This is a genomic window from Micromonospora radicis, from assembly GCF_003583405.1.
GTDB classification, from domain to species: Bacteria; Actinomycetota; Actinomycetes; order Mycobacteriales; family Micromonosporaceae; genus Micromonospora; species Micromonospora radicis.
The window spans coordinates 1-57,671 of sequence record NZ_QXEC01000003.1; the positions used below are offsets into that span (position 1 = coordinate 1).

Annotated in this window: 38 protein-coding genes (1 of these 38 running past the window's edge); 12 read left to right on the top strand and 26 right to left on the bottom strand. The window is 72.8% G+C overall.

Translation table 11 applies throughout. The features are described from left to right. Positions 1-5: 5 nt before the first annotated feature. The 4 genes from D2L64_RS04835 to D2L64_RS04850 form a co-directional block, all read right to left on the bottom strand. Positions 6-1,382 carry a transaminase gene (locus tag D2L64_RS04835; protein WP_119573487.1) on the bottom strand — a complete coding sequence of 459 codons (1,377 nt, stop codon included), beginning with the start codon at positions 1,380-1,382 and terminating at the stop codon, positions 6-8. 112 nt (positions 1,383-1,494) lie between these two features. Further along, positions 1,495-2,052 (bottom strand): dihydrofolate reductase family protein, encoded by a 558-nt coding sequence (locus tag D2L64_RS04840; protein WP_119573488.1) that lies wholly within the window; start codon positions 2,050-2,052, stop codon positions 1,495-1,497. A 427-nt stretch (positions 2,053-2,479) separates the two neighbouring features. Further along, complete coding sequence (locus D2L64_RS04845; protein WP_119573489.1) at positions 2,480-4,957, bottom strand: M14 family zinc carboxypeptidase; 2,478 nt, start codon at positions 4,955-4,957, stop codon at positions 2,480-2,482. A gap of 164 nt (positions 4,958-5,121) precedes the next feature. Then, the gene (locus D2L64_RS04850; RefSeq protein ID WP_119573490.1) at positions 5,122-6,723 is read right to left on the bottom strand and encodes a DHA2 family efflux MFS transporter permease subunit; all 1,602 of its coding nucleotides are present in this window, start codon (positions 6,721-6,723) and stop codon (positions 5,122-5,124) included. Positions 6,724-7,279: 556 nt separating this feature from the next. Here D2L64_RS04850 and D2L64_RS04855 point away from each other — a divergent pair. The 4 genes from D2L64_RS04855 to D2L64_RS04870 all read left to right on the top strand — a co-directional run bounded on the left by D2L64_RS04855 (position 7,280) and on the right by D2L64_RS04870 (position 10,562). Then, positions 7,280-8,068 (top strand): carbohydrate-binding protein, encoded by a 789-nt coding sequence (locus D2L64_RS04855; RefSeq protein ID WP_119573491.1) that lies wholly within the window; start codon positions 7,280-7,282, stop codon positions 8,066-8,068. A gap of 10 nt (positions 8,069-8,078) precedes the next feature. Beyond that, entirely contained in the window at positions 8,079-9,266 is a 1,188-nt protein-coding gene (locus tag D2L64_RS04860; RefSeq protein WP_119573492.1) for a sensor histidine kinase, read from the top strand. 4 nt (positions 9,267-9,270) lie between these two features. After that, the gene (locus D2L64_RS04865) at positions 9,271-9,939 is read left to right on the top strand and encodes a response regulator (RefSeq protein WP_199714411.1); all 669 of its coding nucleotides are present in this window, start codon (positions 9,271-9,273) and stop codon (positions 9,937-9,939) included. A 92-nt stretch (positions 9,940-10,031) separates the two neighbouring features. Continuing rightward, a complete protein-coding gene (locus D2L64_RS04870; protein WP_119573493.1) occupies positions 10,032-10,562 on the top strand; it encodes a response regulator in 531 nt (176 codons plus the stop codon). On the opposite strand, the gene D2L64_RS04875 is transcribed toward D2L64_RS04870, so the two are convergent. The 12 genes from D2L64_RS04875 to D2L64_RS04930 form a co-directional block, all read right to left on the bottom strand. Continuing rightward, entirely contained in the window at positions 10,495-11,151 is a 657-nt protein-coding gene (locus tag D2L64_RS04875) for a sigma-70 family RNA polymerase sigma factor (RefSeq protein ID WP_119573494.1), read from the bottom strand. The genes D2L64_RS04870 and D2L64_RS04875 overlap by 68 nt on opposite strands. A gap of 121 nt (positions 11,152-11,272) precedes the next feature. Next, on the bottom strand, positions 11,273-14,203 hold the full coding sequence (locus tag D2L64_RS04880) for a galactose-binding domain-containing protein (RefSeq protein ID WP_147376179.1): 2,931 nt from the start codon (positions 14,201-14,203) through the stop codon (positions 11,273-11,275). 68 nt (positions 14,204-14,271) lie between these two features. After that, on the bottom strand, positions 14,272-14,721 hold the full coding sequence (locus D2L64_RS04885; protein WP_233558769.1) for a DUF4913 domain-containing protein: 450 nt from the start codon (positions 14,719-14,721) through the stop codon (positions 14,272-14,274). 19 nt (positions 14,722-14,740) lie between these two features. After that, a complete protein-coding gene (locus D2L64_RS27495; protein WP_199714412.1) occupies positions 14,741-16,219 on the bottom strand; it encodes a glycoside hydrolase family 19 protein in 1,479 nt (492 codons plus the stop codon). 5 nt (positions 16,220-16,224) lie between these two features. Then, complete coding sequence (locus D2L64_RS04895; protein WP_119573496.1) at positions 16,225-17,988, bottom strand: type IV secretory system conjugative DNA transfer family protein; 1,764 nt, start codon at positions 17,986-17,988, stop codon at positions 16,225-16,227. Next, complete coding sequence (locus D2L64_RS04900) at positions 17,985-19,790, bottom strand: ATP/GTP-binding protein (RefSeq protein WP_233558770.1); 1,806 nt, start codon at positions 19,788-19,790, stop codon at positions 17,985-17,987. The genes D2L64_RS04895 and D2L64_RS04900 overlap by 4 nt, the downstream gene beginning before the upstream one ends. After that, the gene (locus tag D2L64_RS04905) at positions 19,787-21,286 is read right to left on the bottom strand and encodes an SCO6880 family protein (protein ID WP_119573497.1); all 1,500 of its coding nucleotides are present in this window, start codon (positions 21,284-21,286) and stop codon (positions 19,787-19,789) included. The genes D2L64_RS04900 and D2L64_RS04905 overlap by 4 nt, the downstream gene beginning before the upstream one ends. Positions 21,287-21,315: 29 nt before the next feature. Then, positions 21,316-22,545: a hypothetical protein gene (locus D2L64_RS04910; protein ID WP_119573498.1), complete on the bottom strand. Its 1,230-nt coding sequence runs from the start codon at positions 22,543-22,545 to the stop codon at positions 21,316-21,318. A 1-nt stretch (position 22,546) separates the two neighbouring features. Further along, on the bottom strand, positions 22,547-23,281 hold the full coding sequence (locus D2L64_RS04915; protein ID WP_233558771.1) for a hypothetical protein: 735 nt from the start codon (positions 23,279-23,281) through the stop codon (positions 22,547-22,549). A gap of 58 nt (positions 23,282-23,339) precedes the next feature. Next, complete coding sequence (locus D2L64_RS04920) at positions 23,340-23,702, bottom strand: hypothetical protein (RefSeq protein WP_119573500.1); 363 nt, start codon at positions 23,700-23,702, stop codon at positions 23,340-23,342. A 59-nt stretch (positions 23,703-23,761) separates the two neighbouring features. Continuing rightward, complete coding sequence (locus D2L64_RS04925) at positions 23,762-24,472, bottom strand: hypothetical protein (RefSeq protein ID WP_119573501.1); 711 nt, start codon at positions 24,470-24,472, stop codon at positions 23,762-23,764. After that, positions 24,469-24,978, bottom strand: coding sequence for a protein kinase family protein (locus tag D2L64_RS04930; RefSeq protein ID WP_233558772.1), 510 nt, complete (start codon positions 24,976-24,978; stop codon positions 24,469-24,471). Before D2L64_RS04930 ends, D2L64_RS04925 begins: the two co-directional genes overlap by 4 nt. 420 nt (positions 24,979-25,398) lie before the next feature. Between D2L64_RS04930 and D2L64_RS04935 the strand changes: the two genes are divergently transcribed. Further along, the gene (locus D2L64_RS04935; RefSeq protein ID WP_147376180.1) at positions 25,399-25,740 is read left to right on the top strand and encodes a hypothetical protein; all 342 of its coding nucleotides are present in this window, start codon (positions 25,399-25,401) and stop codon (positions 25,738-25,740) included. Positions 25,741-25,817: 77 nt separating this feature from the next. On the opposite strand, the gene D2L64_RS04940 is transcribed toward D2L64_RS04935, so the two are convergent. The 3 genes from D2L64_RS04940 to D2L64_RS04950 form a co-directional block, all read right to left on the bottom strand. Then, on the bottom strand, positions 25,818-26,813 hold the full coding sequence (locus tag D2L64_RS04940; protein WP_147376181.1) for a hypothetical protein: 996 nt from the start codon (positions 26,811-26,813) through the stop codon (positions 25,818-25,820). A gap of 265 nt (positions 26,814-27,078) precedes the next feature. Beyond that, on the bottom strand, positions 27,079-28,086 hold the full coding sequence (locus D2L64_RS04945; protein WP_119573505.1) for a zf-HC2 domain-containing protein: 1,008 nt from the start codon (positions 28,084-28,086) through the stop codon (positions 27,079-27,081). A gap of 66 nt (positions 28,087-28,152) precedes the next feature. Continuing rightward, a complete protein-coding gene (locus D2L64_RS04950) occupies positions 28,153-28,722 on the bottom strand; it encodes a sigma-70 family RNA polymerase sigma factor (protein WP_119573506.1) in 570 nt (189 codons plus the stop codon). 376 nt (positions 28,723-29,098) lie between these two features. Here D2L64_RS04950 and D2L64_RS04955 point away from each other — a divergent pair, with 376 nt between their 5' ends. Next, positions 29,099-30,739, top strand: a complete 1,641-nt coding sequence (locus D2L64_RS04955; RefSeq protein WP_119573507.1) for a ricin-type beta-trefoil lectin domain protein — start codon at positions 29,099-29,101, stop codon at positions 30,737-30,739. Positions 30,740-30,820: 81 nt separating this feature from the next. Here D2L64_RS04955 and D2L64_RS04960 read toward each other — a convergent pair whose 3' ends face one another. Beyond that, positions 30,821-32,326 (bottom strand): S8 family serine peptidase, encoded by a 1,506-nt coding sequence (locus D2L64_RS04960; protein ID WP_119573508.1) that lies wholly within the window; start codon positions 32,324-32,326, stop codon positions 30,821-30,823. A 235-nt stretch (positions 32,327-32,561) separates the two neighbouring features. On the opposite strand from D2L64_RS04960, the gene D2L64_RS04965 reads away from it, so the two are divergent. Next, the gene (locus D2L64_RS04965) at positions 32,562-34,997 is read left to right on the top strand and encodes a hypothetical protein (protein WP_119573509.1); all 2,436 of its coding nucleotides are present in this window, start codon (positions 32,562-32,564) and stop codon (positions 34,995-34,997) included. On the opposite strand, the gene D2L64_RS04970 is transcribed toward D2L64_RS04965, so the two are convergent. Both D2L64_RS04970 and D2L64_RS04975 read right to left on the bottom strand, forming a co-directional pair. Continuing rightward, a complete protein-coding gene (locus D2L64_RS04970) occupies positions 34,976-36,883 on the bottom strand; it encodes a hypothetical protein (RefSeq protein WP_147376182.1) in 1,908 nt (635 codons plus the stop codon). The two genes, D2L64_RS04965 and D2L64_RS04970, sit on opposite strands and share 22 nt — an antisense overlap. 121 nt (positions 36,884-37,004) lie before the next feature. Then, a complete protein-coding gene (locus tag D2L64_RS04975; protein ID WP_119573511.1) occupies positions 37,005-38,264 on the bottom strand; it encodes a ricin-type beta-trefoil lectin domain protein in 1,260 nt (419 codons plus the stop codon). A 332-nt stretch (positions 38,265-38,596) separates the two neighbouring features. Between D2L64_RS04975 and D2L64_RS04980 the strand changes: the two genes are divergently transcribed. Continuing rightward, positions 38,597-39,745 (top strand): CPBP family intramembrane glutamic endopeptidase, encoded by a 1,149-nt coding sequence (locus tag D2L64_RS04980; RefSeq protein ID WP_199714413.1) that lies wholly within the window; start codon positions 38,597-38,599, stop codon positions 39,743-39,745. A 93-nt stretch (positions 39,746-39,838) separates the two neighbouring features. Here the strand turns inward: D2L64_RS04980 and D2L64_RS04985 are convergent, their stop codons facing one another. From D2L64_RS04985 to D2L64_RS04995, 3 genes are all read right to left on the bottom strand, one after another. Then, positions 39,839-40,801 carry an ATP-binding protein gene (locus tag D2L64_RS04985; protein ID WP_119573677.1) on the bottom strand — a complete coding sequence of 321 codons (963 nt, stop codon included), beginning with the start codon at positions 40,799-40,801 and terminating at the stop codon, positions 39,839-39,841. 105 nt (positions 40,802-40,906) lie between these two features. Beyond that, positions 40,907-41,086: a hypothetical protein gene (locus D2L64_RS04990; RefSeq protein WP_119573512.1), complete on the bottom strand. Its 180-nt coding sequence runs from the start codon at positions 41,084-41,086 to the stop codon at positions 40,907-40,909. Positions 41,087-41,287: 201 nt separating this feature from the next. Continuing rightward, entirely contained in the window at positions 41,288-41,680 is a 393-nt protein-coding gene (locus D2L64_RS04995; protein ID WP_119573513.1) for an SCO5389 family protein, read from the bottom strand. A gap of 189 nt (positions 41,681-41,869) precedes the next feature. On the opposite strand from D2L64_RS04995, the gene D2L64_RS05000 reads away from it, so the two are divergent. Then, a complete protein-coding gene (locus D2L64_RS05000) occupies positions 41,870-53,725 on the top strand; it encodes a non-ribosomal peptide synthetase (RefSeq protein WP_199714414.1) in 11,856 nt (3,951 codons plus the stop codon). Between the two features lie 28 nt (positions 53,726-53,753). Here D2L64_RS05000 and D2L64_RS05005 read toward each other — a convergent pair whose 3' ends face one another. Then, positions 53,754-54,479 carry a tetratricopeptide repeat protein gene (locus tag D2L64_RS05005; protein WP_119573514.1) on the bottom strand — a complete coding sequence of 242 codons (726 nt, stop codon included), beginning with the start codon at positions 54,477-54,479 and terminating at the stop codon, positions 53,754-53,756. Between the two features lie 358 nt (positions 54,480-54,837). On the opposite strand from D2L64_RS05005, the gene D2L64_RS05010 reads away from it, so the two are divergent. The 3 genes in view from D2L64_RS05010 to D2L64_RS05020 are tightly spaced (at most 27 nt apart) and all read left to right on the top strand, a layout consistent with a single transcriptional unit that may run on beyond the window. Continuing rightward, positions 54,838-55,884, top strand: coding sequence for a LacI family DNA-binding transcriptional regulator (locus D2L64_RS05010; protein WP_119573515.1), 1,047 nt, complete (start codon positions 54,838-54,840; stop codon positions 55,882-55,884). 27 nt (positions 55,885-55,911) lie between these two features. Continuing rightward, complete coding sequence (locus D2L64_RS05015) at positions 55,912-57,516, top strand: FAD-dependent oxidoreductase (protein ID WP_199714415.1); 1,605 nt, start codon at positions 55,912-55,914, stop codon at positions 57,514-57,516. A gap of 21 nt (positions 57,517-57,537) precedes the next feature. Continuing rightward, positions 57,538-57,671: the 5' portion of an ABC transporter substrate-binding protein gene (locus D2L64_RS05020; protein WP_119573516.1), read on the top strand. The gene runs 1,147 nt beyond the window's last position; only the first 134 of its 1,281 coding nucleotides appear in the window; it begins with the start codon at positions 57,538-57,540; its stop codon lies beyond the right edge, outside the window.

The following is a 57,671-nucleotide window of genomic DNA, read 5'->3' on the forward strand; positions in this document are numbered from 1 at the left end:
TTAGGTCAGTCCACCAGTTCACCCAGCGCGTCGGCGAAGACCTCATGGTGCCGGGCGACGTCCTCGCCGGTGGTCTGCGGGCACATCAACGCCATGTTGTGGAACGGAGTCATCAGGATGCCCCGGTTGGCGAGGTAGACGTGCAGGTAGTCCTCCAGCACGGCGTCGGCGCGGGCGGCCGACTCGGTGCCGGTACGGGGAGCCGGGGCGGCGAACCGGTACTCCACCCGCGCGCCCAACTGGCTCACCGACCAGGGCAGCCCGTACCGATCGATGATCGCGCCGATGCCGTCGGCGAACCCGGTCGCCACGTCGATCATGCCGGCGAACGCGTCGTCGGTCAGCACCTCCTGCAGGGTGGCCCGGGTCGCCGCGATCGACACCGGGTTGCCGGCCAACGTGCCGCCCACCCCACCCATGTCGACCAGGTCGAGGTCGGCACGGCCGTTCAGCGCGGCGGCGAGTTCGGCGCAGAGGCCGTACGCGCCGACCGGGATGCCACCCCCGATGGCCTTGCCGATGGTGACCACGTCCGGCGTCAGGCCCCACGCGGCGGTGGCACCGCCCGGCCCCGCGGAGAAGGTGTGCGTCTCGTCGTTGATCAGGTACGTGCCGTGCTGTCGGGTGAGGGCGCGGACCCCGTCGAGGTAGCCCGGTTCGGGTAGCACGATGCCGATGTTGGTCAGCGCCGGCTCCATCAGCACCGCGGCCACATCGCCGTGGGCCAGTTCACGGGCCAGGCCGTCGAGATCGTTGAACTCGGCGACCCGGCTGGTGGTGGTCACGTCGCAGGGCGCGCCGACGTTGCCCGGACGGCTGCGCGGGCGTCCGTCCGGGCCGACCACGATCAGCGACTCGTCCACCGAGCCGTGGTAGCAGTAGCTGTTGACCAGGATGCGGGGCCGGCCCGTGACCGCCCGCAGCAGCCGGATCGCCCACCGGTTGGCGTCGGTCGCGGTGAGCGTGAAACTCCAGGCCGGCAGGCCGAAACGGCGGGCCAGTTCAGCGCCGACCGGCGCCGCCTCCTCGGTGGGCAGCATCGTGGTCGCGCCGCCGAGGTCGGCCAGCCGCCGGGTGACCGCGGCGGTCACCGGCGCCGGAGAGTGCCCCGCCATCGCCCCGGTGTCGCCGAGACAGAAGTCCACATACTCGTTGCCGTCGATGTCGGTGAGCCGGGCGCCGCGGGCCCGGTCCACGTACACCGGGAAGCCCGCGGCGTTCTTGTTCATCCAGGTCATCGGCACCCTGCCGAACAGGTGGGCGGCGCCGGCGTACGCGGCGGCCGAGCGCGGGTTGCGGTCGACGAAAGCGGCCCGCTCCCGCGCCAACAGCCGGCGCAGACGTGAGCGATCAATCCCGTCAGCTTCGAAATCCGTGGACATCGCGCGACAGTACCAACGATATGAGTGCTCGGACAGAGGCTGCGCGACTGATTCCCGCCGTTGAGATGGGCGCGGGTGGACCGTCCGCCAGGACGACCCACCCGGCCCGAACTCAGTGCGCGACGTCGTAGACCGCGAGCTGGACCCCGTTGCCGTAGGTGGCGTGCTCGACCAGCACCAGCTTCTGCTTGTCGGCGCCGTCGGCGGCGAACAGCCGCCGACCACCGCCCAACACGAGCGGGAAGATCAACAGGTGGTACCGGTCGACCAGACCGGCGGCGGCGAGCCGCTGCGCGAGGGTGGCGCTGCCGTGCACCAGGATCGGGCCACCCTCGCCGCGCTTGAGTTCGGCGACCTCGTCGAGCGAACGCAGCACGGTGGTGTTGTGCCACTGCGGGTCGGTCAGCGTGGTGGATACCACGTACTTCGGCATCGCGTTGTACTCGGCGAACTCCGCCATCGTCGGCCAGACCGGCGCGAACTCGTCGTAACTGACCCGGCCGATCAGCAGCGCCCCGGCTTCCTGCTGCTCCCGCCCCTTGATCTCGTACGCGGCCTCGTCCATCTCCACGTCCTTGAACGTCCAGCCGGCGTGCGGGTGGCTGCCGCCCCCCGGGGAGTCGACGACGCCGTCGAGGGACATGAACTCGGTGACGATCAGCGAACGCATCGGTGGATCTCCTTCATCAACATCGGGTGCTTCCACCACCACGTCGAACGGGGCCGGCCCGATTCGACAACTCGGCCACGAGAAGTTTCGACCATCCGACGGACGGCGCGCCGCCGGTACGCAGAACCGCACCGACGGCGCGCCGCCGGTATGCAGAACCGCACCGACGGCGCACCGCACCCCGCAGACCCGATGCGACCAACGCCTGCCCGCGGCGGCCTGGTCGACGATGCAGTTCGGCTGGCCGGAGGCAGACCCGCGGGTAGGCGTGATTTCACCCTGAAATTTTTATTTCACCATGAAATCAGCGCTCTGGAGGTAACCCACTCCCGGACTGCCAGCCACAGCGCCAACGCCAGCGCCAGCGCCGATCATCCAACGCTGTCTATCGATCACCGACCCGCCGCACCCGACTTCGAGACACGACCTAGTTGCTGATCGTGATTGTCGCCTTACGGAAGTTGTTGCGCGCCTCGCTCTTCGACGGGTCGTAGTTCTGCTCGATGTTGCCCGCGGTGTCGACCGAGAACCAGTGGAACGTCGTCGTCTCGGTCACGTGGAAGACCTCGCCCGGCTCACGGAACTCGGTGGCCTTGTAACGCGGCGAGTCCAGCGTCGGCCGGCTGCCGTCGGTGGTGTAGTAGATGCTCACCGGCTCGTCGGCCTCGAACCGTACGTCGACCGGACCGGAGTAGGTTCCACCGCCCGGCACCAGCTTGGAGGTGGGCTTCTTGTGGTCCTTGCCCCACTCCGCGGCGATCCGGAACATCTCCATGATCCCGTTGGCGTACTCCATGGTCTCGGCGTGCCCGCTCACCAGCTCCGGGTTGCCGACCCACGGCGGCTGGAACGAGCCGCCCTGCCAGTTGCCGGTGGCCGGGTTGTAGACCGATCCGCCGACCTCCCAGCCGAACGCGTAGATCCCGTACGTGTGGTACAGGTCTTCCCGGACGTTGCCGGCCGACGAGTAGAGCACGTCGGACGAGCCACCGACGTTCTCCGGCGTCACGACGGTCTCCCGGTGCGCCTTCACCTGGGACAGGATCCGGGAGGCCGACTGCCAGTAGAACAGCTCGTCGCGCAACGGCGGGCGGGGCGTGGTGACCCGGCCGTTGGCGATGTAGGCACCCGGCTGCCAGAACAGCTGACCGCCGTTCGAGTGCACCGACATGAAGAACTTGATGTTCGAGTAGGTCTCGGCGAGCCAGACGATGTTCTTCGCCTCCGGCTCCGACAGCTTCTCCGGGCCCTGATAGGTGTCGCTGACGCAGCTGAACGAGCCGCCCGCGTAGCCGTCCTGGGCCGAGCCCACCCGGTAGTTGCGGTTCAGGTCGACGCCCCAGGAGTTGCGTCGGGCCGGGTCGGCGTTGTCGTCCGGGCAGTGGTTGGTCAGGTTGCGCCGCTGCGAGGCGTTGTTGTAGAAGCTGTAGTTCGCCCCGTCCGGGTTGTTGGTCGGGATGAGGAAGATGTCGGTGTTGTCGACGATCTTCTTGGTCTCCCGGTCGGTCTGGTAGTTGTGCACCAGACGTTCGGCGGTCTCCAGCGTGGTCGTCGCCGGCACCCACTCGCGGGCGTGGTCCTGGGCCTGGATCAGCACGCCCGGGTTGCGGCCGTCGCGGTGCTTGCCGATCCGCAGGGCGCGAATGGTGTTCGGGCCACGCGGCACCTCACCGTCGGGGGCACCGGCGCGCTTCTGGTCCAGGAAGTCGGTCAGCGCCACCGGCGCGGAGGGCTGCACGATGCCGGTACCGGCGTTGGTGCGGTACGGGTGCGCCCGGTCGATCAGCCCGCCGGACTGCGTCTTGAGCGTCTGGGCGACCTGCGCCGCGGTGCTCGCCAGCCCCCCGGCGGCGTTCTTGGCGAGCAGGACCCGCACCGCCTTGCCGTCGACCTCGACCGCCAGCGGCAGGTCGGCGCCGGGCCGGTCGACGAACTCGACGGTGATCTCGTTGCCGCCCTCGTGGCCCCAGGCCGCGGAGCTGACCACCACGGCGGCCTGACCGGTACCGCCGATCGTCGCCTGCGCCTTCCGCTGGTACCCGTTGGTCTGGTACGGCAGGTAGACGATCTCGGCGATCTTCGGGTACTCGCGGGCGATCTCCTCGATCCGGTCGTGGAGCTGCTGCGGGTGCTGGTAGCCGTCGACGAAGTCCGACTTGTAGCCCGGGTTCGCGGTCAGCGGCGGGACACCGTCCTCCAGCCAGTTGGAGACGTGGCCGGTGGCCACGCCGCCGGTGGAACTGGTGACCCGGATCTGGCTCGGACGGGTGTCGAGCTTGAACAGGTTCCGGTGGAACATGTACTGGCCGGAGTCGACGAACCGGCTCATCGTCCGGGCGAAGGCGAAGTCGCTGCCCGGTCCAGAGTCGTTCTCCAACTGCATGGTGACCACCGGGCTGGTCTGCTGGCCCTGGGTGGTGCGCGCCTCGACGTAGAGGAAGCCCTGGCCCTTGGTGGTGAACCAGTCGGCCCGGGCGACCCGTACCGTCGCCTCGTGGCTGAACGTCTGGGCGGCCCGGGCGGCCGCGGCGCCGACCGACTGCAGGCCGCCGTCGGCCTCGTCGCTCCAGGTGAAGCTCTCGTGGTCGGCGAGGATCTCCACACCCATCGCCGCTAGTTCCGCGCGCTGCTCGGCGGTGACCACGGCCTCGCCCTCGATGCCGGTCGGCACCCGCTTGAGGCCGTGTTCGAGGTCGAATCCGGCGGCCACGACCCGGTCCAGCAGGTCGGCGCCGCTCAGGTGGATCCGGACCAGACTCACCTGGTCCGGGTTCTCCAGGTGTGACCGGACGGCTTCGGCGCTCGACCCGGCGGGCTCCGCCCCGGCGGGCGCGGTCGCCAGCAGGACGCTTCCCACCAGGACGGGCAGTACGAGAAGAGCGATGCGTTGTCGGGTGCGCCGCATTCTTCCCTCCTTCTGCTTGTGGCATGTATGGGGAGAAGCTATCGGCACCGGTCGAAGTCGATCGGTCCCGACCGGACCGTTGAGCGAATCTTGAGCTTCGGCCCGGACCGCGGATACGGCGACGGGGCCACCGGAGTGCTCCGGTGGCCCCGTCGGACGCGATCTCAGTGGATGACGACCGGCGCCTTCGGTTGTTCGCCCGGCTGGTCGTCCAGCAGGTGCGAGCGTTCCCGGCGGCGGGGCAGGAACGCGGCCGGGATGAGCGTCAGCAGCACCAGCCCGAACGCCACCCAGAAGGTCTGGGCGAACGCGTTGGCGGCGAAGTCGAGCCCACGCTCGATGAGCGACGGCTCGACCGGGAACTGCTGGGCCAGCTCCGGCCGCTGCTGCACCGCGATGGCCAGCCCCGCCTCGCTGATCGGATTGCCGTTCGGATCGGTCACGCCGGGGATCGGCGACGAGGAGTTCAACTCGCTGGTGAGCATCACCGACATCACCGCGGCGCCGACCGAGCCGCCGATCTGCTGGAGGATGTTCACCAGGGTGGAGCCACGCGCCACCTCGTGGCCGGTCAGCGTACGCAGCGCCGAAGTCATGATCGGCATCATGGTGCCGCCCATCCCCAGACCCATCACGAACAGCGCGCCGCACAACACAAGGTACGGGGTGTTCGCGTCGACCTGGGTGAAGGTGGCGAACCCGGCGATGATCAACAGCAGCGCGAACGGCACGGTCCGGCCGACCGGCACCTTGTCGGCCAGCATGCCGGCGATCGGCATGGTCAGCATCGCGCCGATGCCCTGCGGCGCGATCAGCAGGCCGGCGGCCAGCGTCGACTCGCCCCGCACCTGCAGGAAGTAGCTGGGGAACAGCAGGCCGGCGCCCATGAAGGCGATGATGAAGACGAACATCGTCACCGCCGCGACGGTCAGCCGGCGGTTCCGGAACAGCCGCAGGTCCAGCAGCGGGTGCCGGGGCTTGAAGGAGTAGACGACGAACGCCACCACCAGCGCCGCGCCGACCAGCATCGGTGCCCACACCCCGGCGTCGGCGAAGGTGCCGACCTCGGGCAGCGACGAGACGCCGTAGAGGAACAGCGCCAGACCCGGCGAGAGCATCAGCATGCCGAGGAAGTCGAACGACTCCGACGGCTCCGGGTTGTCCTTCGGCAGCGCCAACTGCGCGTAGGCGAGGGCGACCAGGCCGATCGGCAGGTTGATCAGGAAGATCCAGTGCCAGCTGGCGACGTCGATCAGCCAGCCGCCGAGGATCGGGCCACCGATCGGCCCGAGCAGCATCGGGATGCCGAGCACGGCCATCAGCCGGCCGATCCGGTGCGGCCCGGCGGCCCGGGTCATGATCGTCATGCCGAGCGGCATGAGCATGCCGCCGCCGAGTCCCTGCAGCACCCGGTAGGTGATCAACTGGCCGATGGTGTCGGCGGTCGCACAGAGCCCGGAGCCGATCGTGAACAGGGCCAGCGCGACCATGTAGAGCCGTTTGGTGCCGAACCGGTCGGCCGCCCAGCCGGCCAGCGGGATGACCGTCGCCAGGGCGAGGGTGTAGCCGGTCATCGTCCACGCGACGCGCGCGTACGAGGCGTCGAACTCGTTCTGGAACGTCGGCAGCGCCACGCTGACGACCGTGACGTCGAGGATCGACATGATCGCGCCGAGCACGACGACGCCGGCCACCTTGAGAACCGCGGCGTCGAGCTTGTCCGAGGTCGGAACAGGCTGTGGCGCCGCGACAGATTGCTGTGTCACGAGGTCTCCTGAATGACTGTGCCCAGTTGGGCGGTGATCGCGGCACCGGCCTGCGAAGGCGGGCGTGACCTGCGGGGACGAACCCGAAGCGCAGACTAGCCTGCGGCACTGACGCAATGCCGCCCGATTAACGCTCAGCAGACGAACTTGGTCGCGTGTCCCTGATCACTGGGCGTCGGAACCGGTCCAGACCGGCGGATCACCCCGCGACGCGGCACCGACGCGGAAGGTGACCGAGCTCATTCCTGCCCCCGGCACCGCCGACGCCGGATGCGGTGCCCGCTTCGCACCGCACGGTGCCCGCACCCGGGCACGGCAACCGGCCACCACGACGCCCCGTACCTGGGCCGCATCCAGGTCCTTTCTCCGCCGAGGCCGGCAGCGACGCGTCAACCCCCCGGGCGACGACGACGGGTTCACCGACAATCGGGCGGGTGTACGCCCGCCGGATCCGTCCCGGATCAGATCGGCCAGCGTTGTCTGTACGGATACGCGTGTGTACGGTGGGCCCGTCACGCTCAGGGTTCATGGCTCAATTCCGTGGGGGAATCGAACGGTGCCCAACGAAACAGGGTCCGCGGACGCCGATCCGATTCCACGCATCCTCGGCAGCACCCCGCCGAAGCCGGACCGCTCGACCCGCACCCGGCAATGGGTCGGCATCGGCACGCTGACCGGTGCGATCGCCCTGGCCGCGATCGCGATCCCACCACTGCTGGCCACCGACGAGACCCCGCCGTCCGGCGCTTCGGAGACCGTCGACGCCCCCGCCCCGCCCAGCGGTGCGCCGGAGCCGGCCGCGGCCACGCCCGACGACACGCCGGCCGCCACCGTCACCCCGCCCGCACGCCCGTCGTACACCCCGACGATGGCGACCCCGGACCCGCAACCGCCGACCAGCACCACCGCACCGGACACACCGCCGACGACGACCGCGCCCGCACCGGCCGGCACCAGCCGCTCCGCGACACCGGCCGCACCACCTCCGATCACCGTGCAGGCCGAGGACCCCGACAACCTGCTCGGCGACGGGGCCCGGATGACGGCCTGCGCCGCCTGCGACGGAGGCGCCCGGGTGCGATACCTCGGCACACTCACCGCGTACCTCGACAACCCCACCGCCGGCCGGCGCACCGTGACCGTCGACTACACCGTCAACGGCGACCGCGAGCTGAAGATCTCCATCAACGGCGCGGCGCCGACCAGCCACATCGTGACCGGGACCGACTGGAACATCCCCCGCACCCTCCGGTACACCGCCACCGTCCCCGCCGGGCGGGTCAGCTTCACCTTCTTCAACGACACCGGACCCAGCCCGGACATCGACAAGCTCACCATCAGCTGACCGCAGCCGGATGAACCGCTTCGTCGCCTACGTCGCCCTCTGCCGAGCCCTGCTGCTCGGCAGGTTGGCCCTCACGGTGGCCGCCGTCGGCGTCGGCATCCAACTCGTCGACGACACCTGGCGCGCGGTCGGCACCCTGGTCACCATCGCCGTCCTCACCGCGATGCAGGTCACCGTGCTGAGCCGCTGGCCGGCCGTGATCCGGTGGCGGCTGGGTTTCCTGGCCGTGGACGCCGCCATCATGGTCGGCGTACTGGTGCTCAGCGCGGGCGGGGTGGCGTTCTTCTGCTACGCCGCCGGTTTCGCCGCGCTCACCGGCGCTCTGCTGGGCACCCGCGCGCTGCCACTGTGGATCGTCGACGCCGGGCTCGGGCTGGCCGTGGCGACCCGACTGCTGCGTACCGACGGTACGGCGGAGTCCGTCGCCGCCCCGTTCGTACTCGCCTTCCCGATGATCAACATCGTCTGCGGGTACGGTGCCGCCGTGGTGACCGCCGCCCTGGCCCGTTACCTCGACGCCACGGTCGCCGCAGTGGCCGGCGCGCACCACTCCGCCGCGGCCTCCGAACGGGCCCGGTTGGCCCGCGAGCTGCACGACTCGGTCGCCAAGACGCTGCGCGGGGTGTCGTTCGCCGCCGTCGCGCTGCCCGCCATGCTGCGCCGCCATCCCCACCTCGCCGAGGAGTTGGCCAGCACCGTCTCCGCCGGTGCCGACACCGCCATCCGGGAGGCCCGCGACCTCCTCTCCGGGCTGCGCCGCGACGCCCTGGACCGACCCTTCCCCGACTACCTGCGGCAGGTGTGCCGGAACTGGTCGACGCAGAACGGGGTGCCGGTACGACTGGACGTCACCGCCGTCGAACCGGCCCCGGCCGTCCGTTACGAACTGGCCCGGATCGTCGACGAGGCGCTGGAGAACGTGGTCCGACACACGGACGCGACCCTGGTCCGGGTCGGTCTGCACGAACAGGAGGGACACGCGGTGCTGACCATCCAGGACGACGGTGCCGGCTTCACCCTTCCCGGTGAGCTGACGGCGCTGTCCAGCGCGGGCAGCTTCGGCATCATCGGGATGACCGAACGCGCCCAGGCCGTCGGCGGCACGCTGTGGCTCGACGCGCGTCCGGGCTCGGGCACCACGGTCACCGCCCGGGTACCGCTCTCGGCTGCCCCCGTCCACTCGGCCTCCGGCGGGTGACGGCGTGATCGAGGTCCTGATCGTCGACGACAACCCGATCGTCCGGATGGCCCTGCGCGGCTTCCTCGCCGGCGCCGAGGACGTGACCGTGGTCGGCGAGGCGCCCGACGGACGTACCGCCGTGGCCACCGCCCAGCGGCTGCGGCCGGACGTGATCCTGCTGGACCACCGGATGCCGATCGCCGACGGACTCAGCGTGGTGAGCAAACTCGCGGAGTCCTCGCGGGTGCTCGTCCTGACCAGCGACGACGCCGACGAGCTGATCGCCGGGATGCTGCTCGGCGGGGCCCGGGGCTACCTGGTCCACGGCGAGTTCGATCCGACGGAACTGCTGCGCGCGGTGCGGGCCGTGGCCGCCGGGCAGGGTTGGCTGTCCCCGCGCAGCGCGTCGGTCACCATCGCCGTGCTGCGTGAGCAGGCCAGCCGCGAGCAGGAGGACGCACACCGGGCCGAGTCCGCCCGCGCGACGCGCGAAGGGTTCGGCCTGACCCGACGCGAGCAGGAGGTGATGGCGTTGTTGTGTGCCGGGCATTCGAACGCGGCCATCGCCCGCCGGCTGCTGTTGACCGAGAAGACGGTCAAGAACCACCTGGCGAACATCTTCACCAAACTCCAGGCCCGAAACCGCACCGAGGCGGTGGTCCGGTGGACGGGTCAGCCGGAGCCCGGCTGAGGTTTCCCATCCGGGGGTGAACGCGGCTGAACGCCACACCCCGTGCGGTCGTTGTAGTGGCGACGGGTTGTTCCACCCGCCACACCGCCCGGATGGGGGTAGCCATCAGCGACGCCAGCGGACAGCCGAGAACCCACACCGGTGTACCGGCCGACGGCGGGACCGCCCTGGTCACCGCGTTGATCGCGCATCCGTGCCCCATCGAGCGGGCGGCCCTACGCGCCGCGCTCGACGCCGACGACCGGATCCGGGTCGTGGCGATCGCCGGTGACGGCGACGAGGCGGTGGCCCTGACCCACCGGCTACGTCCCGCCGTGGTCCTGCTGGACGACCAACTCGGTACGCCGGAGGGCGGGTTGGTCCGCGCCCTGGCCCAACACGCCGGGGTGCTGGCACTGACCCGAGCGACCGAACGGCGGGCGATCACCGCGCTGCTGCGGGCACCGGTGCGCGGCTGCCTGGTGTACGGCCAAATCGAGGGCGCCGACCTGCACCGTGCCGTGCGCGCGGTCGCCGCCGGGCTGGGCTGGCTGTCACCGGTGGCGGTGGCGGCCGCTAGTTTCGAGCTGCGGGCCCGGACGAGACGCACCGGCCAGCCGGGCCCGGCCTACCAGGGGTCATGACGCCCAGGTCGTCGACGTTGTCGAGGAACCCCCGGGCGGCCCGCAGGGCGTAGAACGACCGGGACCGCACGGTCCCCTCCGGAATGCCGATCCGGGTGGCCGCCTCGGCGACCGAGGCGCCGCCGTAGTACAGCTCGACCAGCACGGCGCGGTGCTCGGGAGTGAGCCGGCAGAGCGCGTCGCTCAGGGCGTACCGGTCCACGATCTCCTCGAACGCGTCGTCCGGGGACGGCATCCAGGCCACGTCCACCCCGTAGATCTCGGTGGGCCGGGCGGCCCGGGCCCGGGCCGCGTCGATGGTCAGGTGTCGGGCCACGATGAACAGCCACCGGCGGACGGTGTCCGCCTCCACCGGCAACTCCCCCAACCGGCGCCAGGCCCGCAGCATCGTCTCCTGGAGCAGGTCCTCGGCGAGTTCGCGCTGCCCCCGGGTCAGCCGGAGCAGGAAGTGGTACAGCGGCTGGGAGTTCGCGGCGAAGATGGCCCGCATCCGGATAACCGCATCGTCGGTGTCGGTGTCGGTGTCGACCGGCCGGGTCGGGCACACGTCGATGTCCACAGTTGTCGTCTCCTCGCCCCGATGATCCATCCGGCGAGTGCGACGCTAGCCAGTGGCGGGGTCGGTACGCCTGAGGCGAAGGGCCCAGGACGGCCCAGCGGTCCCGGGCCGACCGCGGCCGGAATCCCGGGACCGGCTCCGGCGGGTCGGCTCAGCGCACCTCGAACTCGTAGATCGAGTACCCGTATCCGGGCATGTCACGACCGGTGGCGACCATCCGTACGTGCCGGGCCGGCGTACGGGTGAACGACAGGTCGGTGGTGCCGCCGACACCGCTGCTGGTCCGGTGGACGGTGCGCCAGGTCCGCCCGTCGGTGGACACCTCGATCCGGTACGCCGTCGCGTACGCCCGCTCCCACCGCAGCCTGACCTGGCTCACCTGCCAGAGCTCCCCGAGATCCACGGCCAGCCACTGTGGGTCGGGCGCGAAGGCGCTCGCCCACCGGGTCTCCGCGTCACCGTCGATGGCACGGTGCGCGCCCAGCCGGTCCACGGCTTCCACACTGGAAGCGGTGGCGGTGCCGGTGAGCGCCAGGTTGCGGCCGGAGCTGTTGACCCGGCCAGCGGGGGCGGACGACGACGTGGGCCGTGGTGTCGCCGTACTCGCCGACGGTCGGGGGGCTGCCGTGCTCGCCGACGGTCGAGGGGTTCCCGATCGGCTGGTGGCCGGTCCGGGGGTTCGCGTGACGGCGCCGGTCGCGGCACCCCCGGCCGGCGCCGCGACGGGTGGACCGGTGGCGGGCGGAGCGACGGTGGGCGGCGTGGCGGACGGCGGAGTCGCGCTGCCCGGACCGGCGGGATCCTCGTCCTGGTCCTGCTCTGGGGCGGTGGGTGACGAGGACTGTGCCGACGGGGGCACGGACGGCAGGACGATGTCGGTGCCCGGCTGCTGGGCGTTCGACCGGGCCGCGCTGGGGTTCAACGCGTATCCGGTGGCCGTCGCGACCGCCAGCGCGGCGATGGCGGCCAGCGCGGGAACCGCCCGTCGACGGGACCGGGCCCACCGCTCGGCGGGCCGTCCGAGCGGCAGCAGCTCCGTCACCTCTTCCAGTGCGCCGGTCCCGGCCGGTCGCGCCGCATCATCGCCCGTCGGACCGACGACGAACGTCGGCGCCTCGGGTGCGTCCGACGGTGTCGAGGCGGCGGTGCCGGGCCGCTCCCGCGGCGCCCTCGACGCCGGGTTCGCCGGGCTGCCCGGCGAACCCGGCGATGCCACCTGCCCGGTCGCCGGAACGCCGTCGACGCCCAGCGCCGACGACACGGCGAGGGCGGATGGCACGGACGGCGCGGCCGACGGCGACGCGGCGGGCGCGGTCTGGGCGGGCGAGCGGGGCGGCACGGCCCGGGCGGACGGCGCGGGCGAGATCGGCACCGCTCGAAGCTCGGCCGAGCCGGCGACAACGGGCGGCACGGTCCGCGTGGACGGCGCGGCCGGTGCGGCGGGCATCACCGGCACCGGGGGCAGGGCCGGCACCGGGGGCAGAGCCGGCACGGAAGGCAGAGCCGGCACCGGGGGCAGAGCCGGCACGGAAGGCACAGCCGGCACGGCGGGTGGCGTCTTGGCGGCCCGCCGTTCGGCCCGGCCGAGCCGGCTCCTCCGCAGGTCGGCCGGGCCGGGCGTGGACGGCTCCGGCTCGCCGGTCGGCCCCGGTGGCGTACCCGGTTCGTTCGGGTTCGGCCCGACGGTGTCGATCTCCGGTTCGCGTAGCACCAGCGCCCGCCGGACCGCCGGCCCGGTTCCGGCCACCGCGGCGGCGACGGAGGCCGGGTCGACCTCGACCGCGTCGGCGAACTGGGCGGGTGCCAACTGCACCCGACCGCGGGTCGACGCGGGCAGCCGGGCCAGCAGGGCACCGAGCAGCGGCAGCACCTGTGTGGTGGGCGGCTTGCCGGGGATGCCGACGTAGATCCGGACGGTGCCGAAGTCCCACGGATGCGCCCGGACCAGCCGCGCACCGCTCTCCTGCCCCACCGGGCGTACCCAGAGGCCGGACTGGGTCACCTCGGCGACCCACTGCTCGTTCAACCGGAACAGGTGGTCGTCCAGAGCCGGGTAGCCGTCGAGCCCCCGCACCGGTCCGGTGGGCCGGACCACGCCGTCGGGCGCATGGCCGAGGGCCGTGGCGAGCGGCTCCCAGCCGGTGCCCGGCTCGTCGACCGCCAGGCTGCTCGGCCGGTCGTCGGACGCCAGCACCGGCAGTCCGGTGCGGACCGTGACGGTACGGGTGTCGGTGCGGGCCAACCGCGCCGCGACGGCGGCGGTCGCGGTGGCCGAACCGTACGGGGCGAGAACCAGGTGCCGGCGCAGCCCGGGCGGTAGCAGGCGCAGCAGCGTGTCGAGTTCCGCCTCGGTCGGCTCCGGCTGGTCGGGTCGGCCGAGGACGAGCAGCGGCCGGTCGGGGTCGGCGGGTACGCCGTAGACGAGATCGTCCAGGTCCGGCGTGGGCGGCTCGCCGATGTGCCGCACCAGCCACAGCCCCGCCGGGATGGGCAGCACGGTCAGGTCCGCGCCGACGGACGCACAGAACCGGTCGGCGTCCGGTGCCCAGCGGGGCTCTGGGCTGCGGCTTCCGACCGGCGTGGCCGTACCGTCCGGACTGTGCCGCAGCCAGCCGTCCACGGCGAACACCGAACCGCCGGGCAGCAGCAGCACCTGCGTACGGGGGGCCTCGATGACGGCGCTCAGCTCGCGCGCGAGTCGACCGGCCTGGGCCGCGCCGGCGCCGGCGCCGGGCATCACGAGCCGCGCCCGGGTGCCGGGCGGTACCGCGATCGGCAGCACCGTCTCGACCACCGACCGGTCGTCGACGGTGTGCAGTGGGCCGATGACCGTGACGACGTCCGGTTCGGTCGGCAGGTCGGCGGCCAGCGCGGCGACGGTACCGGTGGGGTCGGTGCCGACGACGACCACCCGCTCCCCCACCCAGTTCAGGGCGGAGCCGATCCGGCGGAACCGGCCGGTGTCGGCGAGCCATCCGGGGGACGTTGCCGGCGTCGACTGTGGAGCTTGCTCGGCCCGCCCGCCGGAACCGGCCACGGTCGGGTGTGCCCGATCGGCCCGGTCTCGATCTCCACTCGTCATGCCACCAACTACGCAGCCGACCGGCGGCGTGTTCACGGCTGACCGCGGATCGGCTCGCGCGCGTTCGGTCACCCAGCCAGGAAGCTGTCCTGCTCGACAGTAGGTCGTTCCTTCGGCCGGTGCAGGCCGGGCTTGCAGCCGGCGAACGGGCCGTTCGGGCTACGCAGCATGTCCATGGTCGGCCAGAGGTAGTTCTGGTGCCAGTGTGCCGGGTCCGACGCCTGCGCATCGGCGCCGGTGCGTTCCTGCCAGGCGAGCCAGAGCCCGTGCAGGTAGGCGATCGCCTCGGGGTGTTCCCGCCAGCGCGGGCACCAGGGCGACGAGGAGCTGACCTCACCGCCGTACACCGGGAGCAGGAGTCCCTCGACCCAGAAGGATAGTCGGCGGAGTTCCTCGACGTACTCCGGTCCTTCGAGGTAGAGGATGAAGAAGGGGCCGGCATCGTCGTCCGGCTCCGACTCCGGCTGCACCATCGGCTGTTCCAGGGCCGGGTCGCCGTGCTGGATCATCTGGGTCATTACCGGGCTCCATCTCGTCCTAGCACCTGAGGGTGCCCTCGTCGCCGGGGTCGACACCGAGGGTGGCGGCGAACCGTTCGTACGCGTCAACCCGGGCCTGCACCTGGGCGGTGTTCCGGCCTCCGCACTCCAGGGCGCCGTTGATGGTGCGGATGGTCTCGCCGAACCCGCCGCCCCCGGTGATCGCGGAGTGCGCGGTCATGGTGCCGGCGCCGGACTGGGTCATCCAGAACCACAGCGCGGTCTGCCAGGCCACCGAGGCGTCCTCCTTCACCAGGTCCGGATTGTTGAGCAGGTCCAGACCGAGCGCGTCGCCGGCGGCCTTGTAGTTGGTGTTCCAGCTGAGCTGGATCGGGCCGCGCCCGTGGTAGGCGCGCTGCCCGGCGGGGCACCCGTACGGCTGGCCGGTGTCGCAGTAGTCGCCCCACGCCGCCTGGTTGATCTCCTCGACGTGCACCAGGCCGCCGGACTCGTGGTCGATGTTGGCCAGGAAGGCGGCCAACTCACGCTTGCGGGTCCGCTCGTCGCCGGTGCCGGCGAAGGCGGGGAACTTCGCCATCGCGTCGGTGAGTCCGGAGTAGCTGTAGAAGGAGTTCCGGTTGGGGAACATCGCGCTGAAGTCCGACGCGCTGAGCAACGACGACGCGTCGCCGCCGCCCGCGTCGTCCGAGCGGTCCCGGGCGGGAAGCGCGGTGGCGGTGTCGTCGGGCTCCGGCTCCGAGTCGTCGGAGTCCGAGCCGGCGTCCTCGTCGGACTCCGACTCCTCGTCCTCACCGGTGTACTTCGGAAAGAGTCCCCGAACCTGGAAGGGATAGGTACCCAGGGCGAGGACGGGCATGCCGCCCTGGGCCTCGACCGTCTCCAGTCCGATCTCCCAGGCCATCAGGGTCAGGCTGAGGTGGTCACCGACCACCTTCTTGTCAGTCCACAGCTGCCCGGTCTTGTCGGCCAGGTGGCAGAAGTACCGGGCGTGGGCGTGGATCGAGTCCTCGGCGTCGAGTACGTCGGCCTCGCCGCTGTCGTCGTCGTCCTCGCCGAACTCGTCGAACACCTCGTCCGTCAGCTGCGACAGTCCCTTTCGGCCCTGCGGCCCCTTCTTCTCGGCGTCCCACTCGGACGCGTAGTCGATCTGTGCCGCGAGGATCACCGGCGTCAGCAGCTTGCACTTCTTGGCGGCGGCCTTGATCGGCGCGACCAGATCCTGGTCCGGCACGTTCGTCGGGTCGAACTCGCCTCGGCCGTCACCGCCGGACAACTCGATCAGGGCGGTCGCGTGGGTCTGGCCACCGGCGTCGTCCGGCTCGGACGAGTTCGAGGCCATCTGCGACCCGCCGGCCATGGCGAAGATGACCAGCAGGATGATCAGCGCCAGCAGCGCGAGGACCACCAGCGGGAACGTCCCGACGATCGAGACGATCAGCCAGAGGATCTGGGTCGCGTCGGGTTTGAAGATCGACGTTCCGGCCTGCTGTGCCGCCCGGGCCTTACCCACCACCATGGCGGTCAGCCGACCCGACGGGACTCGCGGCGGCTCCAGCTCGCCGCCGCGCGGTCGGTGATGGCCTGCACCTCGGCCTTGGCCGCCGCGGCGATCGACGCGGCGTTCGGCTCCTTGTACCAGGGCCGCAGCCGGATCAGCGCGGGCCGGATCCCGGTGGCCAGCAACAGGGCGGTGCCCTTGGGCAGGGCGCGGATCTTGTCCGCCGGCAGCACCTGCTCCTGCCGGTACGACACGGATCGGGACGAGCCGTCCTTGGACCGGGAGTAGCTGGAGGTGCGTACGTCGTGCTGGCCGACGAGTTTGGCCACCTTGTCGACGAAGTCGGCGTCGTCGAGCCCGGCACCGAGCAGTTTGATGGTGGCGGCGCTCCACAGCGCGTCCATCCCCGCCTCGCCCCAGACCCGTACGCCCTGCCGGTAGCTCTGCAGCAGGGTGACCACACTGATCCCGCGTGAGCCGAGGTGGCTGTAGAGGTCGGGCAGGTCGGAGATTCGGCACACGTTCGCCGCCTCGTCCAGGATGGCGGTCATCGGCGGGTCGAGCCGGCCGCCCATCCGTTCGGCGGCGACCACGCCGGCGCGGATGATGGCGTCGGCCAGGCCCGCGATCACCCCGGCGGCCGAGCCGCCGCCGTCCTTGGAGAGCAGGTAGAGGGTGTCCCGGCCGAGGACGTGCTGGTCCGGGATGAACTGCGGACAGTACGGGTCGGGGCTTACCCAGGCGACGATCTCCGGGTCGAGCAGGCACGCGACGCACTGCCGGGCGGTCTCGTAGATGCCGTCGCGGGTCTCGACGGCGCCGCGTACGGTGCCCTGGAGCTGGTCGGCCATGGCCGCCATGCCGACGTCGCGGAGCAGGTCGACCGGGGTCCGGTCGGCCGGGTCGGCGAGCCAGCCCAGCAGTTCGTTCACCGAGGAACCGCTGCGGGAGGCGGCGAGGAAGAGTGCGGTGAGGGTGTTCTGGGCCGCGGCGATCCAGAAGTCCTTCTTCGACGAGTCGTCGTTGACGGAGCTGACGAAGTGGCCGGCGAGGCGCCGCGCGCCTTCGATCGTGTCGCAGCCACTGAGCATGTCCCACCACATCTCGCGCTCGGTGTACGCGATGCCCTGCGGGTCGAAGGTCCACACCCGGCCGACCTTCGTACGCTCCTGCCGGGTGACGGTGAACACGTCGGACTTGTTCGAGGTCAGCAGGACCGGCCCCGGTGCCCGCAGCACCCGCGGGATGGCGATGCCGGTGGACTTGCCGGCCCGCGGTGCCATCAGGTCGAGTTCCACGTCCTCGTAGGAGGAGCGCAGTTCCGGTCCGGCGGGGACCAGGTCGCCGAGCAGGTTGCCGGTGTCGTCGGGGCTCAGTTTGACGGTGTCCTTGAGGCCGGGCCGCAGGTCGCGGGCGCGGGCCTCGATGCCCTTGCCCGACATGGCGCTCAGTTCGCCCGGACGGGCCAGGCTGCGTGGTTCCCGGAGCCGGCGGACGATCCCACGGGCGAGCATGGCCACCGGGGACGCGCCGAGCAGGACCAGCGCGATCGCCCCGCCGTGGACCAGGTACGACGGCATCCCCGGCCAGAACTTCCCGGCGCCGCCGCCGACCAGGGCGAGGTAGGCGTCCAGAGTGAACGGCGGAGGCTGCCAGCCGTACCCGCTGATCAGGGCGGCGAAGGTGCCGCCGAGCCACAGCAGCACGAAGATCACGCCGTTGAGCAACGCGAAGCCGGGGATCAGCCACGGCAGGTACTCCGAGCCGATCCCACCCTGGCGGCTCATCGGTTCCCCGGCTCGTCGTGCGGCAGGTCGTCCCGACCTGCTCCGGGGGCGACGGCCACCGGCAGGTCACCGCCGGTCACGGCGCGTACCACGGCGGCGCGTTCGGCCAGTAGCCGTTCCGCCTCACCGTTGGCGATCCAGCGGGTGTTCGTGTCGTGCAGGTGCCGTTCGGTGTCGGTGATGGCGACCCGGATCGGGATGCCGGGGCGACCACCGACCTTGATCAGGAAGCGGCCCCGGCCGGGCGGCTCCTCGTTCCCGCCCTCCTGCGCCCAGCCCGGCGGCGAGGACCAGGAGGAGACCAGCTCGATCTCCCGTCTCGACAGCCCCACCACCCGGCCCAGTTCCTCCATCTCCGCCCGGGGCAGTCCGGCGCAGGCCACCATGCCGGCGCGTTCGACGAAGCCCCGGGCCTTCGCCTTGTCGGCCTCGCTGCCGAGCGCCTCGGCGTCCTTGAGGGTGTGCGTGATCTTGGCGTCGGCGAGGCCGAGGGATCGGTTGAGCCGGGTGAGCGCGTCGATCCGGTCGACGATGCCGGAGGCGGCGCGCAACGGGCGCCACAGCTCGTCGAGGACGGTGAAGAACCAGCGGCGGGGCGCCAGTCCCGCGTCGGCCAGGGCGTGCGACGCGGCCACCGTACCGAGCCCGTCGGACCAGGCGGCGAGCATCGCGGCGGCGGTCAGCTGCCCGTCGGCCTCGCCGATGCGGGAGATGTCGATGCAGACGGCGGTGGCGTCCGGGTCGATCCGGGTCGACGTGTCCGAGGCGAAGGTGTCGCCCAGCGGTCCGTCGAGGATGCCGAGCAGCGACCGGTGCAGCGGATCGACGGCGTCGCGGTAGCGGGCCTCCTGGCCCCGGTCGAGGGTGACCTGCCGGACCCGGGGCGGCCCCTCCGCCAGCACGCTGAGCAGCTGCGGCAGCCGGAACGTCTGGCCCACGGGGGTACGTTCCCGCAGGTGCCGCAGGCAGGCGGAGAGCACCGACTGTTCGTGGTCGCTGATCGGCACACCCCGGACGATGGTGAGCAGCGCCGCCATCATGTTGAGGACCCGACCGTGGGTCTCGGCGTCCAGGGCCTGCCCCGCCTGGCCACCGATCTTCACCGCGGCGGCGCCCATGGCGCCCGGGTCCAGGATGTTCAGCCCGCCGACGCCCCGGGCGATGGAGATGACCTGCCCGCCGAGGGCGCGGACCGTGTCGGCGTAGTCGGGCTTGAGGTCACCGAGCACCAACGGTACGACGCCCTGGGCGCTCAGCCCGATCAGCATCCGGTTGATCAGTGTCGACTTGCCCAGGCCGGGCATCCCGAGCATGAACAGCGAGGGGTTGGAGATGTACCGGGCCCGGGTGAACCAGTTGAGCGGGTCACCGCAGACCGTGGCCCCGGTGTGGATGTGCTGGCCCAGCGGGATGCCGGTCATCGGGGCGCCGGAGCCGGAGGCGAAGGGCCAGAGCCCGCAGGCCTGAACGGTGGTCGCCCGCCACATGGTGGGCGGGTCCAGCGCGGCCACCCGGCCGCCACCGAGGGCGTACGAGCCGCGGTGCGGCACGTTGTCGTCCGCGTTGGCTCGGGCGAGTCGCTTCAGGTACCGCTGCTCGGCCGCCGCCTCCTGCGCCTGGCGCTTGCGTTCGCGGCGCAGCGCACGTGCGGTCTGCCTGCCGGTCTCGTCGATTTCCCGGTCCTGTTCCTCGGCCGGCGGGACCACCAGGTCGGACATCGCGGTGCGCGGTCCGGAGGCGTGCCGCGGCCAGCCCGCGCCGAGGTCGAGCAGCCGGGCACCACCGTCGGGGGTGGGCGTCACAGCGCCTCCTTCAGTTCGTGCGGCACCATCGTCTGCTCCCAGGGCAGGATGCCCACGGGAAGGGCGCAGGAGAACGCGGCGGCCTGCATCCGGTCGGCCGGCCGCATCGCGATGCGGGTGGCCCCGAGCAGGTTGCGCATGGTCACGTCGGCGTCCCGCACGTCGGCGGCCGAGTCGACGGTCAGCGTCACCAGCATCGAGAACTCCACCAGGCCCGCCCCGGAGGCCTCCTCCGCCGCGGTCTGCTCGGCGGCCTCCATCTCGGAGGCCGCGCGGGCCCGGACCAGGCCACGGGTCGAGTTGGCCATGAACTGCGCGGACCGGCGGTCCGACTCGACGATCTTCGCGGAGGTCGCCGGGTCGATCGGTCGGTAGACCAGCGCCACCCGCTTGCGACGGATGCCCATCGCCGGGTCGAGCAGGCTGCGCAGCACGCCGGAGCGCACCGTGCCACGCGGTGCCAGGGTCAGCAGCCAGCTTCGGGAGACCCCGGAGTCGTGCTGGTAGTGGGTGACGGTCTCGACGGTGGCGGCCGGCCCGGCGTCGGCCCACTCCAGCCCGGTGCCGCCGTGCTGGGCGCGTACGTCGAGCACCTCGGCGGCGACGGCCGGGTCGTACGCTACCCGGACCACCTCGGCGATCCGCTCGGCCGACAGCGGCTCCGCCGACCCGCCGCCGGCCGCGATCAGCCCACCCAACACGCCCGGTAGCCGCAGCGCCAGGTCGGCGAGCATGGTGTCGTGGTCACGCCGGGCGCCGCCGGGCGCCGAGTAGGTGAGGGTGAGGAACGTGTTCATCTCCGACGACGCGTCCGGGTAACTCTGCACCACCTCCTCCATCACGGCCCGCGCGGCCGGCGGAGCGTCCGGCCGGATGCGGTGCAGTACCTCGGTGGCGAGTCGAGTGCCCGGGTCCGGTGCGGTCTCGATGACCACGGAGGCGCCCCGCAGGCCCGGTTCGTGCGCGAGCCGGGACAGCCACTCACCCCAGAGCGCCACCCAGGTGTCGACCTGGTCGGGATCCACGAGCGAACCGCCGTCCGGCTCGCAGCTGAGCACGATCGTGTACTGGTTGCGGTTGCGGTGGTGGAGCACGCCGAACGGGCGGTCGTACGGGTCACGCCCCTCCAACATGGTCACCCGGCTGAGCAGGCCGGGTGGCCGGAACCGGCCACCCGGGCGCGTCGACAGCGGCCCGGAGGCGTACAGGTGCTGCCCCTTGGACTTGCGGCGCAGCCAACCGATCCGGACGGCGGCCATGTCGTAGACGTTGCGGCCGTCGGCGGTGCGGACCGCCAGCGGCCCCAGCAGCAGCACGAACGGAAGTCCCATCACCAGGGCCGCGTTCAACGAGACCATCGAGGAGATCAGGACCAGCACGAGCCCGCCGAACAGGCCGATGGTGCCGACCAGGCCCAACGAGCCCAGTCCGGCCTTACGGGGACGTCGCCAGTTGCCGTACGTGGGTGTCTTGATGGATTCCGCGCTCGTACTCACGATTTTTGTTCTCCTCGTCCCGGCATCGGCTAGTCACGGTCCCGCTCTGGCAGTGCTCCACTACCGAGGTTGCTGGCGTGCTTGTGGGTGCTGGCCACGACCTGCGCCGCCGTGGCGGCGACACCGACCGTCTTGGCCGCGATGCCGATCGCGCCCCGGGCAGCCCGGCCAGTTCTCGACCCACCACCGGACCCACCACCCGAACCGCTGCCGGACCCACCGGAACCACTGCCGGAACCACCGCCGGACCGGCCACCGGACGCCCCACCGGACCCGCCGGCCGACCGGCCGCCACCCGATGCGCCGCCCGCCGCCGACTTTCCTCCGCTCGGCCCCCGGGAACCGCCGCCGGAAGCGACCGCACCCCCGGCCATGCCGGCGAGCTTCTTGGCACCGGTGGCCGCAGCGGCACCGGCGCCGACCCCCGCACCGACGCCGCTGCCGGAGCCGAGGCTGGTCATCGCCGGCACCACCAGGCGCATCAGCGCGGGCAGCGCAACCGCGGCCATCAAGAGGACTGCGACGCCGGCAAGCTTGTAGTGGCGGGCGTCGTTGCCGCTGGCGCCGATCATCGCCGCGCCCGAGTACATGATCAGCCCGACCACCGGTTTGAACGCCAACCAGGCGACCATCCAGGCGATGTGCTTACGCCACCAGTTTCCGCCCCACTCGGACATCGATGCCGCGGCGGCCAGCGGAAGCGTGCCAGTGAGCAGCACCATCACGCCCAGCCGGATGTACATCAGGATGACGTGGATGCAGCCGGCGATCAGCAGCAGCAGGCCGACGATGATCAGCAGGAAGGCGGTGAGCCCGTCCGTGCCGCAGTTGGCGATCAGCTTGAGCTGTGCCTTGATGCCCTGTTCGTAGAGATGCTCGGAGTAGGAGTCCGCTTCCTTGGCGAGCCAGTCGGCCACCCACCAGGCGGCACTCACCGCGATGATCAGGCGGACCAGACCCATGAGCGCCACGGTCAGGGACTGCCCCTTGCGCTCCAGCGCCATCCGGAAGGCGGCTACCAACAGCGACGCGACCGCGATCGTGACGACCAGCCAGTTCGTCTGGGAATGGATGCTGCCGTTGATCTCCGGACTGCTGAGAGTGGGGACGTTGCCGAGCTCGGCGAAGAGTTCGACCGCCGCGCCCAGGATGGCGCTGGCGATGTCGCTGAGAATGCCGTCGATACCCCGTTCGAAGAAGCCGACGACCTGGCCGATGGTGCCGATGTAGACGGCGTCGCCGGTGGCGCAGTCGCTCACGTCACACCTCGTCCCACAGCACGAAACCGACGAGCGAGACAACCGGGTTGGCCCGGGTGTGCAACCCACCGGAGGTCAACGGGCGTAGCCGCCAGTCCACCCCGTTCCAGTCCACCGTGTAGTCGACGGAGGCGTAGAGCACGTTCGCCTGCCGGACCAGCACCCGGACCGTGGCGGTGCCCGGTGAGTACCTCAGCACGAGGAACCCGGCCAGCGAGTTGACGGTCTGCATCGGCCCGGTGTCGGGCATCGACGCGCGCATCGCGTCGAAGTAGTCCCGCCCCATGCCGGGCACGAGCTGCTGGTCGCTGACCGTACGCCAGTCGGGGCCGCTCATCTGCCGGGAGATGGTGTGCACGGCCATGGCCGCCCCCAGCGGGGTGTGCGCGAAGCACCAGAGCAGCGGACCGGTGGTCTTCAGCGGCCCTGCCGTAGCCGACACCGGCGTGTCCGCGCCATTCAACGGCCGCCAGACGATGTCCTTCGGTGCCTCGCTCGGGAGCTGCTGCGCGGAGTCGTCGGTGCGGCAGCCCTGCGGCCGGGTTCCGTCCGGGCCGAGGTCGCCGATCACCGGGCCGGCGGCCGTCACGCTGGAGTTGGCGTCCCGGCCGCCGCCGAGCGCCACGACCGTGCCGGTACAGAGGGCGAGGGCGAGAAAGGCGGCCGACAGTTGCCACCGGCGGTGCTGCCAGAACGGCTGCTCCCCGGCCACCTCGTCATTGGAACCGAATCTCATTCTCATGGCACCTTTCCCTCTCCGGCTGACCACCGTCCGGGCTTGCGATCCACGCGGATCAGGGATTCGACGAGGCGCTCGACGACGGGCCGGTGAACATCCAGCTGACGATCGGTCCGGCCATGGCGACCAGGATGCAGCCGCCCAGTACCATGCCGAGCCGGCTCATGTGCTCCGAACTCTCGCCGCGCTTGTGCGAGATGGCCATCACCGCACCGGTGATCAGGACACCGACCACACCGGCCGCCGTACCGGCCCAGGCGACGAGGCCCAGCACCTGCTGCACCTTCACGGCCAGGCCGTCGGGCAGCTGGCCGTTGATCGAGGGTTGTGGTACGACGTCGCCACCCTCCGGTCCAGGCGCCGTGAGGAAACTGGAGACCCGAATCAGGCTGCTGTAGTACAAGTCGGTGAGGAACACTGCGTCTCCTTATGAATCGGGCATCTTCCAGTCGGCCGGACCGGCGTCCGGCGCGATGATCATTTGACGAGAGCGAGCCAGCTGACGATCGGGCCGGCGGTCGTCGCGAGCAGGCAGGCCGCGACGACGAACGCGAGGTGCTTCGTGTACTCGGTCCGCTCCTCGAGAGCGCCGCGACGAAGCTGGGACGCCAGCGTCGCACCGGTGATGAGCAGACCGGTCACGGCCGCGGCACTCACCAGCCACGCCATGAAGTTGAGCAGCTTCTGGACCGATCCGTGCTCGTTGGTGTTGATCGTGTACGGCTCGATGGCCGGCGGCGAGAAGTTCACGCTGTTGATCGGGCTGTCACACTCGAACTTCCCGGCATGGACCAGACCCGACAGCCAGCACGTCCTCGCACCGGTGATGTTGATGTTGTCCTTGGTCACGGATTCGCCGGCGAGACCGGTGAACATCTCGACGTCCATGTAGATCGAGTCGCCCTCCTTGTACTCGGTCACCAGCGGGATCGGAATGGGCAGACCGATCGTCATCTTGGGGATGCAGTGCCGGTCGCTGCCGTCGCCGCGTGGCCTCGCCCTGACCGTGTCGGACTTGATGCAGAGCCGGTAGTGGTAGTGGACGTCCTTGGTCTCGACCTCGACGAGGTAGATGCCGTCGGGCGGCTCCGGCGCAGCAGCGGCGGCGGGCGGCGTCAGACCCAGCCCGAGCAGCCCCAGCAGGGCGCCGACGACGACCGCCGCCGCGTTGCGGGCCACCCCGGTCACGGCTGCCTCCGTGGTTCGACGCGCGGGCCGACCAGGGTGGACAACCGGACCAACTGCCGGGGTGGGTGCTTCGGCTCCTCGCCCACCCGGTACGACGGGATCCACGGCACCCGGTGCACCGGGGCGACCGAGCGCAGCAGGCGGATCCGGCCGAGCAGCGGCGGCGGCAGGCGGCCGGGCGCGTCGGCGATCAGCACCACGCCCAGCAGCCGCATCCCGGCCGGGTGTCGGCCCTCCTTCATCGCGTGCAGCGCGCGGGAGACCGCCCGTAGCCCGTCGTGGTTCGTCCGCCCGGCCACCATCACCCGGGCGGGTTCGGCCAGCGCCGGGTCCGGCCAGCGGCAGCCGATGTCGGTGCCGCCCAGCAGCCGGGTGAGCGTGGAGGCGCCGGCACCGCCGTGGGCGCCGATCCACCCGATACCGTCCTCGGAGAGGCTGTCGCGTCGCCAGTCCGGGCCATCGTCGAACATCGGTATGCCGAACGGCTCCGCCAGCCCCGATCTCATGGCCGAGACCTCCGGTCGTTGTACCGCCACGGATCCGTTGCCCATCTGCCTCGCCCCCTTCCCTGCTCGCCGCTGCGGTCATCGGCCGTACCACCGGCCACTGGTGACGGCCGCTTAACGGCGCTGCCGGGCGCTCGGTTCAGGACGAGTTCTGGGTTTTTTTTCTCGGAACATCGGCCGCCCGGCGAACCCAGCGCCGTTGCGCCCGTAGAGCACGGGTGGAGCCGACCCTGGAGGAGACCGATGCGTCCACCGCGTGCCCACCAGAACGAAGCCGTCCGCGGCCCGACCTCGCGACGTACGTGGCCGAGCCCGACTCCACCGTCCGCGGTGGTGGCCGCGGCGGCACTCGCCAGCCTCCGTCGCGCGCAGCACACGCAGGCCACGGCGACGCCTACCGCCACCGACGAGCCTCGGCGGGTGGAGCAGCCGCAGGTCCGGGACATCGACGGACGCACCGCCGAGCGGGACCGTGCCTGGGCCCGCGCCAACCAGGCCCGCGGTCTGGCCGCCAAGGAGTACCTCGACGACCGGGCCACCCCGACCGGACACGCCGCCGCGGCCAAGGAATCACACGAGCGGCACTGGACCGCCGCCGATCACTCCCGCTGGCGGCGGTTGGCCCTGGCCGCGCCGGCCGGTCCACGGTTCGCCCCGGCGGCCCGACTCACCAGCGTGCGCAACGCCGGGGGAAGGAGCCGAACCGGCCTGCTCCCGTCACCCGCCGTACCCCGCCGCCGCCGCGCCGGACGGTCCCGATAGCACGGCGGGACTGCGGCGCAGCCGACGGCGGACCGGGGGACCCACCACCATGAGTAGGTGGACGCGGTCTCCGACTACTACTTGCCTCGCCGCCGGCCGCCGTGGCTGTTGCGGCGGATCGGTTCGGACGGACCTGCCGTCGGATTCTGCTGGTATCCGTAGCCGCCCGGCCGGTAGTTCACCGAGTTGGATCGGCCGGTCGACTTGTGTTGCGACACTTCCTTGGCGGCCGCTTTCCTGTCCACCTTGCTGTAGTAGTCAGTCAACGTAACCTGCACCTTTGGGGGAAGGTCGGTCCAGTTCTCCTGCTTTGTGATCTCCGCCCGATGTTCGACCAGGAAGTTCTTGCTGCTCTCGTAGGGATCACCACGCTTGTCGTTGAACGCTTTGACCGCCTCGACGACGCCACTGACCAGGGTGCCGGCAAAGGCGATGTCCGTCCTCCCCCCGGCGAGTGCCGATACTGCGGTGACGAAGCCGCCGGCGGCGCTGACCAGATCAGCCACGATCTCGACGCCCGGCTTGCTGGTCCCACGCTTCAGCTGGGAGACCGACTGCTGCAGGCCGGTCTCCACGTCAATCTCCTTCTCCTTCGCCGATTTGGCCTTCTCGTACGTCGAGTAGACCCCGCTCACGGCCGTCATCACTCCGCCAGCGCCTTGCACGTACTGCCCAGCGGTCTCGAGACTCGGAAACGCCCCCTGCAGGCCGGCGCCGACGAGACTGGTGACCGGCCCTGCAGTTCCCAGCCAGTAGTACGCCTTCTCACCGAACCTCGCCAACAGCGAACCGTCGGTGGCCTCGGCGACCACATCCCCGCCCACATCCCTCAGCGAGATGGAGCTCGACGACTCGTGGGATCCGCTCGGTGACGGCGGCGAGTCGTCCAACAGCTCGCTTTCGACAATCGGATCAAGCGACTGGTTTCTGGTCGGGGGAGCCACCGGCATGGTGGTGGCGCGGTGCGGGTAGGGCCGCACTTCCTCCCCTAAGCCGTCTGCTGGTGCCGACCCTCGCCGTCGGCGAAGATCGCTCAGGCTCAGGGCGTCGAAGTCGAAACTCGGATCGGACATGAGGACTCCTGACTGGCAAGAACAATCGGCGCCAGCAGGACGGCTGCCACCCCTCACTGGTTCACCCCTCGACGGTCGAGAGACGGGAACCAACAGGAGTCATGGTCCGGTCGAGGTTGCGACCTGGTCGGGGCGGAACCCATGTCGGACGACAAGGCTGGCTGACGATTGATCGGCGCACTGACCCGGTCCGCCGGACCGGGCCGAGCCGCGAGGTGTCAGCCCGGTCCCGCCGGCGGGGGCCAGGTCGAGCGGAGCTGGGCGGTCAACGGGGGGAAGCGGGATTCTGGGCGATCGGTGCGGTCACGATCGCGGAACCGTCGGTCAGCCCGACGGTGATGAACGACAGCTCGTCGACCGGCAGGGACGTCTCACCGGCCACCTCCTGCGGCCCCGACGACGCGGTCCAGTCCCGGACGGTGTGCGTGGCGCCGTCGCGGGTCACCGCGAACAACCGGTATCGGGTGCCCTGCCGCAGGCCGTTGGCGGTGATCCGGATCGTGGCTCCACCCTGGTCGCCGACGGTGATCACGACAGAGAGGCTGGCTCCGTAGCCGGGTGCCTCCCCGGTGGCGGTCAGCACCGGGTCGGGCCGGGCGGTCCATCCGTTGACGACCGCCACTCCACCGGCCAGGGCCAGGACGAGTGCTGCCGCGCCGACCCAGAGCCCCCGGCGGCGGCGCCGTGCAGCTGCCGTCGAAGCCGGTCGCGTGCCGGCGGGACGCCGGGCATCCGGGCGGCTGCCGGTCGGGCGGACCGTGCCGGCGCCCGTCTCACCGCCGCGTCCCGAACTGACCGGTGCGCTGCCGGTCCCGTCGGCGGTCGTCGGCGCCTCGGTGTGCCGGGAGCTGTCGACGTCGGCGAGCGGGGAACTTTCGACGGCAGGAGCGGCACCGACGCCATCCGTCGGCGCATCGGTGCCGGCTGCGGTCGGCGGGACCGCCGCGACCGCAGGCGTGGCCGGCGGCGGTGTGGGGTCGACCGGCGGCGTGGACCGGGGCGCATCGGCGTCGGCCGAGGCCGTGGGTACGGACGGTGCCGGTGCTGCGTCGGTGGAGAGCGATGGCTCGTCGGTGGGCAGTGCCCAGTCGGCGTCACCGAGGCCGGCCAGGCCGCTGACCGAGGGGCCGATCGCGGCCGCCTCGTCGAGGCAGTGCCAGCAGCCGGCGAGGTGCGTCTCGAACGACTCGCGTTCCGCGTCGTCCAAGGCACCCATCAGGTAGAGGGCAAGCCTCTCCTGCTCGGCCATGGCGTGATCCCCGCCTGCGCGCATCCAGCCCTCTCCTCAACGGGTCGGCACCACGCGGTGTGTCTGTCTGGGTCCGGGGCGACCTTGGGATCAGGACGACTCGGTCGAGCCGATCGCGGCATGCAGCGCGCGTACCGCGTAATAGGCTCTGGATTTTACCGTACCCTCGGGTATCCCCAGCCGCACCGCCGCCTCAGCCACTGAGGCGCCCCGGTAGTACATCTCGATCAGCACCGCACGGTGCTCTGGACTGATCTTTCCGAGCGCGCTGCGCACCGCCTGCACGCTCACCACCCGGTCCATCTCGTCGTCGGTGGTCGGAACCCGGTTCAGGTCCGGCAGGCTGACCTCGGGCGGCCGGGCCTGCCGGGCCCGCATCGCGTCGATCGCCACGTGCCGGGCCACCGTGTAGAGCCAGGGTGCGATCTTCGACGGATCGGCGGCAAGCGTCTGAGCGTTACGCCATGCGCGGAGGAACGTCTCCTGCACCAGGTCCTCGGCGAGATCCTGTTGACCGAGCAACAGCCGGGTGAGGAAGCGGTGCAACGGCCGCCGGTATTCGTCGATGATCCCCTTGAGTAGGGCCTCGGCGGCGGACGGCCCAACGACGGCACCGTCCGCAAGACACGGTCCAATGGACTCGTTGGGCACCGCCGACACAGACCGCCTCCCTGACGGACGGATCGCATCCTGCCGGCCGGGTGAACGACATGTGTCCTCGCGGCCCTGACCGCGAGCATAGCCGTACCGGGATGGTGGTGCCCTGCCCAGGTCACCCAGCCACCCGCCACCGCATCGACAGAGATCGCACCCGGCGCAAAGCGCCTGGTCAGCATGACCACTCTCCAATCTCGACGGTTTCGGTCGGCGGTCGGGGCCGGCAGCCACGGTGTGGCGGCGTTGCCCGGTTGACGGCTGCACCGGGCAGTCGGTTCAGTCCCGGCGACCAGGAATCGAAAAAAGATCGGGCCGAACCTGAACGCCGGACGGCGGAGATCCGTCACGACAGGTGTCGCCACGCCGAAAGGGATGGCCCGTGACCACCGATCTCATCTTCGACAAACTCCGACTCGGCCGGACGCCGCGCAAGGTGTTGGCGGCCGCGCTGGCCGCGCTGGCGATCCTCTCCGCCGTCGTCGCCACCATCAACTGGGGCGTCGCCTCCGCCCGCGACGACACCGTCGTCGGCGAATCGGTCACCGAGAAGCAGATGACCGCCATCGTCGCCGCGGCCCATTCCTGTCCGGTGCTCACCCCGGCCCGCATCGCCGGTCAGCTGATGGCCGAGTCGGGGCTGGACAACCGAGCGCGGAACACCGCCTCCGGCGGACGGGGCATCGCCGGCCTGGACGACGAGGACTGGACAGCGTGGAAGCCGTGGCCGGACGCCCGCCGCTCCGACATCTCCGCAAGCATCCTGGCACTCGCCCACCAGATGTGCGACTTCACCGGGCAGCTGCGGATGGCCGGGCTCACCGGTGACCAGTGGCGGCTGGCGGTGGCGGCGCACCACAGCGGGCTGCCCGCGGTCACCGCGGCCAACGGCGTACCCGCCGACGCCATCGAGTACGTCGACCAGGTCAGCGGCTACGCCGGGTACTACGGCAAGCTCAAGCAGTTCGGCGGCCCAGGGCTCGCTGCGCCGACACCCCCACCCGCCAGTGAGGCCAAGGGAGTACCCGCGCCCCACGTGCCCCTGGTGGTCAGCGCCGGGTCGGTCTGCGAGCCGGTGACCCCGGCGATGGTGGCCGCGCAACTGATGGCGCTGTCCGGCTTCGACGCCAACCTGCTCGGTCCGTCCGGGCAGCTGGGCATCGCACAGTTTCTTCCCGAGGTGTGGCGGACCTACGGCCCCGACGGTGGTTCCGCCTGGGATCCCGCAGCCGCGATTCCGAGCCTCGGCAACGCCATGTGCGGCCTGATCGACGAACTGTCCGGTCTCGACGGTGACCCGTACCTGCTGGCGCTGGCGGCGTACCGCAATGGCCCGACCGCGGTTCGACAGACCGGCGGCAGCTTCGACCCGCCGACCGAGACGTTCCTGCGGGCGGTGAAGGCACTCACCGATCTCTACGCCCTGGACGGTCGGCTGACCCGGCCCGCGCCCACCGAGCCCGACGAACCGGGCGCGCCGTCGGCGACACCGCCCACCCCGGACCCGTCGGACGAACCGTCGAGGACTCCGAAGCCGTCGGCGACGCCGTCGGCCACCGAATCCGCCACCTCGACGCCGGCCCGCTCGGCCACGCCGAAGCCGACGACCGCCGCACCGACGACCGCCGCACCGAAGCCGCAACGTCCCGCCGGGTTCAAGCAGATCTTCCACCCGCGTACCGGCCAGTGCATCAGCTCCGGCAAGACCGGCGACGGCACCCGGCTGTACCTGCGCACCTGTACCGAGGATCCGGCGCAGTGGTGGGAGGTCCGCAAGGACGGCACCATCCGGGCCCGCGGGCTGTGCATGGACATCGCCTGGGCCGGTTCGGAGGACGGCACCGCGATCCAGGTGGCCGTGTGCAGTGGCAACCCGGCCCAGTCCTGGAAGATCAACGACAAGGGCGGCATCATCAGCCAGCTCAACGGCAAGTCCGTCGACGTGGACATGAACACCAGCGGCCGGCCGCTGGAACTGTGGATCTACGTCGGCAACGCCGAGCAGACCTGGCGACTGCGCTGACCGGCGAGCACCGGTAGGCAGGCACGAGAACGGGGTACGGGCGCTGCGCCCGTACCCCGTTCTCGTGCTGGTGCCCGGACCTCAGCTGTAGGCGCGGCGCCGGTGGAAACCCAACGCCAGGAACGCCCCACCACCGACCAGGGCGATGCCGATCAGCACCAGGGTGGCGATTCCGCCACCACCGCCGCCACCACCACCCGCACTCGCCCCGGCGCCGGTCTGCTGCTCGCCGTCGAGGGTACGGGCCAGCGACACCGCCGGGTTGATCATCCCCGAGCCGTACCGCTGGTCGGGGTTCTCACCGCCCACCGCGTCGGCGGTGTCCCGGATGCGCTGCTCGACCTGGGCCGCGGTCAGCTCCGGGTAGGCGGCCCGGACGAGTGCCGCCTGCCCCGCCACGAAGGCCACCGCGAACCGAGTGCCGGTGTAGCTCAACGCCCCGGCCCCGCCCGGCCCGACGCTGGTCACGTCCGCACCCGGAGCGACCACCTCCACCAGGTCGGGCTGGTACTCCTCGACCAGCTGGTTGTTGGCGCCGACACCACCGACCAGCAGTAGGGCGCCGGTGGCGGTGGACTCGGCCGGAGACGGCAGCGTGACCGGCGTCGTCGGTGCGCCCGCCACCACGACCACATCGTGGTTGAGCGCGGTGGCCAGCGACGCGGCGACCGCGGGGGCGGCCAGGTCCACGTGCCCGCCGAGGGCCACCACCGACGCGCCGGCGCTCACCGCCACCTCGATGGCGTTGGCCGCGTCGGTGGCCCGACCGTTACCCGACGTGCCCACCATCCGGACCGGCAGGATGGTGGCGTCGGGCGCGAGCCCGGCGGGGATCTTCTGGGTACCGGGGTTCGCCGCGATGATGTTCGCCATCGCGGTGCCGGTACCGAGGCAGTCGGTGTCACCACGGCCGTTGCCGACGGTGACGTCGGCGCCGACAGCGACCCGACCGCTGAGCTGTTCGAGGCCGCCGTCCACCCCGGAGTCGACCACCGCCACCATGACGCCGTTGCCGCGGCTGAGATCCCACGCCCCGTCGGCGGCCAGCCGCAGCTGGGCCCAGTCGGAGCGACTGCTGGACGCGGCGACGGCGGTGCAACGCGGGGCGTTCCTGGTGCCGGTGGGCGACGGGCTGGCGCTCGGCGTGGGACTCGGGCTGCCCGACGGCTCGGCCGTCGCGGTGGGTCGCGGCGTCTTCGTGAGTGCCTTCGTGGGTGTCCTGGCCCCCGAGGGGACCTGCCCGTACTGCACCCCTTCGCCGACCGCGTCCCACGGCAGCACCAGGTACCAGCCACGGTTCAGGCGGGCCGGATCGGTCAGGCTCGCGCCGTCGGGCTGCACCCGCCCGGCGTTGAGGTTGTAGATCTCCGCGGACCGCTCGCCGCTACCGAGAAACCGGGTCGCGATCTCGGTGAGGTTCTCCGGCTGCCCCTGGTACGCCGCGGTGACGACGTAGTACTTGACGTAGGCCTGCGGATCCGGCGGTGCCTTCTGGGCCGTCGCCGTACCGGCCATCGCCACGACCAGGCAGCAGGCAACCACCACGCCCGCGATCAGGCGTCCAATGTTCGGGCGCTTCGCCAGCACTGATGTTCCTCCTTCAGTAAGCCTGCGGCCGATCCTCGCGGCCGACATCCTCTACAGCGGATTCCGGCCGCGTTCGTTCAATCTGATCGGCAAAAACGTTGGGATCGAGCTGAACCAGAGTCCGACGGTCCTCGTCGTGAAGACGTAAGGGCCACGAGACCAGGTGACATGCCGGGTCAGCGGCCGCCACGGCCGAGAGCCGCACGCTGGACCCTGCGGACGGTGGTGATAGCGCATGACCGCGACACCCACGACGATCGACGCGGAGGTGGACCGCCCCTCGGTCACTCACCGCTTCGACCCCCGCCGACACCGGCGGGTCCCCGGCCTGTTCGACCTGTGGCTGGCCCCCGGTGACCGTGGGGGCCTGGTGCTGCCCCGCAAGCCCGACCGGCCGCTCACCGCGCGGGCCATCACCGACCTGGTCCGCCGCTCCGGCGAAACCGCGGACGACGTCCGGATCCTGACCGCCGACGGCGCCCGGCACGCCGACCTGTTCAGCGAGGTCGCCGGGCTGCTGGGCCACGACGTGCTGGTCAGCCCCGAGGGCGCGGACATCCGCCACCACGACCGTGGCGACGGTCCGCTGCACGCGGTGCCGTTCGACCGGTCCAGCAACCGGGCCCGAGACTGGCTCGTGATCCAGCCGCCCGAGTTGGCCACCCCGCTGCCGGGCTGGTTCACCGTGGACCGTGGCCTGGTCCGCCCCCGCCGGGGCGTGGTGGGGCTGTCCCTACGCGGCGGCCTCGTCCTGGCCACCCGCGCCGACTTCGTCACCCGACGCGCCACCGCGCACCGCCTCGGCGCGGCCTCGGAGGGCCTGGTCACAGTCGCGGTCACCGCCCGCGCCGGTGGCTTCCTGGTCGGCGACTACGGCGGCACGCAACGGGTCTACAGCGGCGGTCAACTGGCCGCGCTCCTCGGCGACCTGCCGCTCTACGGCAGCGACCTGCGACTCTGGCTGACCTGGCCGTCGGACGCCGACGAGCAGCAGAGCCTCGGCGCACAGGCCCGGGAACTGGCCGAGACGACCGGGGCCACCGTCTGGACACCGCCCCCGGGTGGCAGCGCGGAACTGGTCGATGGCCGTCGGGACCTGCGGGCCCTGGACTACGCAGGACAGCCGGCCGCCTGGCTGGCGCACCGGCCCCGGTTCGCCCCCGGCCCACCGACGTTGCACACCACCTCGGCCGGTCTCCTGCTGTCGACCTCCACACGCCCCAGCATCATGGTGGACCTCACCGCTGCGCCGGACACCGCACCGCCGCAGCCCACGCAGGGCAAACCGACCGCACCGGCGGACGAGCGGGAAGAGCAGTCGGCGGAACCACCAGCCGAGGCCACACCACCGGCCGACCCGCCGTCGGCGGAGGCCACACCAGCGGCGGCCGCAGCGACAGAGTCGACGCCACCGGCAGGCCCGCCCGCCGAGTCCACGGGGGCGCCGACAGAACCCACGGGGCCGGCGGACCCATCGGAAGAGCCGGTAGCGGAGCGGGCAACCACACCCGTGGCCGACGAGGCATCGCAGGCGACCGCACCGGCGGCACCAGCGGAGCCGGCCACCAGCGCGACGGAGCCCGCCGCGGAGCCCGCCACCATCGCGACGGAGCCCGCCGCGGAGCCCGCCACCATCGCGACGGAGCCCGCCGCGGAGCCCGCCACCATCGCGACGGAGCCCGCCGCGGAGCCGGCCACCAGCGCGACGGACCAGCCTGCGGAGCCGACCAGCGGACCAGCAGATCAGCCAGCCCAGGCGGCCGTGGCGGGGTTCGTGAGCGAGTCGGGGATCGTGCCGGTGATGCCGCTGCCCCGGCCCGCGTTGACCGTCGACGACCGCCGTGCCGCCGGGTACGGGGTGACCTGGCTGTCGCCGGGGCAGCAGGTCAACGCCGAACAGTTCGAGGCGTACGTCGTCTCGCCGGGCGACGCCCGGTCGATCACCGAGGGTGTTCCCGCCGCCGAACTCTTCCTGCTCGCCTTCCTGGACGCCCGGTCGGTGCCGGAGGGCCGGCGACTGCTGCGGGTGAGGATCGCTGCCGGCGGCGCCATCCCGATGGCGGCACTGCGCGCCCACCTGCCCGCGCGCCTGCAACACCTGCGCGGCCTGCGCGAGGCGTACCTGCTGCCGGCGGCGCGGCTGGACCGGACCGTGGCGGTGTCCGTCTTCGACCTGGACCGCGCGGGCCGGCTGACGCCCGCCGGCGAGTGCGACGGCACGGCGCTGCGGATCCGCTGCGCCGCCCCGGCCCGGACGATCGCCGGCCTCCCCAACGAGCAACTGCGCTGGCCCACCTTCGGCACCCGCCGCGCGTACGCGCTGCTGCCGGCCGACCAGGCCCGCCTGCCCCGCAACTGGCTACGGCTGTACCGACGGCAGCCGCCGGTTCGCGCCGGACGGCTGTTGCTGGAGCTGCGGGTGCCCCGCAACCGGGCGATCGACGTGACCGCCACCGCCGACCTGCTCGCCCCGCTCGTCCGGATCCGGTCCCGGGCGCAGGCGCTGCGCACCGCGCAGGTGGAGTTGATCCTGGCGAGTCGCTCGTATCGGCGGGTGCGGGTACGGCGTGTCTTCCGGGCCGAGGCCGACGCCTGGCAGCGGGTACCGCGACTGCGCTCGGGACCGCTGCCGGACGTGGTGCCGCAGCTTCAGCCCTCGACGCCCAGCTGAGCCGACCAGCGGCCGTCCGGCACCGGGCCGATCACCATCGGTACGCACCCGGTGGCCGCGGCGACGGCGCGGATTCCGGCCCCGGTGCCGTCCGGCATGCCCCCGATGATGAGCACGTACGGTCCGGTGGCCGGCTGGTCCGCCGTCGGGAGTGCGGTGAGGCGACGGCAGCCGTCGACGTTCTCGCTGCCGAGGGCGTCGTCCAGTACGGCGACGTCGATCCCGCCCGCCCGCAGTTGCCGGGCGTACGCGGCGGCCAGCAGCTGACACTCCGCCACCGTGCCGACCAGTGTGAACACGTCCGGCGCCCGGCCCAGGTCGACCTGCAACCGCCATTGTCCCTTGCGGCCGAGCACCAGTGGGACGCCCGCCTCGGGCGCCGGCTCGTCGTCGGCGAGCCAGGCGTAGGCGGGCGCCGGGCCGGTGGTGACTCCGACCAGCCGTACGACGGCGGGCCCGGCCTCGGTACGGACGTCGGCGCGCACGTACGGCACGTCGCCGTCGACCGGCAGCGCCGGCCGGGGCAGGTCGACGGCCTGCGGGCGCTCGCCGTCGGCGGCCGCGGCGGATCGCTGCGGTGCCGTGGCGGGTACGGGTGCGACACCGGCGAAGGGGGGCCAGTCGGGTGGCGTCGCGGCGGGCACCCGGGGCGAAGCCGGCTTCGCCAGGCGCAGCTGCGTGTGCTCCGCCGTCCGCAGGTCCGCCAGCCGCGGGCCGACCAGCTCCCATTCCGCAGGCTCGTCGTCCGGTGCCACCGGCGCGGGGGGCCCGGCATCCGGCGCGGCTGTCGCCCCTACCACGGCAACCGGCACCGGGTGGTCCGCCGCCCGGGCCGCGCTGGCCGGTTCTGGTTCCGGTCGGGGCGCGGTCCCCGGCGTCGACGGCGCGGACGGGTCCGACTTCGCCGATCGCGGTGCCGGGGTCGCTTCCCGGCCGGCCGCTACGGCCGGCGCGGTCCCCGTCGACGGCGGCGCGTCCGGACCGGACGGTGCGGCTGCCGCGAGGGCCTCGACTTCGGCCGGCGTCGGGGTGTGATGCCGGTCCGGCGGCCACGGGCCGTCGTCGAGCGTCACCGACCGCATCTGCCGGACCCGCCGGGGCAGCACCAGGATCGCCACGATGGCGAGCAGCACCGCGAACACCGCGGCACCGACCCGGACCGGGTCGGCACCCAGGCCATCCAGCCCGGACGACTCGGACACCGACGGCGGGCTGGCGGCCGGGATCCCCGGTTCGCCGGCCGGTGCCGCGGTGCTGGGCTGTGCTGCCGGCGGAGCGGTAGTCGCGGCGGGCGGAGCGGTAGTCGCGGCAGGCGGCGTACTCGGTGCCGGTGGCGTCGTGCTCGGCGCGGGCGGCGCGGAAGTCGGGGCGGGCGGGGTGGCACGGGGCGTCGGCGGCCCGGCCGCGGGCAGGTCCCCGGTGCGCACCCCCGGCCCGTCGGCGTCGCGGGGCAGCACGAGAACCCAGCCGGGGGCGAGTTCGACGCCGTCGGTGAAGGTTCCGCCGTCGGACTGGACCCGCCCCCGGTTGAGCTCGACGATCTCGCGGAACCGGTTGCCGTTGCCGAGGGTGAGCAGGGCGATGTTGTAGAGGTACTCGCGCTGGCCGTTCACCGGTGGCCCGACGACGTAGTACTTGCCGGTCTCCGCGGGCGCCGCCGCAGAGCGGGCCGCGACGGCGACGGTGGACGCGACCGCGCCCTCGACCGTGGACCGGGCCACGCCCACCGCACCGGAACCGGCGGCGGTGGACGTCGGGACGACCGGCGCGAGTATGACCGCCAGCAGCAACGGCGTCGCCCACCGCAGCCTCGCCGCCCGTCGACCGTCCGCTCGCCGGGCCGCCGCACCCGACGCCGGTGCCCGGCCCAGCCCACCTGACTTCATTCGCGTCCTTCCGTCTCGGATTCCCGCCCACCGCGTGCCCGGCCCGGCGGCTGCGCCGCGCCGGTGACCCGTCCGCCGGTCACGGTGGACCGGGCGGGCAAGCCCGGTCCACCGTGGTCGCTCAGCGGCCGACCGTACGCCAGGTCTGGTTGCCCTGCCCGGGGTTGCACTGCCAGATCTGCAACGGAGCACCGTCGCCGGTGTTCCAGTCCCGCACGTCGAGGCACTTGCCGGAGTGCGGGTTACGCAGCATCTCCCGCTCGGTGACCCAGACCTGTGCCGGGCCGCCGTTGCAGTGCGCGAGCTGCACCTTGGCGCCGTTGTCCCGCGAGGCCCAGGCGACGTCCATGCACTTGCCGAGCGCCACCAGGGAGCCGTTGGGACCGCGGGTGAAGCGCTGGGCCGCCGTGCCGTTGCAGCGCCACAGCTGCAGCTGTGCACCGTCGGCCGAGACACCACCGGGCACGTCGACACACTTGTTCACGTAACCGCGCACCGAGAAGGCGGAGTTCGAGCTGCCGGGCCGGTTGGCGGGCGGATCGGCGGGTCGGTTGACCGGCCGGTCGGCGGGCGGCGCCGCCGATCCGCCACCACCGCGGAAGGTCACCACGAAGTCCGGGCAGCCGGGGCAGTTGAAGACGGTCTCGTTACCGGCGACCTTGTCGTGGGTGGACCAGAGGTAGGCCCGCGCGCCGAACGGGCGCAGCGCGGCGGTGTAGGCGCTCTCCGCGTCCCGGTTGGGGTTGACGCAGTTCACCCTGTCACCGCGACCCGGGTCTCGCACGGCGTGCGCGGCGGGACACGCGGCCAGCATCTGCCCGCCGGAGCAGTTGGTCTGGACACAACTGCCGGCCACCTTGCCGTGGGAGTTGCCGGGTGCGTCGATCGTGATCGTGGTGGACAGCGCGTCGACGTAGCTGACGTTGTACCAGGGGGCCGCGGGGTTGTTCTGGTCGAAGTTGAACTCGGCCAGGCTGACCGGCTCGGCGCCGAGTACACACCGATCGGGGAAGGGGCCGCAGTCACCCACGAGACACTTGAAGGTGCTGCCGGGCTCGCCGCTGCACCGTTGCCGGGCGAAGAAGCGGCCACGCCAGTGGCCCGGCTGGCCCGAGTCCGGGATGACGATCGTCTTCGAATCGCCGGGGCGCAGCACCGGCAGGTCGGTGATCCGCCGTGAACCGTCGGCGCTCTCACCGGCACCGATCCACAGCGTCTCGCCGGTCGCGTTGACGAACTTCACCCGTTCCCCGGCGACCGCGTCCGAACTGCTCGACATGACCACGACCAGCCCGAGCGCGAGTGCCGCGATGGCCAGCAGGGCGACCCTCCTGCTCGTCCGGCCCTCGCGGCCCCGGAACAACCCTGTACTCACCGTCATCTAGCCCTCCACTGGCCGACCAGGCGGACCCGTCAGGTCCGCGAACAAGTGCGGCAGGCGCACGCCCGCATGACGGCACGAGAGCGCCACCGGTTCACCGGTGGCGGGCCCGGTTTGGAAAATCGGTGGGTACTCCGTCGTCACCGCGGGTCGTCTCCTCGTCGCGATCCTGCACCGGGCAGGCACGCCGGGCTTCGACTCCACGACGGTCACGACCATCGGCGCGTTCATCGGCGGCGGCCGTCCAGTACGAACGGGGATGCCGCGGACCGCCGGCGGGGATCGGGTCGGCGGATGCCGCGAGGGTCGCCGACCCAGGACATCCTGTAGGCATGACGACCCCGCCCGCCCGCCCACCCTCGGCCGACCCACCGGCCACCCCCGATCCACCGCCCACGGCACCGCCGACGTCCGCGCAAGCAGGGGCTACCGGGCCACACCCACCGCCGTACCCGCACCCGCCGGCCCATCCGTACCCGCCGTACCCGCCGCAGGGGCAGCATCCGGCGTATCCGTACCCCTATCCGCCGTATCCGTACCCGTATCCGGCCCCGCGCCCGGCCCGGCGGATCGAGTCGGCCCCGGCCGGGACGGCGTACCACCGGTTGGCCCGCAACCCCGCGTACCGCTGGTGGCGTCCGCTGGTCGGCACCCTGCTGGTGCTGGCGGGCGGCGCGTTCCTGCTGATGCTGATCGCCGCGCCCTGGCTCGTCGCCGCCGAGCTGACCGGGCAGCCGGAGGGGCCGGACGGGATACCGAGCTTCGGCCCGATCGCCGATACGGCGTACCTGCTGCTCGGCCTGGCGGCGCTGATCCCGGTGGTCCTGCTGGCCGCGCGCTGGGTGCAGGCGCGCCCCGCCGGCACGGTCTCCTCGGTGACCGGCCGGTTGCGGTGGCGCTGGCTCGCCATCTGCCTGCTGGTGGCACTGCCGACGGTCACGCTGATGATCGGCGGATTCCTCGGGTTGCTCACCCTCACCGGCGACGGCTCCGACGCCGACCCGGAGGGATCGGGTTGGGTCGGCGTCCGGACCTTCGCGATCAGCATGGCGATGCTGCTGGCACTGGTACCGCTGCAGGCGGCGGCCGAGGAGTACCTGTGCCGGGGCTGGCTGCTACAGGCGACCGGCGCCTACCTGCGAAGTCCGTGGCTGGCGATCGTGCCGCAGGCGCTGGTCTTCGCGGCCCTGCACGGCTGGGGCACCCGCTGGGGCTTCGCCGATCTGGTGTTCTTCGGCCTGGTCACCGGGTGGCTGACGATCCGCACCGGCGGGTTGGAGGCGGCGATCGGGTTGCACGTGGTCAACAACCTGGTCGCGTTGGGTCTGGCGGCGGCGACCGGGGAACTGGCCAGCGAGGTCACCGCGGCCGACGCCCCCTGGCAGCTGCTGGCCGTGGACCTGGTCGTGGTGACCGGCTACGCCCTGGTGGTGGCACGGCTGGCGGCCCGCCGCCGACTCGCGGACACCGTCCCGGCCTGACCGGTGACGTCGCCGGGTCGCACCACCGACGCGCCCGGCGCGGCACGTGGACCCTGGCGCCACGGCCGGGTGACGCCCGGCCGTGGCGCCGGTTCAGCCGGCGACGACCGCAGCCGTCCCCAGCTGGAACTCCGGGTCGATCTGCGCGGTGAGGTCGACCCCGGTGCGGTCGTTGGCCCAGGCCGCCGCGTTGCGCCGGTGGAACTCGTGCGCCCAGCGGGTGCGGGCCGACCAGTCCTGCTCGGTGCCGTCGACCGCCTCGACCAACCGGTCCAGCGCGGCCTGGTTCTCCTGCTCCAGCTCCCCGAGCGGGCCGACGTCGCCCCGTTCGGCCCGGCGCACGTACGACGAGCGACCGAAGCAGGCGAGCAGCTCCGCGCCGACGTGTTCGCGCAGGAAGTCGTGGTCGGCGGCGTCCTCCACCTTGTTGCCGACGACCGACAGCGCGATGCCGTAGTCGCGGGCGTATCCGGTGTACTGGTGGTAGACGCCGATGCTGCGCACGGTCGGTTCGCAGACCAGGAAGGTGCGGTCGAAGCGGGTGAACAACCCCGAGGCGAACGAGTCGGCACCGGCGGTCATGTCCACCACGACGTACTCGCCGGGGCCGTCCAGCATGTGGTTGAGCAGCAACTCCACCGCCCCGACCTTGGCGTGGTAGCACGCCACACCGAGATCCTCCGTGCCGAACTCGCCGGTGACCGCCATCCGCAGCCCACCGACCTCGCGTACGCAGGCGGCGTACACCGGATTGTCCTCCACCACCCGCAGCAGCCGGGAGCCGCGGCCCGGCGGGGTGGTCTTCACCATCTCGGCGGCGGAGCCGATCCGCGGGTTGGCGCCGCGCAGGTACTCCTTGATCGCCGGCAGGTGCGCACCGAGCGGGGCGATGCCGCTCGCGGCGTGCACCGGGCCGCCGACCGCCGCCGCGAGGTGCTGGTTGATGTCGGCGTCGATGGCCAGCACGGGCCGGTCGGCGGCGGCGAGACTGCGGGCGAAGAGCGCGGCGAGCGTGGTCTTCCCGCTGCCGCCCTTGCCGACGAACGCGACCTTCATCGCCACCACTCCAGCCAAACGTTTATGACAACCATTTCCATGAAGGGATGGTACCCGGCTCGTCGGCCCAGCCCGCACCGAACCGCCGATCGCGTCGGCCCCGGATCAGCCCGGCACCCGCCCGGCGCCGGTCCGCCCGTCCGAACGACCGCCGACCGATCCGCGCACCGCCGTGCTCGGGTCCGCGTCACCGCGCCGCGCCGCGCCGACAGCGAGCCGCCCGATGTTGTCCAGGGTGGGCGCCCGCCCACCGGCGGCCTCCACCGTGAACAGCAGATGCCGCACACCCGGCAGGAGCGACGCGCGGGCGACCAGGTCCCCGCATCGGCGGGGCGAACCGACCGGGAGGATGTCGATCAGCCGACGCAGGTAGGCCGCGGGCTCGTGGCGGCGCGACCCGTTGGTACTCGTCGACCGGGGCGCCGCCCGGCGAGCAGGAACAGGTGCGCACGCACACCTCGCTCCGCCCGCCGGGCGCCGGTCGGCTCAGCAGTCACGCAACTCGGGAGACTGGTTGAGCAACTGACCACGGACGGAGACGAACCGCCGGTACGCGTCCGAGTCGACCGCCGCCGGCCGGAACGCCGCGACCCGGTGACAGTTCTGGAAGGCGAGCTTCACGCCGAAGTGGCGCTCCAGGCCGCCACGGATCGCGTCGCTGGCCAGCGCGCGCAGCAACTGGCCCCGTTCCGCCTCGCTCGGCGGCGGCACCACGTTGTCGGCGTACTCGTCGTCGGACGCGGCCAGTTCCGCCGCCACCCGACTCACGGTCTGCCAGGCGTACGGCAGCGACTCCCGTACGCAGGCCACGAACTCGTCGTCGGCGACCGGTCCGGACTCGGCGGCCCGCAGCAACTCCGGTGACACGGTGAGAGACATGCTCCTCCTCGGTGAACGACTACCCGCTTCGTTTAACGACTATGATTTTCGCTGTCGTTAGCGTTGAGCACATCACGGCCGAGACCCTGCGTCAATGACCGACCACGGAAAGCCACCATCAGGGGCGCCGGCGACGGGTGGTCGTCATTCCGACATCCCGAGGTGATCATCGGCGACTACCATCCGGCTGTGCCGATCGAGACGGGGCCTGGCGCCCGACGAGGCCTGCTCGACGTTCTCCTCGGCGCCGCCGACCGGACACCCGACCAGGTCATCGTGCACGTCCGGGAGGACGGCACGGAACGCACCGTCTCTTTCGGACAGTTGCGCGACGAATCGCTGCGGGTGGCCGGCGGCTACCGGGCCGCCGCCGTGGCACCCGGCGCACCGGCGTTGTTGCTCGCCGACGCCGGGGAAGACTTCCAGCCGATGTTCTGGGGCGCACTCGCCGCCGGACTGGTGCCGGTACCACTGCCACCGGAACCGCACCGGGTCCGGACGGTACGGGAACTGCTCCCCGACGCCGTGGTGGTCACCGACGACGCCAGCGCCACGGTGGCGGCCGGACTACCCGCCCCGGTACTGCGGTTGGCCGCGCTGCGCACCGGCACCCCGCCGGACCGGCTGCCGACGCCCGCCGGGCACGATGTCGCGTTCCTCCAGTTCTCCTCCGGCAGCACCGGCGCGCCCCGCGGGGTGGAACTCACCCATGACAACGTGCTGGCCAACCTGGAACAGGCCAGGCGGGCCAGCGGCGCGCAGCCGGACGACGTCCTGGTCACCTGGATGCCGTACTTCCACGACATGGGACTGATCGGCACCCACCTGACCCCGCTGGCCATCGGCCTCAAGCAGGTCCGCATCGGACCGCTGGCGTTCGCGAAGCGACCCGAACTGTGGCTCACCACCGCCCACCGGCACCGGGCCACGCTGCTCTCGGCGGCGAACTTCGCGCTGGCCCTGGCGGTACGCCGGATCCCGGCCGACACCGTCGCCCGGCTGGACCTGAGCGCCGTGCGGTGCATGGTGGTGGGCGCCGAGCCGATCTCGGCGGCGGTGTGGCGCAGGTTCCTCGCGCACACCCGCCCGGCCCGGCTCGACCCGACCGCCCTGCGACCGGTGTACGGGCTGGCCGAGGCCACCCTCGCGGTGACCTTCCCTCCGCCCGGTGAAGTGGCGGCACCGGTGGTGCTCGACCGCGCCGAGCTGAGCCGGGGCCGGGCCGTGCCGACCGACCCCGGTCCGCACGCCGTCGAGGTGATGGACCTGGGCCACCCGGTCGACGGTTGCGCGTTGCGGATCGTCGACGACGCCGGACGCCCCCTGGCCGAACAGCGGGTCGGACAGATCGAGGTGCGCGGGCCGAACGTGGCCCGGGGCTACCACCGGGCGCCGCAGGCCAGCCGGGACACCTTCGTGGCCGGCTGGCTGCGTACCGGTGATCTGGGTTTCCTGCGCGACGGGCGGCTCTGCGTCACCGGCCGGGCCAAGGACGTGGTCTTCGTCAACGGCCGCACCTTCCACGCCGCGGACCTGGAAGCGGTGGCCGTGGCCACCCCCGGCCTACCGAACGAGCTGGCCGCGGTGGTCGGCGCGAGCGACCCGGGCTCCGGCGGGGAACGGATCCTGGTGTTCGTGCCGTGGGCCCGACCGCCGCAGCACGCGGCCGAGGTGCTCGCCGCGGTGCGGGCGCGGGTGGCCGAGGCCTGCGGCCACGACGACGTCCGGGTGCTGCCGCTGCCACCGGGCACGTTCGCCCGGACCACCAGCGGCAAGCTGCGCCGAGGCCGGATGCGCGACCGGTACCTGGCCGGTGACTTCGCCGACCGGGAACGACGCTGGTGCTCACCGGCCGCCGACGCCACCGGTCCGCGGCGACCCCCGGTCGCCGACCCCGCCGGACTGCGGCTGCCACCGGTAGTCGCCGTCGGGCGCTCCCGGCGGGACCTCGAAGCGCTGATCCGGCAGGTCTGGGCCCGGGTACTGGACCGACCACCGGCCAGCATCGGTCCGGACGACCGTTTCCTGTCCATCGGCGGCTCGTCGCTGAAGGCGATGGAGGTGCTCGCCGGTCTGGAAGATGCACTGGGCACCACTCTGCACCCGGCGGACCTACGCGACTGCGCCACCGTCACGGCCCTGGCCGACCGGCTCTACGCCGGGCCGCCCTCCCGCCCGACGCCGCCACCCGACCCGACGCCGAGGCCCGACCCGGCTCGCGGCCGGCACACCGACGAGACGCCCGACCCGGCCCCCGACGGCCCGACGATCGCGGTGATCGGGATGGCCTGCCGCTTCCCCGGTGCGGACACCCCCGAGCAGTTCTGGCAACAGCTGGTCGACGGCGTCGACGCCGTCGGTCCGGTCCCCGCACACCGCTTCACACCGACGGCGGGCCGCACCCGGTGGGGTTCCTTCCTCGACGATCCGATGCTCTTCGACGCCGGGTTCTTCGGTCTCACCGAACAGGAGGCCCGGCTCACCGACCCGCACGCCCGGCTCTTCCTGGAGCTGGGCCACGAGGCGCTGGAACGCGCCGGGTACGCCGGGCCACGCCGCCACGGCCGGCGGGTCGGCGTCTTCGCCGCCGTCGGCGAGAGCGCGTACCCCGAACTGCTGACCGAAGCGCAGACCGGCCCGGCCCCGGCCGACGGCGCGGCGGCGCTGGTCGGCAACCTACGCAACCTGGTGCCCGCCCGGTTGGCGCAGGCGCTCGACCTCACCGGGCCGGTGCTGGCGGTCGACACCGCGTGTTCGTCGGCGCTGGTCGCGCTGCACCTGGCCACCCGCAGCCTGGCCGCCGGCGAGTGTGACGTGGCGGTGGTCGGTGGGGTGAACCTCAACCTCACCGAGACCGGATACCGGCTGCTCGACGCCGCGGCGGCGCTCTCCCCCACCGGGCGGTGCCGCGCCTTCGACGCCGCCGCCGACGGTTTCGTTCCCGGCGAGGGCGGTGCCGTGTTGGTGCTGCGCCGCGGCGACCACGCCCACGCCGACGGTGACCCCGTCCTGGCGCTGGTCGCCGGCACCGCGGTCGGCAACGACGGGCGCTCGTTGAGCCTGCTCGCGCCGAACCCACACCGGCAGTGGGAGGTGATCGCGCGGGCGTACCGGGACGCGGGCGTCGACCCCGCGCAGGTGTCGTACGTGGAGGCGCACGGCACCGGCACCGAACTCGGCGACCCGGTGGAGGTGCGGTCCCTGGCCGCCGCCTACCCGCCGCCGGCTGACGGGGTGCCGCGAGGGCTGGGCTCGGTGAAGACCAACCTCGGTCACCTGCTCAACTCGGCGGGACTACCGGCCCTGGTCAAGGTGGTGCTGGCGCTGCGGCACCGGTACCTGCCGCCGGTCCTGCACCACACCCGCACCTCGACCCGGTTCGACCTGGAAGCGGCCGGGTTCGCGGTGGTCACCGAGGGACGGGCGTGGGCCGCGTCCGGGCCGCTCGTCGCCGGGGTGAACGGGTTCGGCTTCGGCGGCACCAACGCGCACGCCATCCTCCGGGAGGCACCGGCCGATCCCCCCGCCACGGACGCGCCGCCGCCCTCTCACCACCTGGCCACCCTCACCGCCCGCTCGGCGGACGCGCTGCGCCAGGCCGCCCGGGAGTTGGCCGCGCACCTGCGCGGCCACCCGGAACTCGCCGAGGCCGATGTCTGCGCCAGCGCCGGCACGGCCCGCGACGACGCACCGTACCGGCTGGCCGTGGTCGCCGCCGGGGATCTGGCCCGACGGCTCGACGTCGCCGCCGACACGCTCGGCACCGCGCCGATCGGCCGGCGGCCCCGCAGCGTCTTCGTCTTCCCGGATCACGACGCGATGCTGCCCGCGGCGGCCGTACGCGACCTGCACGACCGGTTGCCGGTCTTCCGGAACCTGCTGGTCGCCGCCGACACGCCGGTGGCGGGACGCGCGCTGCTGTCCTGGTGCCTGCGCGGCGACCGATCCGATCCACAGGTCGCGGCCCCGGTGGCGGTCGCCGTCGGGATCGCCCTCGCCGGCCAGCTCGCCGCCTGGGGCGTACGGCCGGATGCCGCGCTCGGGAACGGCGTGGGTGAGCTGGTGGCCGCCGTGGCCCGCGGTGAGCTGGCGCCCGCCGAGGCCGTCCGGCGTGCCGGGGCGACCGACCGGCCCGCCGGGCCGACGTGGCAGGAGACGCGGGAGCGGCTGCGTCACGAGGGCTACGACACCGTCGTCGACCTGGGCATCGGCCGGCTGGTCGCCGCGCTGCGGGCCGACGGGCCCGACCCGGTCCGGGTGCTGCCGCTGTCGGACGCCGGGGAGCAGTCCGGCACCACGGGCCTGTTGGCGGCGGTCGGGAGGCTGTGGGCCCTCGGTGGCCCGTTGGACCGGGTCGCGCTGCACGCCGGTCGGCGTCGGGTGCCGGTGCCGACGTACCCGTGGCAGCGACGGTCGTATCCGCCGCCGTCGGCGGCGCCGGTCACCGGGTCGCCGCACCCGACGGTCGGGCCACCGCACCGGGAGACCCTGCCGCTGCACCGGGTGGCCTGGCGGGAGGCGCCGGTCGACGGCGGCGGGCTACCGGCCCGGGTACGGCTGTGCGGTCCCGGACTCGGCGGTGAACTCGCCACCCGGCTCGCCGCCACGCTGACCGGCCGCGGCGTGGCGGTCGAGACCGGAGTCGAGCCGGCTGACGACCTCGGAACGCCGCAGGTGACGGTGCTGCTGGCGGGGCCCGCGGTCGATCCGCCGGACGTGGCGGCGCTGGACACCGCGCTGGCCGCGCAGGTGCACGCGTTGCGGGCCGTACTCGACGAGCCGGACGGGCGGCTCGGCCGGCTACTGGTGTCGACCGAGGACGTCCAGGTCACCGGTGCGGCGGAACGACCTCGGCCGGTACAGGCGGTGCTGACCGGGCTGTGCCTGGCGCTGGCCGACGAGCGTCCCGCCCTGCGCGCCCGGGTGGTCGACCTGTCCGCCGTGGACAGCGTCGCGGTCCGGGTGGAGTCCCTTTGCCGAGAACTCTGCGGCCTCGGCCCCACCACCACGCCGGCCGCCGGCTCGGGTGCCGCCGGGTCGACGCCGGCCGCCGGGTCGACTGGTGCCGGAGCCATCCCGGCCGTCGGTTCGGCCGACGGACCCGCGCTGGCCGGGATCGCCTGGCGGGCCGGGCGGCGGCTCGGACGGCACCTGGTGCCGGTACCGGAGCGCGCCGGACACCCGGACGCGGCGCGCGCCGTCCGCCCCGATGGCGTACACGTGATCGTCGGCGGTGGTGGCGCGATCGGCGCCGAACTGGCCCGGTTCCTCGCCCACCAGGGTCGGCCCACCCTGCTGCTGGCCGGACGGTCCGACCAGGCGCCGGACGGCCTGCTGGCCGAGTTGGCGGCGGCCGGTGCGACCGCCAGGTACCAGCAGTGCGACGTGACCGTGCCGGCCGAGGTCGACGCCCTGCTCGCCGGGGTGGACCGGGTGGACACCGTGTGGCACGCCGCCGGCCGGGTCCGACTCGGCAGCCTCGCCGCCAAGTCCGGCACGGACGTCCTGGCCGTGCTGGCGCCCAAGGTACACGGGAGCCAGCTGCTGGCGCAGGCGCTGCGCCGGCACGGCCACGACGAGGCGGCGCTGGTCGGTTTCTCCTCGGTCAGTGCCGTGGCGCCCGGCCTGGCCGGGGCGCTCGGTGACTACGCGGCAGCCAACGCCTACCTCGACTCGTTCGCCACCGCCCAGCGGGCCGTCGGCCGGCCTGTCCAGTCGGTGGGGTTCGCCGCCGTCACCGGCACCGGGATGGCGGCCGACACCACCGCCCGCGGCAGCGTGGGTGCGGTGACCGTCCACGCCGGGCTGCGGGCCCTGCTCGCCGCCCGGCAGGTCGACGCCGCCCACCTGGTCGTTGCGGACCTGGACACGCTGCACCCCAGCGGCCCGACGCATGCGCCTACCGAGCCTGCCGCCGCACCGGCCCTCCCGCGTGCCGCCACCCCGGCCCATCCGCGTGCCGCCGAGGCGGCCGTCGGCCGGTCGGTGCGGGGCGGGCCGGAGGCCGAGGAACTGGCCGGGTTGCTGCGCCGGCTGCTCGCCGAACCGTTGCACCGGCCGAGCGAGGAGATCGCCGACGACATCTCGTTCCTCACCCTCGGGCTGGACTCGCTGGCCGCCGTGGACCTGGTCAAGCGGTTGGAGGACGAACTCGACCGACAACTGCCGGTCACCCTGTTCTTCGAGTACACCACCGTGGCCACGCTGGCCGCGTACCTGGCGCGGTCCGGTGGCGCCCCGGCCGCGGCGTCCGGCCCGGCACCGTCGACGCCCGTGGCCGGGGCGCCACCGACCGGGGCGCCTGCGCTCGGCGACGGGGTACCGTTCCCGCTGACCCCGGCGCAACGGGCCTGGTACGTCAACGGGCGGCTGCACCCGACGGTGGCCGGCTACGCCTTCGTCCGGCAGACCGTCAGCGGACCGCTCGACCCGGAACTGCTCGGCCGGGCGCTGGCCGGCCTGGCCGCCCGGCATCCGATGCTGCGGGTCCGGTTCGCCCCCACGACCGGCACCGACACCCCGCGCCAGGTGGTCCTCCCCACGGCCCACGACGCGATCGGTTTCGAGGTACGTCCGCTCTCCGGTGCGCTCGCCGCGCTGACGGAGGAGTTGTGCAACACGCCGGTGGACCTGACCCGGCAACCACCGCTGCGGGCGGTACTCGTCCAGGACGGTCCCGACCGGTCCCACCTGCTCCTGGTGGTGCACCACGCGGCCGCCGACGGGTTCAGCCTCAACCTGCTCAGCGAAGAACTCTGGACCGACTACACCGCCCTGGCCCGGGGCCGCACGCCCGCGTCGCGCGCCGCCGCGGACGGGTTCGCCGGGTACGCCCGCACCGCCGCCGCGGGTACCACGGCCGACCTGACGTTCTGGCGGCAGCGGTTCGACGATCCGGGTTGGACGCTGCGGCTACCGTACGACGGTGATCCGGCGGGACTACCCGCGCCGCCGAACGTCACGTACCTCGACGAACTGGACGACGCGCTGGTCGCCGGGCTGCGGCAGCGGGCCGCCGAGGCCGGAGTCTCCCTGTTCCACCTGCTCCTCGCCGGGTACCTGCGGTGCCTGGCCCGGTGGAGCGGGCAACCGCGGGTGCCGGTGAACGTGGCGCGGGCCGGGCGGGACGCCCGGCTGCCCGGCATCGAGCGGATCGTCGGCCCGTTCGCCGACACGTTGCCGCTGCTGGTGGAGGTGGATCCGGCCGAGTCCGCCGACCGGCTGGCCGACCGGCTACGCCGGTCCTGGTCCGAGGCGCAGCGGCACGGCTCGGTGTCCAGTCTCGACCTGGCCCGGCTGCTGCGGCGCGGCGGCGACGGCCCGCGTACCGCCAGCCCGGCCGGGTTCAGCTTCGCCCGGTTCCCGGTCACCGTCGACCCCGACTGCCCGGTGACGGTCGTGCCGGCGGCGGCCGGTTCCGGTTCGGCCGCCACGCAGCTCAGCCTGCTCTGCTGGGAGTCCGGCACGACGCTGCGGCTGTCCTGGAACTTCCCGCTGCGGCTCTTCGAACGGGCCACGGTGGCCCGGCTCGCCGCCGAACACCACCGAGAGCTGGCCGACCTCGCCGCTGGACGCCCGGTGGAGACCGCCGCCGGGCAGTCCGGGAGGTCCGCCGCCGGGCGGCGTACACCGCAGCGCGTCGGGTCGGCGGGTACGGACGTGACCGCCCGGATCCGCGCGGTCTGCCGGCGTGCCCCGGACGTGGTGGCCGTGCGCGCGGACGACCGGACGGTGACCTACCGGGAACTGGACCGGGCCGCCGACGCGGTGGCGGCGCTGCTCGTCGCGCACGGCGTACGGCCCGGTCAGCACGTGGGGATGCTCACCGCGCCCGGTCCGGATTCGGTCGTCGCGGTGGTCGGCATCCTGCGCGCCGGCGCCGCCTGGGTGCCGTTGGACGCCGCCCATCCCCCGGCCCGCCTCGCCGATCAGCTGCGTCGTGCCGGTGCCGAGGTGGTGCTGCACGACGGGGCCGGTGCGGCGGCCGTGGACCGGTTGTCGGGTGCCGCCCGGCCGGTACGGCTCGGCACGGACGCCCCCGAGTTGCCGACCGGGGTGCCGGCGGCGGCGCCGGAGGACACCGCGTACGTCATCTTCACCTCAGGGTCGACGGGACGACCCAAGGGGGTGCCGGTCACCCACCGGGCGATGACGAACTACCTCGACTGGGCGGTCGACACGTTCGGCTATCGCCCCGGCGACCGGCTGGCCCAGACGTCGTCGATCTGCTTCGACGCCTCGGTCCGGCAGATCCTGGCGCCGCTGCTGGTCGGTGCCACCGTGGTCACCTTCCCCCGGCCGGTGCTGCGGGATCCGCAGGCGTTGCTGTCGCGCATCGCCGCCGAGCGGCTCACCGTGTGGAGTTCGGTGCCGACGCTGTGGGAACGGCTGCTGCGGGCCGCCGAGGAGCGTACGACCCGCGACGGCACGCCGCCGGACCTCAGTGCCCTGCGCTGGGTGCACGTCGGCGGGGAGGAACTCTCCCCGGTGCCGGTGCGTCGCTGGTTCGACCTGTTCGGCGACGGCTGCCGGATCACCAACCTGTACGGCCCGACCGAGGCGACGATCAACGCAAGCTGGCACCTGATCGACGCCCGCCCCGACGACGCGGTGCACCGGCTGCCGATCGGCCGGCCGGTCGGCGGGGCGCGGGTGTGTGTCGTCGACCCCGACGGGAACCCCTGTCCGCCCGGGGTGGCCGGGGAGCTGTACCTCGGCGGCGTCGGGATCACCGACGGCTACCTCGGTGAACCCGAGCTGACCGCCGCCGCGTTCGTGCAGCACGACGGAGAGCGGTACTACCGCAGCGGTGACCTGGGCCGGGTCAACCCCGACGGCAGTCTCGACTTCCTCGGCCGCCTCGACGACCAGGTGAAGATCCACGGGTACCGGCTGGAGCCCGGCGAGATCGAGGCGGTGCTGCGAACCCATCCGGCGGTGACCGCCGCGACCGTGTTGCACCAGGCCGAGCCGCATCCACGGCTGCACGCCTTCGTCATGCCGGCGCCGGACACCGGGCCGACGGTGGCGCAGCTGCGCGGGTTCCTCGCCGAGCGGCTGCCCGAGCAGTTGGTCCCGGCCCGCATCCACCTGCTGGACCGACTCCCGCTGACCCCGACCGGCAAGGTCGACCGGGACGGGCTGCGCGCGCACGCCGGGTTCGCACCGGCCGCCGCCCACCCGGCCTCGGCCGTCGCCGCCGACCACCCTCCCGCTCCCGCCAGCAGCGGCAGCGGCAGCGGCAGCGGCAGCGGCAGCGAGGGGAGGTTGGCGCGGATCTGGGCGGAGCTGCTCGACCTGCCGGCGGTCGCCGCCGACGACGACTTCTTCGCCCTCGGCGGCGACTCCATCCTGGCGTTGGAGGTCTTCGCCCGCGCCCAGCAGCAGTTCCCGGCCGTGCCGAGCCCGGCCGTCATCTACCAGCACCGGACCCTCCGGGAGCTGGCCGCCGCGATCGACGCCGCCGCGGGTTCCGCTGTCGCGGACAGCACCGGAACCGACCGCACGGGCGTCGATCCCGACCGGGCAGGAGACGCCGCCGGCAACGGAGCCGACCGGCACCCGGCGGCCCCCGACCCGGGCGGGCCGTTCCCGGTGACGGCCACCCAACGCGGGTTCCTGCTCGCCGACGCCGTCGCGCCGGGGGCCGGCACCGCCTGGCTGGCCCGGCTGCGGCTGCGCGGGCCGCTGCGCCGTGAACTCCTCCAGCAGGCGGTCGACCTGCTGGTGGCGCGGCACCCGATGCTGCGTACCGTCTTCCCCGCCGGGGTTCGTCCCCCGGTCCAGCAGGAACTGCCCGCCTCGCTGCGGCTACCGGTCGGCTACGAGAAACTCACCCACCCCACCGAGCTGGCCGCCCGGGTCGCCGAGGAACGGCAGCGGCCCTTCGAGCCGTGGGCGTGGCCACTGCTGCGGCTGCGGCTGCTCGCCGTCGGCCCCGACGACCACGTCCTGCTCGTACACGCCCACCATCTGATCGGTGACGGGTACAGCGCCGCCCTGCTCGGGCAGGAGCTGTTGGCCGGCTACCACCGGTTGGCCGCGGGCGCCGCCGACGAACTGCCCGCGCTGCGTACCCACTTCCGGGACTACGTCGCGCTGCTGGCCCGCCGCACCGCCGGCCCTCCCGAGCCCGACGCGCACAGCTGGTGGACCGAACGTTTCGCCATCCCGTACCGGCCGCCGGTGCTGCGCCGCCGCGACGGCGTACCCGCCACCGACGTCGCGGTGCGGGGCTTCACTCTCGACGCGTCCGCGGTCGGCGGCCTGCGCCGGCTGGCCGCCGCCGCCACGACGACCCTGTACGCCACGGTGTTGACCGCGTACCACCGGGCGGTGGCCCGACTCACCGGCCAGGACGACCTGGTGCTCGGACTGGCGTTGACGGGCCGGGACCATCCGTTGCCGGACCTGCACCGCGTCTTCGGTCCGTGTGCGGCGATGCTGCCGCTGCGCTTGAGCGGGTCGCCCGACTTCGCGGCGCAGTTGGCCCGGGTGGCGGCCGAGGTGGCCGCCGCGCGGCGCTACGACGATCCGCCGTCGATCGCGGCGACGGTGCCCGTCGGTGCGGCCGGTGCCCCGGCCGGCGCACAGTTCTTCTTCAGCTTCCTGGACTTCGCCGGGCTCGGCGCGGCCACGGCCGCCCCGGTCGACAACCGGTCGACGGCACCGGCCGGCCCACCGCCGGCCGAGGTGGTGGACGCCGACCGGCTCACCCTCAGCTGGGACGCCGAGAGCGAGCTGACCCCGCCGCCGTTGGGCACCGACCTGTTCCTCACCGCGCGGCCCGGGCCGGACGGGCTGCGGGTGACCCTGCGCGGCGCACCCGGCGCGCTGACCCCGGCCGAGCTGGACCGGGTCGCGCAGTGGCTGCGCACCGACCTCACCGAGGCCGCCGCGACGGCAGCCGGGCCGCACCGCGGCGCGCGGCGTACCCGGTTGGCCGCGGCCATCGTCGGTTACCTACCGGCCCCGGCGCAGCTGGCCGAGATCGCCGGGTTGCCCGCCGGCAGCCTGCCCCGCGAGCAGGTACGCGAGCTGCTCTTCCCCGCTGGCCGACCGCGGTTGTTGGAGGAGCTGACCACTCCGCTGGGGGTCTCCGGCTTCGTCTGCCTGCCCCGGTTCGCCGACGAACTCGCCGCCGCCGGGGAGGCGCTGGCCATCGAGGCCGGGGCGGCGGTCGACCTGGCCGCCGACCTCGGCGCCCGCTGCGTGTCGCTGGCCGGCATGATCCCCGCCCGCACCGGTTACGGCCTGGGTGTCCTGCGGGGTACCCGCAGCGGGGTGGCGGTGAGCACCGGTCACGCGGCCACCGTCGTCTCCGTGGTGCGTACGGTGGAGGCCGCGCTGTCCGCCGCCGGACGCGACCTCGCCGGTCAGAGCCTCGCCGTGGTCGGCCTCGGCTCGATCGGGTTGTCCTCGCTGCGGCTGCTGCTGGCCCGTGCGGCGCGTCCGCCCGCCCGGCTGGTGCTCTGCGACGTGCCGGCCGCCGCCCCCCGCCTGGCCGCGCAGGCCGACCGGCTGCGGGCCGACGGCTTCGCCGGCACCATCGAGGTGTGCCCGTCCGCGCCGGGGATCGCCGCCGCCGGCTACACGGCGCAACTGGTCATCGCCGCGACCGGCGCGGCCACCGAGCCGATCGAGGTGGATCGGCTGGCACCGGGCACGATCGTGGTCGACGACTCGTTCCCGCCGGCGGTGGATCCGGTGCGGTCCCTGGCTCGGATGCGTCGTGACCGCGACATCCTGGTGACCGGTGGTGGGCTGCTACAGGTCGGGCGGACCCGGCGCGAGATTCCCGCCGGCCTGCCACCGGTCGTCGGGCACGAGGCCGTGCTCGGACTACCCGGCACGATCGCCTCCTGCCGGCTCGAATCACTGCTGTGGACGGTCGTCCCCGACCTGCCGCTGGTGCACGGGCTGGTGGACGACGCGACTGCGGCGGCGTACGCCCGGGCGATCGCCGGTGCCGGGGTCGGCGCGGCACCGCTGCACCTGCGGCACCATCTGATCGATCCGGATCTGCCGGGCACACTGCCCGGGTAGGCGCGCGGCCTACGCCGGGCCCGACCGGTCACCGGTCGGCGAACACCGCCCGCGGGTCAAGGCGCGCGCCGCGCGCGTACTCCTCGGCGAAGTCGGTGCGGCCGAGCGCCTCGGCCACGCTGGCGCGTACGCCGTCGAGGTCGGCCGCGTCGTCGGGATCCGGCACCTGGCCGAGCGCGGCGAAGGTGGCGTCCGCCAGGCCGACCATCCGCGCCGCCCGCCGGTGGTCGCCCTCGGCGGCGGCGAGCGCGGCCGCGGCCACCCCGACGTACGGCACGAACTCGGTCCAGTCGTGCCGGAACACCTGTTCCCGGCTGGCCGCGAAGAGTTCTCTCGCCGCGTCGAGGTTGCCCAGGCGCAGCTCGCAGAAGGCGAGGTTGTGGGTTTCCGAGTTGACCATCTCGGGCTGGTCGAGGATCTCGTTGAGGACGATGCTCTCCCGGTACAGGACACGGGCGCGGGTCAGGTCGCCGGACATTCGCGCCACGCCGGCCAGCACGTGCCGGGGCCGTTCCTCGAGGCGCCGGTCGCCGGAGCGCAGGGCGACCGCGAGGGCTTCCCGGGCCCGCGCCTCGCCGCCGGTCAGGTCGCCGCCGCGGATGGCCACCCGGGCAAGGCTGTACCGGGCCTCCACCTCGCCGGCCGGGTCGCCGGCCGCCTGCGCGCGCACGATCTCGGCCCGGCTCATCCGCGCGACCTCGTCGGTCTCACCGCGCCGGAAGGCCGCGCGTACCTGCTCGCTGAAACTCGTCATGACCCATCACGGTACGGCCGGATGTCCGGTGGAGCCCGCACACCACGCAGCGTTACGTTCCGTGACGCACCGGCCGGACAAGGTGCTGGGATCACGGAGCACTAATGCGCATTAGCAAGAATTCTCCTCGCATGTTGCGCTGCCTGGCGGGCTGCTGTCAAGGGGCCCGGCCAGAAGTGACCCGCGGGCCGCAGGTGACCGTCCAGGTCACCGAGGACGGTCGGCTAATCCGCATTAGTTCAGGGAGTTCACCGCCCGGAAATCTGGCGTCATGCTCTTGACATCAAGCGGGTCAGGCCGCCAGGCTCCTTCCGACCCCGAACGCTAATACGCATTAGCGGCAGCGGAAGGATCCACCGTGCCCCCTGCCCCCCGCCGCGTTACCCAACGTGACATCGCTCGGCTCGCCGGCGTCAGCCAGGCGACCGTGTCGCTGGTCCTCAACAACCGCTCCGACGCCGACGTACGGATCGCGCCGGAGACCCGGGACCGGGTGCTGCGGGTGATCGCCGAGACCGGCTACGCCGCCGACCCGGTCGCCCGCCGGCTCGCCGCCCGGTTCAACCGGATCATCGGCGTCTTCACCTACGAGCCGGCGTTCCCCAGCGGCAGCCGGGACTTCTTCCACCCCTTCCTGCTCGGCATCGAGGAGTACGCCGAGCGGGTCGGCTGCGACCTGCTGCTGTTCACCAGCGCACCGGTGGTCGACGGGCGCCGACGCATCTTCCACCGGGACAACCGGCTGCGCCTGGCCGACGGGTGCATCCTGCTCGGGCGTGAGATCGACGGGGCGGAACTGGGACGGCTCAACCGCGACGGCTATCCGTACGTCGCGGTGGGCCGGCGCGACGACGCCGGTGGTCCGGTGCCCTACGTCGGCACCGACTACGCCGCGGCGGTCGGCCGGCTGGTCGAGCGGGCGCTGGGTCACGGCCACCGCCGCCTGTCCTTCCTCGGCCTGGGCACGACCGCCGAGTCCTCCGCGGACCGTCGCCGGGGTTTCGACGCGGCGGTCGCCGACGCCGAGAGCGCCCGGCACCTGAGCGGCCCGGCCCGCGCGGCCGACAGCATCCTCGACGACCTGCTCGCCGACCAGAGCACCGTGGTGTTCGTGGAGGACTTCGCCAGTGCCGTGGCGCTGGAGACGGCGGCCCGGCGACGCAGCCTGTCGGTCCCCGGCGACCTGTCGATCCTGACCCTGGGCGACCCGACGGCGCCGGTACCCACCGAGACTGCGTTCACCGGGTTCCGCATTCCCCGCGAGGAGATGGGCCGGCAGGCGGTCGAGGTGCTGACCGCCGTGATCGACGGCAGCGCCGCCGGTGTCCAACAACGACTTCTCCCCTGCGAACTCGTCGAGGGTGACACCCTCGGCGCCCCCGTTCCGGCGGTCGACCGCCGCTAGGCGGACCGCGCAACTGGAAGGAAGCACGTGGTACAGATTCGAGCGGACGTCCTCGTCGTCGGGGGCGGACTGGGCGGTGTAGCCGCCGCGCTCGCCGCGGCCCGGGCCGGTCGGTCAGTCGTCCTGACCGAGGAGTTCGACTGGCTCGGCGGGCAGCTCACCAGCCAGGGTGTGCCGCCGGACGAGCACTCCTGGATCGAGCAGTTCGGCGCCACCGCCAGCTACCGGGCACTGCGCAACGGGATCCGGGACTACTACCGCCGGCACTACCCGCTCACCGCGCGCTCCCGCGCCTGGACCGACCTGAACCCGGGTGCCGGCTTTGTCAGCCGGCTCTGCCACGAGCCACGGGTGGCGGTCGCCGTACTGGAACAACTGCTCGCCCCGCACCGGGGCGCGGGCCGGCTGCGGGTGCTACAGCCGTACCGGCCGGTGGCCGCGGCGACCGACGGTGACCGGGTCACCGGCGTCACGCTGGCACACCGGGACCGCGACGACCGGATCGAGGTCACCGCACCGTACGTCCTGGACGCCACCGAGACCGGTGAGTTGCTGCCGTTGACCGGCACCGAGTACGTCACCGGGTTCGAGGGCCAGGGGCAGACCGGTGAGCCCAGCGCGCCGGCCGAGGCGCAGCCGATGAACATGCAGGCGGTGTCGGTCTGCTTCGCGATCGACCACGTCGACGGTGACCACACCATCGACCGGCCGGCCGCGTACGAGTTCTGGCGCGACTACAAGCCCGACTTCTGGGGCGACCGGATGCTGTCCTGGCGCTCGCCGCACCCACGCACCTTGGAGATCGTGGAGCGCAGCTTCACCCCGAACCCGGACGACGACCCGTTGAGCGTCAACGCCGACCAGCGGGTCAACCCCGGTGACGGGAACCTGTGGACGTTCCGGCGGATCGCCGCCCGGCGCAACTTCGTCGACGGGGCGTACGCCAGCGACATCACCCTGGTCAACTGGCCGATGATCGACTACTTCGAGAGCCCGGTCATCGACGTACCGAACGCCGCCTGGCACCTGGCCAAGGCCCGCGAGCTGTCGTACTCGGTGCTGTACTGGTTGCAGACCGAGGCGCCGCGGCCGGACGGCGGCACCGGCTTCCCCGGGCTGCGGCTGCGCGGCGACGTCACCGGCAGCGCCGACGGCCTGGCGCAGGCGCCCTACATCCGGGAGTCGCGCCGCATCCGCGCCGAGTACACGGTGGTGGAGCAGGACCTCTCCCTCGCGGTGCGCGGCGAGCGCGGTGCGGTGCAGTACCCCGACTCGGTGGGTGTGGGCATGTACCGCATCGACCTGCACCCGTCGACCGGCGGGGACAACTACATCGACGTCGGCTCCTGCCCGTTCGAGATCCCGCTCGGTGCGCTGATCCCGCAGCGGATGGAGAACCTGCTGCCGGCCGGCAAGAACATCGGCACCACGCACATCACCAACGGCAGCTACCGGCTGCACCCGGTCGAGTGGAACGTCGGCGAGGTCGCCGGTCTGCTCGCCGACTTCTGTCTCGCGCGGGGCGAGTCCCCACGCGCGGTCCGCAACTCCCCCCAGTTGCTGGCCGAGTTCACCGACCGCATCACGGCCGCCGGTGTGGAACGCCGCTGGCCGCGGATCGCGGGCTACTGACCCCCCGGTGAGGAGAAGAACATGAGTTCAGGAAAGGGAACACGGGTTGCGGCCGCGGCGCTCGCCGGCATGCTGGCGCTGTCCGCCTGCGGCGGCGGTACGGCGCAGGACAGCGGCCCGGCCAGCCTGCGGGTGACCGTCTGGTCGGCCAACGA

Bases quoted from the DNA above. Each gene is read 5' to 3' on its own strand.
- D2L64_RS04835 (WP_119573487.1), bottom strand. From the start codon at position 1,382: ATGTCCACGGATTTCGAAGCTGACGGGATTGATCGCTCACGTCTGCGC.
- D2L64_RS04840 (WP_119573488.1), bottom strand. From the start codon at position 2,052: ATGCGTTCGCTGATCGTCACCGAGTTCATGTCCCTCGACGGCGTCGTC.
- D2L64_RS04845 (WP_119573489.1), bottom strand. From the start codon at position 4,957: ATGCGGCGCACCCGACAACGCATCGCTCTTCTCGTACTGCCCGTCCTG.
- D2L64_RS04860 (WP_119573492.1), top strand. From the start codon at position 8,079: ATGAACCGCTTCGTCGCCTACGTCGCCCTCTGCCGAGCCCTGCTGCTC.
- D2L64_RS04870 (WP_119573493.1), top strand. From the start codon at position 10,032: ATGGGGGTAGCCATCAGCGACGCCAGCGGACAGCCGAGAACCCACACC.
- D2L64_RS04875 (WP_119573494.1), bottom strand. From the start codon at position 11,151: ATGGATCATCGGGGCGAGGAGACGACAACTGTGGACATCGACGTGTGC.
- D2L64_RS04880 (WP_147376179.1), bottom strand. From the start codon at position 14,203: ATGACGAGTGGAGATCGAGACCGGGCCGATCGGGCACACCCGACCGTG.
- D2L64_RS04885 (WP_233558769.1), bottom strand. From the start codon at position 14,721: ATGACCCAGATGATCCAGCACGGCGACCCGGCCCTGGAACAGCCGATG.
- D2L64_RS27495 (WP_199714412.1), bottom strand. From the start codon at position 16,219: ATGGTGGTGGGTAAGGCCCGGGCGGCACAGCAGGCCGGAACGTCGATC.
- D2L64_RS04895 (WP_119573496.1), bottom strand. From the start codon at position 17,988: ATGAGCCGCCAGGGTGGGATCGGCTCGGAGTACCTGCCGTGGCTGATC.
- D2L64_RS04915 (WP_233558771.1), bottom strand. From the start codon at position 23,281: ATGAGATTCGGTTCCAATGACGAGGTGGCCGGGGAGCAGCCGTTCTGG.
- D2L64_RS04930 (WP_233558772.1), bottom strand. From the start codon at position 24,978: ATGAGATCGGGGCTGGCGGAGCCGTTCGGCATACCGATGTTCGACGAT.
- D2L64_RS04940 (WP_147376181.1), bottom strand. From the start codon at position 26,813: ATGTCCGATCCGAGTTTCGACTTCGACGCCCTGAGCCTGAGCGATCTT.
- D2L64_RS04945 (WP_119573505.1), bottom strand. From the start codon at position 28,086: ATGCGCGCAGGCGGGGATCACGCCATGGCCGAGCAGGAGAGGCTTGCC.
- D2L64_RS04965 (WP_119573509.1), top strand. From the start codon at position 32,562: ATGACCGCGACACCCACGACGATCGACGCGGAGGTGGACCGCCCCTCG.
- D2L64_RS04970 (WP_147376182.1), bottom strand. From the start codon at position 36,883: ATGAAGTCAGGTGGGCTGGGCCGGGCACCGGCGTCGGGTGCGGCGGCC.
- D2L64_RS04975 (WP_119573511.1), bottom strand. From the start codon at position 38,264: ATGACGGTGAGTACAGGGTTGTTCCGGGGCCGCGAGGGCCGGACGAGC.
- D2L64_RS04980 (WP_199714413.1), top strand. From the start codon at position 38,597: ATGACGACCCCGCCCGCCCGCCCACCCTCGGCCGACCCACCGGCCACC.
- D2L64_RS04985 (WP_119573677.1), bottom strand. From the start codon at position 40,801: ATGAAGGTCGCGTTCGTCGGCAAGGGCGGCAGCGGGAAGACCACGCTC.
- D2L64_RS04995 (WP_119573513.1), bottom strand. From the start codon at position 41,680: ATGTCTCTCACCGTGTCACCGGAGTTGCTGCGGGCCGCCGAGTCCGGA.
- D2L64_RS05005 (WP_119573514.1), bottom strand. From the start codon at position 54,479: ATGACGAGTTTCAGCGAGCAGGTACGCGCGGCCTTCCGGCGCGGTGAG.